The 57,671-nt window shown below is 40.6% G+C and carries 38 protein-coding genes (2 of these 38 only partly in view); 5 read left to right on the top strand and 33 right to left on the bottom strand.

Features of this window, described 5'->3' with window-relative positions; genetic code table 11:
• The 9 genes from LPB86_RS10305 to LPB86_RS10265 all read right to left on the bottom strand — a co-directional run.
• Window positions 1–2,257: the 5' portion of a SusC/RagA family TonB-linked outer membrane protein gene (locus LPB86_RS10305; RefSeq protein ID WP_230643266.1), read on the bottom strand. Its footprint begins 1,292 nt before the window's first position; the window shows 2,257 of its 3,549 coding nt (coding positions 1–2,257); it begins with the start codon at window positions 2,255–2,257; the stop codon falls past the left edge of the window.
• 121 nt (window positions 2,258–2,378) lie between these two features.
• Window positions 2,379–3,521 (bottom strand): FecR family protein, encoded by a 1,143-nt coding sequence (locus LPB86_RS10300; RefSeq protein ID WP_230643263.1) that lies wholly within the window; start codon window positions 3,519–3,521, stop codon window positions 2,379–2,381.
• Window positions 3,522–3,685: 164 nt separating this feature from the next.
• Window positions 3,686–4,921 carry a thioredoxin family protein gene (locus tag LPB86_RS10295; protein WP_230643260.1) on the bottom strand — a complete coding sequence of 412 codons (1,236 nt, stop codon included), beginning with the start codon at window positions 4,919–4,921 and terminating at the stop codon, window positions 3,686–3,688.
• Window positions 4,922–4,942: 21 nt separating this feature from the next.
• Window positions 4,943–7,222 (bottom strand): redoxin domain-containing protein, encoded by a 2,280-nt coding sequence (locus LPB86_RS10290; protein WP_230643257.1) that lies wholly within the window; start codon window positions 7,220–7,222, stop codon window positions 4,943–4,945.
• A gap of 23 nt (window positions 7,223–7,245) precedes the next feature.
• Entirely contained in the window at window positions 7,246–8,679 is a 1,434-nt protein-coding gene (locus LPB86_RS10285; protein ID WP_230643255.1) for a RagB/SusD family nutrient uptake outer membrane protein, read from the bottom strand.
• Between the two features lie 20 nt (window positions 8,680–8,699).
• Window positions 8,700–12,209 (bottom strand): SusC/RagA family TonB-linked outer membrane protein, encoded by a 3,510-nt coding sequence (locus tag LPB86_RS10280; protein ID WP_230643252.1) that lies wholly within the window; start codon window positions 12,207–12,209, stop codon window positions 8,700–8,702.
• A gap of 189 nt (window positions 12,210–12,398) precedes the next feature.
• The gene (locus LPB86_RS10275) at window positions 12,399–13,523 is read right to left on the bottom strand and encodes a FecR family protein (RefSeq protein WP_230643249.1); all 1,125 of its coding nucleotides are present in this window, start codon (window positions 13,521–13,523) and stop codon (window positions 12,399–12,401) included.
• 92 nt (window positions 13,524–13,615) lie between these two features.
• A complete protein-coding gene (locus LPB86_RS10270; RefSeq protein WP_230643246.1) occupies window positions 13,616–14,209 on the bottom strand; it encodes an RNA polymerase sigma factor in 594 nt (197 codons plus the stop codon).
• A gap of 43 nt (window positions 14,210–14,252) precedes the next feature.
• Window positions 14,253–14,837 carry an RNA polymerase sigma factor gene (locus LPB86_RS10265; protein WP_230643243.1) on the bottom strand — a complete coding sequence of 195 codons (585 nt, stop codon included), beginning with the start codon at window positions 14,835–14,837 and terminating at the stop codon, window positions 14,253–14,255.
• Window positions 14,838–15,392: 555 nt separating this feature from the next.
• On the opposite strand from LPB86_RS10265, the gene LPB86_RS10260 reads away from it, so the two are divergent.
• Complete coding sequence (locus LPB86_RS10260; protein WP_230643239.1) at window positions 15,393–15,590, top strand: hypothetical protein; 198 nt, start codon at window positions 15,393–15,395, stop codon at window positions 15,588–15,590.
• 67 nt (window positions 15,591–15,657) lie between these two features.
• Here the strand turns inward: LPB86_RS10260 and LPB86_RS10255 are convergent, their stop codons facing one another.
• The 14 genes from LPB86_RS10255 to LPB86_RS10190 form a co-directional block, all read right to left on the bottom strand.
• A complete protein-coding gene (locus tag LPB86_RS10255) occupies window positions 15,658–16,788 on the bottom strand; it encodes a TlpA disulfide reductase family protein (RefSeq protein ID WP_230643237.1) in 1,131 nt (376 codons plus the stop codon).
• Window position 16,789: 1 nt separating this feature from the next.
• Window positions 16,790–18,178 (bottom strand): RagB/SusD family nutrient uptake outer membrane protein, encoded by a 1,389-nt coding sequence (locus LPB86_RS10250; protein WP_230643234.1) that lies wholly within the window; start codon window positions 18,176–18,178, stop codon window positions 16,790–16,792.
• 33 nt (window positions 18,179–18,211) lie between these two features.
• Window positions 18,212–21,754: a SusC/RagA family TonB-linked outer membrane protein gene (locus LPB86_RS10245; protein WP_230643231.1), complete on the bottom strand. Its 3,543-nt coding sequence runs from the start codon at window positions 21,752–21,754 to the stop codon at window positions 18,212–18,214.
• Between the two features lie 256 nt (window positions 21,755–22,010).
• On the bottom strand, window positions 22,011–23,186 hold the full coding sequence (locus LPB86_RS10240) for a FecR family protein (protein ID WP_230643228.1): 1,176 nt from the start codon (window positions 23,184–23,186) through the stop codon (window positions 22,011–22,013).
• Between the two features lie 93 nt (window positions 23,187–23,279).
• On the bottom strand, window positions 23,280–23,876 hold the full coding sequence (locus tag LPB86_RS10235) for an RNA polymerase sigma factor (RefSeq protein ID WP_230643225.1): 597 nt from the start codon (window positions 23,874–23,876) through the stop codon (window positions 23,280–23,282).
• A gap of 82 nt (window positions 23,877–23,958) precedes the next feature.
• The gene (locus LPB86_RS10230; RefSeq protein WP_230643222.1) at window positions 23,959–25,359 is read right to left on the bottom strand and encodes a TlpA disulfide reductase family protein; all 1,401 of its coding nucleotides are present in this window, start codon (window positions 25,357–25,359) and stop codon (window positions 23,959–23,961) included.
• Entirely contained in the window at window positions 25,356–26,525 is a 1,170-nt protein-coding gene (locus LPB86_RS10225) for an aspartyl protease family protein (protein ID WP_230643219.1), read from the bottom strand. The genes LPB86_RS10230 and LPB86_RS10225 overlap by 4 nt, the downstream gene beginning before the upstream one ends.
• Before the next feature lies 1 nt (window position 26,526).
• Entirely contained in the window at window positions 26,527–28,500 is a 1,974-nt protein-coding gene (locus LPB86_RS10220; RefSeq protein WP_230643216.1) for a S8 family serine peptidase, read from the bottom strand.
• Window positions 28,501–28,556: 56 nt separating this feature from the next.
• Entirely contained in the window at window positions 28,557–29,414 is an 858-nt protein-coding gene (locus tag LPB86_RS10215) for a putative zinc-binding metallopeptidase (protein ID WP_230643213.1), read from the bottom strand.
• Window positions 29,415–29,425: 11 nt separating this feature from the next.
• Window positions 29,426–30,886: a RagB/SusD family nutrient uptake outer membrane protein gene (locus LPB86_RS10210; protein ID WP_230643210.1), complete on the bottom strand. Its 1,461-nt coding sequence runs from the start codon at window positions 30,884–30,886 to the stop codon at window positions 29,426–29,428.
• A 10-nt stretch (window positions 30,887–30,896) separates the two neighbouring features.
• Entirely contained in the window at window positions 30,897–34,496 is a 3,600-nt protein-coding gene (locus tag LPB86_RS10205) for a SusC/RagA family TonB-linked outer membrane protein (RefSeq protein ID WP_230643207.1), read from the bottom strand.
• 32 nt (window positions 34,497–34,528) lie between these two features.
• Window positions 34,529–35,707, bottom strand: a complete 1,179-nt coding sequence (locus LPB86_RS10200) for a FecR family protein (protein ID WP_230643204.1) — start codon at window positions 35,705–35,707, stop codon at window positions 34,529–34,531.
• 91 nt (window positions 35,708–35,798) lie between these two features.
• Window positions 35,799–36,365: an RNA polymerase sigma-70 factor gene (locus tag LPB86_RS10195; RefSeq protein ID WP_230643200.1), complete on the bottom strand. Its 567-nt coding sequence runs from the start codon at window positions 36,363–36,365 to the stop codon at window positions 35,799–35,801.
• Window positions 36,366–36,486: 121 nt separating this feature from the next.
• Window positions 36,487–37,179, bottom strand: coding sequence for a peptidylprolyl isomerase (locus tag LPB86_RS10190; RefSeq protein WP_230643197.1), 693 nt, complete (start codon window positions 37,177–37,179; stop codon window positions 36,487–36,489).
• Window positions 37,180–37,396: 217 nt separating this feature from the next.
• Here LPB86_RS10190 and LPB86_RS10185 point away from each other — a divergent pair, with 217 nt between their 5' ends.
• Together LPB86_RS10185 and LPB86_RS10180 are read left to right on the top strand one after the other, a co-directional pair.
• Complete coding sequence (locus LPB86_RS10185; protein ID WP_230643194.1) at window positions 37,397–38,716, top strand: PepSY domain-containing protein; 1,320 nt, start codon at window positions 37,397–37,399, stop codon at window positions 38,714–38,716.
• A 19-nt stretch (window positions 38,717–38,735) separates the two neighbouring features.
• On the top strand, window positions 38,736–39,452 hold the full coding sequence (locus LPB86_RS10180) for a DUF4198 domain-containing protein (RefSeq protein WP_230643192.1): 717 nt from the start codon (window positions 38,736–38,738) through the stop codon (window positions 39,450–39,452).
• A 70-nt stretch (window positions 39,453–39,522) separates the two neighbouring features.
• Here the strand turns inward: LPB86_RS10180 and LPB86_RS10175 are convergent, their stop codons facing one another.
• The 6 genes from LPB86_RS10175 to LPB86_RS10150 all read right to left on the bottom strand — a co-directional run bounded on the left by LPB86_RS10175 (window position 39,523) and on the right by LPB86_RS10150 (window position 51,319).
• Window positions 39,523–42,126 carry a S9 family peptidase gene (locus LPB86_RS10175; protein ID WP_230643189.1) on the bottom strand — a complete coding sequence of 868 codons (2,604 nt, stop codon included), beginning with the start codon at window positions 42,124–42,126 and terminating at the stop codon, window positions 39,523–39,525.
• The gene (locus LPB86_RS10170) at window positions 42,126–44,114 is read right to left on the bottom strand and encodes a TlpA disulfide reductase family protein (RefSeq protein ID WP_230643186.1); all 1,989 of its coding nucleotides are present in this window, start codon (window positions 44,112–44,114) and stop codon (window positions 42,126–42,128) included. Before LPB86_RS10170 ends, LPB86_RS10175 begins: the two co-directional genes overlap by 1 nt.
• Before the next feature lie 60 nt (window positions 44,115–44,174).
• Complete coding sequence (locus LPB86_RS10165) at window positions 44,175–45,539, bottom strand: RagB/SusD family nutrient uptake outer membrane protein (RefSeq protein ID WP_230643183.1); 1,365 nt, start codon at window positions 45,537–45,539, stop codon at window positions 44,175–44,177.
• A gap of 10 nt (window positions 45,540–45,549) precedes the next feature.
• Window positions 45,550–49,104, bottom strand: a complete 3,555-nt coding sequence (locus LPB86_RS10160; RefSeq protein WP_230643181.1) for a SusC/RagA family TonB-linked outer membrane protein — start codon at window positions 49,102–49,104, stop codon at window positions 45,550–45,552.
• Between the two features lie 275 nt (window positions 49,105–49,379).
• Window positions 49,380–50,621 carry a FecR family protein gene (locus tag LPB86_RS10155; protein WP_230643178.1) on the bottom strand — a complete coding sequence of 414 codons (1,242 nt, stop codon included), beginning with the start codon at window positions 50,619–50,621 and terminating at the stop codon, window positions 49,380–49,382.
• A gap of 95 nt (window positions 50,622–50,716) precedes the next feature.
• Window positions 50,717–51,319: an RNA polymerase sigma factor gene (locus LPB86_RS10150; protein ID WP_230643175.1), complete on the bottom strand. Its 603-nt coding sequence runs from the start codon at window positions 51,317–51,319 to the stop codon at window positions 50,717–50,719.
• An 88-nt stretch (window positions 51,320–51,407) separates the two neighbouring features.
• Between LPB86_RS10150 and LPB86_RS10145 the strand changes: the two genes are divergently transcribed.
• Both LPB86_RS10145 and LPB86_RS10140 read left to right on the top strand, forming a co-directional pair.
• Complete coding sequence (locus LPB86_RS10145; RefSeq protein WP_230643171.1) at window positions 51,408–52,508, top strand: DNA alkylation repair protein; 1,101 nt, start codon at window positions 51,408–51,410, stop codon at window positions 52,506–52,508.
• A gap of 85 nt (window positions 52,509–52,593) precedes the next feature.
• Window positions 52,594–52,788 (top strand): YtxH domain-containing protein, encoded by a 195-nt coding sequence (locus LPB86_RS10140; protein ID WP_230643169.1) that lies wholly within the window; start codon window positions 52,594–52,596, stop codon window positions 52,786–52,788.
• Window positions 52,789–52,828: 40 nt separating this feature from the next.
• Here the strand turns inward: LPB86_RS10140 and ggt are convergent, their stop codons facing one another.
• The 4 genes in view from ggt to LPB86_RS10120 are tightly spaced (at most 14 nt apart) and all read right to left on the bottom strand, a layout consistent with a single transcriptional unit that may run on beyond the window.
• Window positions 52,829–54,514: a gamma-glutamyltransferase gene (ggt, locus tag LPB86_RS10135; RefSeq protein ID WP_230643166.1), complete on the bottom strand. Its 1,686-nt coding sequence runs from the start codon at window positions 54,512–54,514 to the stop codon at window positions 52,829–52,831.
• 14 nt (window positions 54,515–54,528) lie between these two features.
• The gene (locus tag LPB86_RS10130) at window positions 54,529–56,049 is read right to left on the bottom strand and encodes a M20/M25/M40 family metallo-hydrolase (protein WP_230643163.1); all 1,521 of its coding nucleotides are present in this window, start codon (window positions 56,047–56,049) and stop codon (window positions 54,529–54,531) included.
• Window position 56,050: 1 nt separating this feature from the next.
• Window positions 56,051–57,061 (bottom strand): N-formylglutamate amidohydrolase, encoded by a 1,011-nt coding sequence (locus LPB86_RS10125; RefSeq protein WP_230643160.1) that lies wholly within the window; start codon window positions 57,059–57,061, stop codon window positions 56,051–56,053.
• A gap of 10 nt (window positions 57,062–57,071) precedes the next feature.
• A protein-coding gene (locus LPB86_RS10120) for a RagB/SusD family nutrient uptake outer membrane protein (RefSeq protein ID WP_230643157.1) crosses the window boundary here: on the bottom strand, window positions 57,072–57,671 show its 3' end. 915 nt of this gene lie beyond the right edge of the window; the window shows 600 of its 1,515 coding nt (coding positions 916–1,515); its start codon lies off the right edge, out of view — the gene reads right to left on this strand; the stop codon is at window positions 57,072–57,074.

Here is a 57,671-nt window from a genome sequence, read left to right as displayed (position 1 = left end):
AGCTGGCATCAATATTATATTTACCAGCAAAACTATAGTTTGCCAAACCAAACCAGGAAGTAAAGCGTTGCAGGTTTTCAATTGGGGCAGAAACAGGTTCAAGCGGCCTGTTGCCATAGATGATTGGGTTAATACCCCTGTTAATCGCTGCATAATCAGGAAGCTGCGAGGTCATTAGCGCCTCATTGTAGCCATACACTGTTGTTGATCTGCTTTTTAGAAATTGTTCCTGAATATCCTGTCCTCCTTCTAATGACAAACGGTCCTTACCACCTCTAAAACTGTGCTGGAAAATCAGTTGATTCCTCAGGGTCCAGTTTTGCTGATCTGTGTTCGATGTACTGTAACGGCCACCAGTTGTAGGAAGATAATATACAGGGACCGAAGTTATGGTTGGAGAAACCGTATTACTCAGGAGTTCCTTTCTGGAAGCGAAAGATCGGATGTCGTTGAAGCTTTCACTATTACCTGGAGATTTTAAATAGCCATACGTACCTCTAAAACTTAAGCCTTTCCATACGTCTACAGTTACCTTTCCATTTAAATTGAGAACAATGTTATTGCTTTTGTTACGGCTATAGCCTGGTTCGTCTAAGGGCACATAGTTTAAGGAGATCCGTCCTCTTTGTTCGTATTCGCGTCTCAGCGTTTCAGACCAGCCGCTTAGGTAGGGCATCGAAATGGCAGTACCATTAGCATCGGCAAACAATTGATAGGGCAAAAACTGATTGTCGATACTCAAATTGGCAACACCACTATTATTAGCGCTCGTTAGTGTAGTATTTAAAGAAACGCTGATCCGTTTTGAAACATTCAGGTCCTGGGCAAAATTAAACCTGTATAAGTTATTCTTTTCGCCAGGTCTGTTGCTTGTTACATTATTATAAGATAATGATCCATAAAATGAGTAAACCTCACCTCCGGCAGAAGCCGAAATGGTTTGGTTGGAACTCATGGCATTCCGGTAAAACAGTTGCTTTACCTGGTCCATATTATTTATCGCCGCCAGGCTATCCAGCTTTGCATTCACCTGAGCTTGTGGCAAATTATTTTGATTGTAGAGTATTAATTCATGCGGTGCGATCAGGTTATAGGTCAGCGTATTTAAAGGATAATCTGTTGCACTAAAGGTTTCACGCGCAGCGTTAATAAATTCCCTGCTGCTCATTACCGGCCTGTAATCAAAATCTGGTTTGCCGGCAAAATTGACATAACTGTTGTAACCGATTTTAAGGTTTTGCTTTTTCCCTCCCGTCTTTGTGGTAATTACAATTACGCCATTTGCGGCCTTTGAACCCCAAATTGCTACTGCAGCGGCATCTTTTAGTACTGTAATATCAGCTACATCATCTGGATTAATATTAGTGATGTCCTCAACCATCACATTATTTACCACATACAAAGGATCCGGGTTAACATAGATACTGCTGGTTCCACGGATGATACTTTGATTGCCTGCCGAACTTCCATTCCTGCTAACCGTTATTCTCGGTCCGGGCACCATGGTCATCCCAGGTATTAGGCCTTCCAGCCGTGTAATGATATTGGTTGTTCCTGTTCTGTTTTTAAAAACCTCCATATCCGGTTTCGCGTAGGCGCCGGTAGCCCTTTCTTTGCTCAGTGTTTGAAAACCGGTCTGGATTTTTACTTCGCTAAGCTGGGCTGTTAAACTGCGCAACTGAATATTTTGAAAAGGCATCTTTTCTCTTGCAATAAAAGAATAAGCATCGTAGCCGAGGAAGCTTACAATAATGTTATCGCCAAGTTCTGTTTTAATGGAAAAACGCCCGCTTGGTCCGGTAATAAATATACCTTTAGATGAACGAATTAAGGCACCGGGCATGGGCGTGCCCGTGGTATCAGTTACCTTCCCTTCTACAACAACAGGTAGCTGGAAAACCTCAGCAATTTTAGAAAGCAGGGAGACTGGCTTTTCTTTAACAATCACAGTTCGGTCGTCCACCGTATAGGTTAGGGGTTGATTTTTAAATAATTCTTCTAAAACCTCCTTTAATTCTGCATGATCCACTTTTATGGTCACCATTTTGGTTTGCGCCAGCAACTGGTCTGTATATAAAAAGTTGTAGCCACTTTGCTTCCTGATTTCTGTAAACAGGTGTTTGAGTGTGACCCCGTTTTCAGACAGCGTAATCTTCTGGGCAAAACCAGAAGCGCTCACCTGCATAATGGTGGCTATTAATATGACGGTGGTAATGCGCATAATGCGTAGCAATTTCTTGGTATAATTTTTATACATTTGTTTGTCTTGGTTAAGTTGATAGAATCGCAAATTATATTACACTCATCCGGGACATCTGGCCAGTTGTGCAGCAAACACATCTGGCTTTTTTTCACCGGATAATTTATTTCGAGGATCGTTATTTCGTCACCGTTATCCTCCTTCCTTCAATCTTAAACTGAACTTTCCCGGTGAATTCCAGCTTTTTGAGTACTTGTGATACGCTCGCAAAACGGTTCACTGTTCCTCCGAATGTATCTTCCGGCAGCGGGCCATCAAATACAATTTCTACATTATACCATCGGGCTATTTTACGCATCACAGATCTGATGTCTTCATGTTCAAACATAAAATAGCCATTCTGCCAGGCCACCGCTTGTTCCGTATTTACTTTTTCTACGCCAATCTTTCCCCGAAAAAGTGTGGCTTGATCGCCGGGCTTAAGTACAACACCCTCATCACCAATACCGGATGATACCCTTACAGCTCCTTCCAATAAGGTAGTTTTTATCATCGCTTCATCCGCATAACCATCAATATTAAAATGCGTTCCCAGTACTTCAACTTCCTGTTGGCTTGTTTTAACCACAAAAGGATGGGTTCTATCTTTAGAAATTTCAAAATAAGCTTCCCCGCTGAGCGATATTCTTCGCTGTTTTGCACCGGCAAAAGACACTGGATATTTCAATTCCGAAGCCGCATTTAACCACACCCTTGAGCCATCGGGTAACTGCACCTGATAGGTTTGCCCCTTAGCGGTAGCTAGTGTGTTACTGGCATGATTTCCAGCTTTAGTGGAATTGCCCAGTATGTACAGCAGCTGACCGCTTGCTGTTTTTGTAATACTTACACCTTGCTCATTGGCCAGCGCCCCATTTTTTGCTTCTCCCAGGCTTATTTTTTTGCCATTGGCTAAAGTTAAAGTCGCCCCCTGTTTACCAGCCGCAATATCATGCTTTTCAAATTTGGCACCCTGATCATTGTACTTCTGATAAAAATATAAACCAAAGCTCAGTACAAACAAAACCGTAGCGGCAATAGCCAGCCTTGGCCATAAAGTTTTCATTCCGGTTTCCGGATTAACCATCAAACCAGTCTTAATTCCTTGCATACTTTGAATGCGCGTCCATACCTCTTGCCTGGCCTGGTCGAAATCTTCGTCGTTCAAATCACTTTTATTCCCCGCATCGATTTTCAACAGCCATTTATCAATGAGCACTAACTCCTGTGCCGTACAAGTTCCTGCTTTATATTTAGCAATGAGTGCTTCCGGATCTGTCATCTGTATTTATTCGTTTTTTACTATTAATTGTATTTTAAGCCCTACTATATACAGAACAACTCAAACATAGGCAGTGGGTAATGGGGAGAAAAATAAATATAAAAAAAAGAGACTGAATCATGTTACATGATCAGTCTCCTTTCCAATATTTACCTTGTGATCTGCTATTGCAACCAGGTCTTCTGGCCTTTTTTCATCTTTTCCAAATTGCTGAGGTAATCTTGCTTCACACTCGTATCCGCAATATAAATCGCTTTTTCCTGCATAGCAATTGCCTCCTTTACCTGACCGCTTTTGTACAGCAAATTGGCATAGGTATTCACAAGCCATTCGTTATGATCTTTTTCAGGCGAACGATTAATCCAATCCATTGCCAGGTTGATACCATTTTTATCTGAAATGTTTTCAAAAACAGCCCATGCAAAGTTGTTCAATTCCTGAGGGTGTAAATCATTGCCATATTTTTTCATAAAAACAGTTGCAGTCTCCTGAAAACACTTCCAGTTTTGTTGGCCCTGATAGTACTGTACTTTATACTTAGCAACCACAGCTTCTGCATGAAGGGGATATTTTTCAGCTATAGCTGCTTGCAAGGACTTCCAATCAGGTACACCAGTGACTATTTTTGCAACCAAAGGCATTAATTCCTCCGTGTAAATAATTCCTCTTACCCTTTCTGCGGCCTGCCCTTTACCCAGGACTTCATCAACCCGATAGCCATGATTCAGAAAAACCTCGAAGCCTTTGTCTTTTCTGGCAGTAGTAAAGCGGCTTAAGAACATAATGTTTTCTTTAGTAAGCAGGTCATTCTGAGTCTCCAAATACTGGCTCGCATACTTCAGTGCATGCTCCCTTTCCATTACACCCTGAGCGGCAATTGCCAGTCGCATCATCATTTCAGGTTCTTTTCTGGTCGATTTTTCAAAATTAGCCATCATGGTATAATACTGTCTGCCAGGATCAAGCGCATCAGCAGCTTTAGCAATAAGGCTTTTTGCATTTTCTATCCCAGGTACCCTATGCACCAATTCTCCATCAGGCGAAAAGAAAAAAAATGTAGGTAAAGATGGCATCCCATACTTTTTAACAATCATCTCCACATCATTGTACCACATCTTCACGTATTCATCATCTTTACTTGTTCTATCTAATTGAAGTTTAAGGCAGATGAACTTATCATTAAAGAAATCACCCATCTCTTTACGCGGAAAAACATCTTTCAACATCTTTATACAAGGAGCACAATAGCTGCCATAACAATCTGCAAAGATGTATTTGTTTTCGGCCTTTGCCTTTGCTTTTACCTGCTCCCAGTTGAGTGTATGATCAAAGTTAACACCCTGTGCATTTGCCGATATTAAAACGGATAATAATAATAATATAAGAAATAAATACTTCATGATTTTATTAGTTCTAATGAGTTATTTCAATAACATTTTTAACTTTTCAGCAAGCTTTTCATCCCTGAGATCTTTTGCAATGATAACTCCATTGGGATCTAAAAGGAAATTCAATGGAATACCCGTGATACCATACATCGAAACCACTTTACTCTCCAAGGCCTTTGCCTCACAAATTTGTGTCCAGGGAAGTTTCTCATCATGAACTGCTTTTAACCACTTCTCCCTGCTGCTGTCAAGCGATACGCCCAGGATCTCAAAATTTTTATCTTTGAATGCGGCATAACTTTTTAGCAGATGCGGAATCTGCGTGCGGCAAGGCCCGCACCAGCTTGCCCAGAATTCAACCAGTACATATTTCCCACGAAACGAAGAAACCGAAATCGACTTCCCTGTGCTGTCAGGCATACTAAAATCCAATGCAGGGTTCCCTATCGTCAATGATGCTAGTGCATTCATTCTTTTGCTTATAGCCATCATATCTGGCCGATTCCTAAGTTCAGGAGATAAAGAGGCTGCAAGACGCCCAATATCACCAGCATTATCAATCTCTGCCATACCTGCCCTTTCTTTAATAATTGCAATGTTTAAAAGTGCGTCGGGATGCTGTATAAGAAATGTCGATTCAATTTTCTTTTCTATTTTGTTCAAACTATCCATCTTTGCCATACAGGCCATCAAAGCTTCCTTTTTACCCGGAAACTCATCTCGCATAGTTAACTTTAACTGCTGGCGAAATGCCTCATCAGACATTTTTTGAACCGGTTGTAACAGGCTATCAAGTTTGGAGAAAGCAGCTACTTCTTTATTTCCTGAGAAAATCAAATTCTTAAAATTGTCACCCTCTACTTTTATATTCCCTGAAGAAAGATAAAAATAACGAACAGCCTGGCCTGCCATTGGATCTTCGGCGCGCTCCTTTACACTAGAAGGTGTTAGCATGGAAAGATAGACCGGAATAACATCTTCCTTAATCGTACCTTTAAAACTAAATTGTCCGTCTACAATTTCAGCACTGTCGCGCAAAAGAGCATTGGGATTTTTGGACATTTCCATCAGAGAAGCTTTCTGCGACAAATGAATTTTGCCTGTCTTAATCGAATTTAATTTACCACTAATTGTAAAAGTCTTTACTGCAGGACTCAACAATTCCGCTAATTTGGCCGGTAGTTCTTCATTCCTTAGGTTGCAAGCCACAATCTTCCCATTCGGATCGATCAGGAAATTTAAAGGAACTCCAACAATACCATATTTCGATACAATCTCACTCTTAAATCCTTTCAGTTCTGAAACTTGTGCCCAGGGAAGTTTATCTTCCTTAATCGCTTTGATCCACTTCTCCCTGCTACTATCCAGCGAAATACCCAGAATATCGAAATTATTGTTTTTATAAGTATGATAGCTTTCTAAGAGATATGGGGTTTGTGCACGGCAAGGACCGCACCAGCTTGCCCAAAACTCAACCAATACGTATTTTCCACGATAAGAAGACAGAGAAACTGCAGTTCCTGTGGTGTCGGGGATACTAAAATTGAGGGCAGGCTTACCAATAGTGAGGGTACTATGCAACTGTAATCTTTTACTGATTTCGAGCATATCTGGCCTGTTTCTTAGCCTGGGGCTCAAATGAGCAATGAGCTTTTGCATTTCAGCTGCGCTTTCCGGATCAGCAATGGCAGTTTTCTCCCTGATCATGGCCATAGTAAGCAGAGAGGCAGGGTGCTGATAGAAAAACTTCATTTCCATCTCCTTATATTTCTTTCCTATACTTTGCATTTGACCATTATAATAGGCTAGAGAATCGGCTTTCCCTGGAAAATTAGCCGAAGTATCAATCCGGATATAATTTTTTCTAGACGGACTGGTTAGGGCATAAAACTCTTCTATTTTTCGCTCCAGCAGGCTGAACTCTTCCATTTCTTTTGTTCCAGAGAAAATTACATCTTCCAGGCGGTTACCAGATAAACTGATCTGATCAGGGGTGAGATAGAAAGACCGGCTACTTGTTCCGGCAAAAGGATTTGCTTCACGCTGTGCCTTACTAATCGGCAATTGCATCATCAGCATTGCCGTAACAATATCATCCTTCAGTATACCTTTAAAACTAAATCTTCCGTTGTCAAGGATAGCGCTGTCCAATTGAGGCTGGCCATTCAGTCTTAAAAACACCTTCCCTTTCTTAATCTGCTTTAATGTTCCCCTTAGGGTAAAAACTTTTTTTGCCTTAGGGGCAGTCTGTATCGTTGCGTTTGATGAAAAAGCGAATACCATCATCAGGCAGCTCATAAATAATATCTTCATTTTTTTTGCTCTAGTGTTGTTAGTTATCTGGGATTTTGAAAAATACCGGAGGCATCTACTTCAGATTGTGGAATGGGCCAGGTATAGCGGGGATCATTGGGAGGAAGCTCAAATCTTTGTCCGGCGACTTCCCTTACCAAAGTTTTTGCAAACCTTGCTTCTTTATTCAGCCTGCGGAGATCTTCCCATCGTGTGCCACGAAACAAAAGCTCTTTTCTTCTCTCCTTTATAATCATCTGCAATAATTTTTCTGGATCTGTTTCAGTAATATTTGTAAAAAAACTGGTTCTGATCCTGTTTTTCAAGAGCAGATTCAAATCCTGAAGTGCTTTATCTATTCTGTTGATCCGGGCATTACATTCTGCGCGTATGAGGTAAATTTCGTCTGTTGCCAGCCCGGAAAACATATCATAGACCCCATAAGAACCTTTATATATTCTGTGTCTATAGCCATCCATGTCTCTGAACGGTCTGAAATAGACATCGCCCCTCAAGTCGCCAGGTTCGTATAAGGCCATTTGCGAGGGTTCCATTGTGGCCATATTTTCGGAAATCGTGTACAGGGCATTGGTATATGACTGGTCAGAGGTAATATAGTAGATTACTTCAGGATTAGACACCCCATAATCGAGCGAAAAAGGGAAATCATCAATTGGTAAATCATCAATCCCTATAGCATTAAAATCAATAAGTCCACCCCTAAGAGCCAGACATAAATCTGCATAGTGCGCGGCATTTTCATATTCTTCCATCATCAGATAAATCTTGGCAACCAGTGCGTAAGCGGCAGCCTTGCCGGGTCGGATGTAATTTGTCCTTTTTGTGAGCACTGGAAGCAACTCTGTGCTTTCTAATGCATCGGAGAGGATTTGTTTATAAGTAGCATGCACTGAGGAACGCTTAACGGTCATTGTAACATCGGGCTCCAAACGTAGCGGCAATCCATTCGGACTATCTTCAGCCTTTTTATACGGAAATGCATATTGCTGTGCAAGGTGGTAATAACGGAAGGCCCTAAAAAATAGCGCCGTACCTTTTACATTGTTCCATGCAGCTTGTTCGCTGGCTGCAGGCGTTATAGATTGGATACCAGATATTGCGTTATTTGCATAAAAGATATAAAAGTAAGAGCGTTTCCAATCCGGACTTTTTTCATATTGTATCATATCAATCCGCTTAGACCAACCATATACATCCCTGAGATATAAGTTATTATCTGAAGCCAGGCTATTCCATTTTCTATCAGTAATAATATATTCATCAGCACCGTTTGTGCCAAGGGTATGTGCAGAATAACCGGTGAAGCCAAAATCATAATCTACTATGGCTTGAAAATCAGCAATCGTACTGGGTACTTGCAGACTCTTTAGTTCTTTGACTTCCAGAAAATCCTTGCTACAACTGGTCAGTGAGATGACCAGAAAAAGGAATACATATTGAAATAGTAAACATTTCATAATTAAAGATTAGTATTTTGTTAAAAAGTACACTGTAAACCCATGTTGTATTGAATGGGCTGCGGATATCTCGCATTGGGTGATTGCGGGTCTACACTACTGCGGTCTGCCTTCCATAAAAAGCCCAGGTTACGTATGTAGGTATAAAGCCTTACCGACTTAAAAAATGGATTCGCTTTTTTTCCCGGTAAAAAGGTATAATTGAAATTCACATCCTGCACAGCTATATGATCCCCCTTTGAGATGAGCACCTGAGACTGCATATAAGCAGCCGCTTCGTTCTGATCATATCCATTTAAACCACCACCAGCCGGGACATTCGTAAACAATTCATCTCCTGGTTTTTGCCATTTATTCAATACATCAGCATGATAAGTTCGGTTCATTGCGTATTCCATACCTGGAAACAAAGATGTTCTGCGATACACATACCCAGCTTTCCAGGTCAGCAATACACTCAACTGAAACCGCCTCCACTCCACATTATTCAAAATTGACCCATAGTAAGGAGGATCAGTAACTCCTGCATAAATCATGTCACCTGGTTTTACAGAGTAAACATATTCGAGATAATCTGAAGTCCGTTGCCCGTCTTTATATACTATTACTTTACCATTGGCTGGATCTAGTCCATGCCAGGGTAACGCATAAATACCAGATACAGAGCGTCCAACTTCTAGTGGAACATAATAACCAGTGTATGTAAATCCATTTGATGTAGGGGTATTATAATAATTTAAAACTTTATCCTTGGCATAATTAAAGAGCCAGGTGGTTTGCCAATTCACATTGCCCTGTAGATTTTTTGTCGTTAACTGAAGGTCAATCCCCTTTGTCATGATAGAGGCATAGTTATACCGATAAGAGTAGATTTGATAGTTTGCATCATTAATGCCCGTAGATGGCGGGAGAAAAGCATCTCCTATCAAATCCACAGCTTTTTTAGCAAAAAATTCGAAGCCGCCACTAACCCTTCCTTTAAATAAAGACCAATCCAAACCAAAATTCAATGTGTTTACTTTCTCCCATTTCAATGAAGGATTGCCAGGGGAAATGATGCTAGCATATCTTTCGAGGTTAGGATCTCTGTAAGCAGACGCCGCATAGTTAATTACCGTGAAGGTGGATACGTCCTTATTTACATTTCCACTGCTTCCATAAGTTGCCCTGATTCTAAGGTTGTCTACACAGTCGGATTTAAAAAAACTTTCTGAAGAAAGTAACCAACTGGCGCCGGCCGACCATAGTAAGGTACCTTTCTGATTTGTTTTAACACCAAACAGGTTAGAGCCATCCCACCTTGCACTCCCACTTAGAATGTATTTGGATTTGAAGGTATAAGAGCCATTGCCAAAATACGAAAGATAACGGTTGGTTCTATAATAAATACTTTCATCAGGTCCTGGAATGGTCGCATCTGCCCAGGAAGAATATAATTTATATCTTTTTACGAAGTCCATACGCGCGGTTCCCACACCCAGTTGCTCATCATAATTATATAAAATAGATCCCGGAAAACTCTCTTGAATGGACTGTCTAATTTCTGCACCTGCTAAAAATACCATTCCATGATCTTCTATCTGCTTTTGTGCATTCAACTGTACCCTTCCAGAATGCTGCACATTTTCATCCGGGCTTGCCATATTTAAGATCCCGTTATGGGGAATAGGCATGCTTCCGTCGGCCTGCCTATAATTATTTACCAGATTTCTAACATAATAGGACTCCGGCGAAAAGTACTGCCGACTTGAATTTTTAGTTTCTAAATACTGATAAGTAGCATCAGCACTAATCCCTTCCGTCAATTGATAACGGATACTACCTTGTAAATTCAGCATGGTAGACGCACTCGTGTTATCAGAAATTTTTACGTCATCAAGTGGAATGTATTGCCAGGGCAAAAAACCAATCTTTTCGGTCGCCTCTGTTATAGACGAGCGGAGATTTACATCGAGGGAAACAGGATTTCCTTGCTCATCCACCAAGCGGGTATACGGCTGCAATCCAGCATTGCCATTAGAAATGTCAGTGATGTTAAAAGCATTCATATTATTCTTTGATCTACTGTAGCCGAACCTTGTGTTTAATTCAAATGATTTTGAGGGTTTAAAGGTATTCTGAATATTCAATGTAAGCCTTTGATTGTCATCACCTACCATTGCATCTCTGCCTTTGTCATATCCTGCTGAAAAATAATACCTGTTTTGATTACTTCCACCATTTACATTTAGGGCATATTGTCGCATCAGTGCATTCTGGTACAAATATTTAAGAATATCATTCCTGATATCCGAATTTTTCATCCGCGTTTCCTCTTTTAAGAAATCATTGTCACTAATCTTCCCATCACGTTGCTTAATCAACAATTCTACATAAGGAGAGAATGCCTGAAAACCGGCTTCATCACCAATAAAGTCGCCACGTAAAAACCTTTCCTTCTGTACTTGCATCACTAATGGAGAAGGCATAAAATTCCTGTCATAGAAAAGATCAGGTTTTGCTACTACTGCTGCATTTGTAGAGAAGGACACCTCTGCCTTTCTATTATAAGCGCCCTGTCTGGTTGTAATTACAATAACGCCGTTACCTGCCCTGGCGCCCCAAATAGACGCTGCAGCGGCATCTTTCAAGATGGTCACACTCTCCACATCGTTTGGATTAATGTCGCGGATATTACCTTCAAAAGGAAAATTATCCACAACAATTAGCGGTGAAGACTCAGACATAATAGTTGCCCTTCCCCTGCTTTCCAGTTTAAACTCTTCCACATTTTCACCTGTTGCTACAGTACGATTAAACAAGAGCCCATTGGTGATGCCTTCCAGCCTTGTTAAGATGTCGGGTCCGGCAGCCCTATTGATCATTTCCCTGGTAATTTGCGTAAAGGAACCCGTGGCTCTTTCCTTTGGCAATTGCTGATATCCGGTATTAACCACACTAAATTCCTCCAGTTGCTGAACAGCCGGCTTTAAATTGATAACAGGGTAGGCGCTTCCATTAAGCGCAAAATCTGAAGTTTTATACCCCACAAATGAGACAGTTAACACTGCTTTCTCACTAACATTTAGCAATATAAATCCTCCGTTTTCTACAGTTTTAACCGACTGCCTTGTTCCTTTTATGGCTACTGTCGCTCCTACAAGTGGTTTTCCCTGATCATCATAAACATGTCCATGCACATCAATAGCTGATAAAGAAGCCGTAAGTCTCTCTATAAAAGAACGCTTTTTTGGCTCCGGGGCTGCTCTTATGATAATCGTGTTATCCCTGATCTCAAAAGCCAAATTTTTACCTATTAAGCAGTAGGCGATCACTTCTTTCAATGGACTTTTATCAAATTTAACATCCATACGGAATGCGTCGTCTAGCTGGTCTGAGTTCCAAACCACGGTATAACCAGTTTGTTTATAAATCTCTTCAAAAACATCGGAGAGCATTATGTTATTTTTAGACAGGCTAACCTGTTGCGCATATGTAGTTGCACTTACCTGTAATGTTGCAGCTATCAATAAAGCGATCGTTATTTTCATGACCACTATGGTTTTATAAATACAGCCGGGCGGGCTGCATAAAAATCTTGTAAAAATTTTATACATTTACGTGTTTGGTTTGGTTGATAAAAGGTTGTTTAGCGCAATGATTATAAACAAAGCCAGCAATTTTGGAGCCCCGACCACGAATCGGGGCTTTAGTTTTTTTGGCTCATTTATTGGAATAGTTTAATCCTTTACAATGATCCTCCTCCCTTCAATTTTAAAGTGAATGTCCCCGGCAATTTCTAACTTCTCCAGCACTTTGCTTACCGTAGAAAATCTGGAAATGGAACCACTGAACCTTCGGTTTTTTAATGCCTGGCTTTCATAGCTTACTGATACATTGTACCACCTGGCCACCTGAAGAAGGATGTCTTCCAACCTTGCCTTTTTAAATTTGAATAGTTTATCCTTCCATGCAGTAACTTCACTCATATTTGCCTGTGCCACCCTCATTGTACTGTTAGTTAGTATGGTCTGCTGACCGGGCTTTAAAACTACTCCATTGGTGGGCCCCGTACCTACAGAGACTTTTGCAGAACCTTCCACCAATGTAGTTACCAGCGTGGCATCATCCGAATACGCATTGATATTAAATTCTGTGCCGAGATCTTCAACACGCTGATCTTTGGTATGGACCAGAAAGGGGTGTTCAGCATCGTGATTAACCTCAAAATATGCCTCACCTTCAAGCTCAATAATACGTTTCTTGAGGCGGGAAAATGAAGTTGGAAATTTAATTTTAGTAGCCGCATTTAATGTGATTACCGTACCATCAGAGAGTTTGATGCTGTAAGACTCGGCATTCGCTGTCGTTAATGTATTATAGGCAGTTTTGGATCCATTAGCCTGGGAATCTGAAGCAGCCAATTCATAAACCAGCTGTCCGCTACCCGACTTTGAAATTGAAACACCTGCCTGCGCTGCCAACTTACCATTAAGAGCTGCAGTAAGCCGGATAGTTTTACCGTTACTTAAAGTCAGTGTTGCGGTATTGGTGCCAGGCTCAATATCAACTACCTCATTTTGAGAAGCCGGATAAAAATATAATCCGAGACCAATCACCACAACAATAGAAGCCGCAATTGCTAATTTTGGCCAAAGTATTATTTTTAACGGCTTAGCAGGTACAGCAATAGGAAGATCAGCTTTAATACGCTTGTACCAACTCTCGTAATCAGGATTGCCCTGCATGTCTTCTGTATTGGAAACAAGTTCGTTATACCAGCTTTCCACCAAGGCCTTTTCTTCTGGCGTACACTGGTTGCGCTCGTATTTTTGCAGTAAAACTTTTCCTTCTTGTTCAGTCATCGTTATCTTGAATGGGCTGTTTTAAGATATGACCCTTAACCTGTGGCCAAGTGGTAGATGACTTTAAAATATTTTTAAAATTACAATCCTCGCTAATTGCCAATTAACAGAATAATATGCATCACCGTTAAAAAGAAAAACGAACCCAGTTTCATTCGGAGGACTTTTAGCGCATTATACACTTGTTTTTTTACCGTTCCTTCAGAAATATTAATTTGATCAGCGATTTCCTTATAACTCAGGTGTGCTTTTCGGCTTAACTCAAAGATTTCACGCATCTTTTCAGGCAAAAGCGCAATTTCCCGTTCAATTTGAAGTTGTAATTCTTTTTCCCTGATCATTTCGTCTGTACTACTGTGCCCTTTTGCAGCAAAGTCAGGTAAAGTTGATAAATAGCTACTCTTTACCTTTTCATGGCTAATCAGCTTTAGAATTCTGTTCCGTACTCCTGAGTATAAATAAGCTGAAAGGGAAGTTTTAATCTCAAACGCAGCGGCATTTGTCCATATGGCTGCAAAAAGATCCTGAATTAAATCAGCAGCCTGGTCTTCATCTTTTAGTATTCTTCGTGCATGACGGAACAACACAGCCCAGTATCTCTCATAGATTTCACTAAAGGCATAGTGATCCTCATTGCTTAATAAAACAGCGAGTTCTTCATCAGCATATTTATGATACTCTCCCATAGGCGCTAAGAAATGGCAATTTATAAAAATTTATAGTATTTTGCTATAAAAAAAAAGGTAGAACGAGGTACACCGCTGGTCCCAGGCGCTCTTTGAGTTTTTTCACTGCATTTTTCATATGAGTTTCTACAGTTTGCTCCGACAAACCCATTTGTAAGGCAACTTCTTTATTTGTCAGGAATGCTTTTTTTCGCAAAATAAAAACCTGCCTGCTTTGTGGCGGAAGTGCATCTATTTCTTTATCTATTAGCCGTTGAAAGTCTTTCTCTCTAATGGCGTAGTCGGCCATCTCACCTTCGTCTGCCTCCTTCATGATTTGATGCAGATGATCTACATACTGTTCCTTAACCTGCTGATGTTTGTATAAATTTCTTACCAGATTCAAGATCAGGGTAAAAAGGTAACTACTTAAACTTGGCTTAAGCTCAAAATTAAGACGGCGGTTCCAAAGCTGAACAAATACGTCTTGCATTAAATCTTTAGACAACTCCTTATCACCTGTTTTTTTATAGGCAAAATTTAAAATCAGGGCGTTATACCGGACAAATATTTCTGCAAATGCACTTTCATCGCCAGTTTTTAACAATTCAGCAAGTTCAAGATCAGAAAGTTTGGCATAAGTGCTCATAGAACCGCAATTATAATTAAAAAAGGTTAATTATTACCCATGGTAATACCATAACCTAAGCAAAAACATATAAACATATAAAAATTTACTATATTAGTGGAAATCATCTATGGAGAGTCGTAGTCCGATCAATAATTACCCTGTATAGTTAGTAGGATTCTAAACACAAGCTATATCAGGACGGGATAAATCAAACACATGAGAGGAAAAGTACAGGTTGCGTTCGGGATGCATTCGGACTGCGTTCGTAAATTCTTCGGCTATTCTTCGGCTATTGTCCGGGTATTCTCCGGCTATTGTTCGGATCCACCCGATTAATGTGCGTTCAGTATTCGGCCAAGATTTGTAAAATCTGCGGTATAGATCCGGACACAGTACGAACACACTCCGGGCACGCTATAGCGCCAGCCTAAACTTTTGTAAGAAATAAATGCAAAAACCTCTACCCTATGTGGTAAAGAATGCCAGAATTGGCTTTTTGAAAGCACTAAGTTAATTAAAATTCATTGATGACCAAATCTATAACCTCAATTCTGTTAGCTTACAGACTTTAAAATGATCAGGGCAAAGTCTGTAGATCCAGTAAGCTATTTTGTAGACATCAAAAATGCGGCAACAGGTGTATTAATTACCAGCTTTACCCTAAATGCCTTAGCAGCTAAACTTTCTAAAAACCAAACGCTTGTTTTGAGAGGTACTATTGGTGGAACGGGAACTGCAATTCCAGGCAGCTTCCTCGTTAACAACTATTAAATAAAAAATACTGTCTCCCTAAAAACGGGAGACAGCATTTTTATCCTGAATTTAACTTTAGATGTAATTACTTTTCAAGAATTTCTTTCAGTTTTTTCTCTACTTCTTCACCTCTTAAGTTTTTAGCGATAATGATCCCATTTGGATCAATCAGGAAATTCCGGGGAATAGCGCGTATGCCATAAGCGACAGCTACTTCATTGTACCAACCTTTCAAATCGCTTACCTGTATCCAGGACATATTATCTTGTTGAATGGCAGCAAGCCAGCGGTCCTTTTTCTCATCCAAAGAAATGCTTACAATTTCAAAGTTCTTATCTTTAAAATCATGGTAAGCCGTCACTAGATGGGGATTTTCTCCCCTGCAGGGCCCACACCAGCTTGCCCAGAAATCAATAAGGACGTATTTCCCTTTTAAAGACGAAAGCGTAAAAGGTTTTTGATCCGAAGTATTCTGCGTGAAATCGATAGCAGGGCTCCCAATACCTGTTTTCAAAGCAATCTCCATCCTTGATGCCATACCTTTTCCAACATCAGTCTCCTTTATCTGTGCCGAAAGTCCGTTGTAAAAAGACTTAAATTTAGCAGGTTCCATGTAATTCATCTTTAACTGCAGCAAGCTCAGGCTGAGATAAGAATTGGGATTGGTCCTGATAAACTCTTCCTCTTTGTTAGATACATTTAAGCTTATGGCACTGGATGCGGCAAATAGTGCCGCCCGGCCTGTTGTATCCGAGCTTCGCCACAACTCTCCTAGCTTCCCTGAATACACAGCACTCCTGGCATGTAAAGGGTTAAGTGTAACATTTAAATTTGTAAATTCCTGCTGGGTCTTGCCACCGGTAATCAGGGCTGTTTTCATATTGCTCCCCTTCACAGTAATGTTACCTCTTTCCAAAAAGAAAACCTGAAAATCATAGAACACCGGTTTTTTGGGACCCAACTTAACATTTAACGGCCCAGGAATTTTTACTTCAAGCGTAGCCCTGGTGGGTATGGATACGGTTCCGGTAAAGCTAAATTCTCCAGTTGTTAAAAGCGCCGAATCTGTTTTGGATGCCCCATCTGTCTGATAAGTCAGGAACACTTTAGCCTTCTGATCAACTCCTGTTAATTTACCGTTGATTTTAAAATGCTCTTGTGATGATGCGGAAAAAGCCAACAAAAGCAATCCCGATAGCAGAAATATATTCTTCATATTATGGATTCATGGGCATACCCGGGTTATACACAATAGCACTGAGCGGAATTTGAAGGGTATAACGAGGACTTCCTGGAGGAAGTGTTGCAATCACCTTCTTGGACTGGTCTAACCTTGTGACTGTGGGCATCCGTCCTTCTGCATCCAAACGGCGCATATCAAACCAGCGTAACCCATTTATCGGCATTTCATAACGTCTTTCTCTCAATACCCAACCTAGTACTTCTTCCTGGTTGTTGGATGAAAGTGCCTGATAATTTGCACTTAAAAAACGGTTTACACGTATGTCATTCAGCTGTTGAAGGGCGCTCGTAAGCTCGTTATTACGCGCGGCATTTTCAGCAATAATTAATTTCATTTCGGGAACCGAAGTACCTACAGGAACATCATAGTATCCATTGGCGGTTGCTGAGAAGCGCACACCTGCACTCGGCTTTACGGTATTGTAATTGAATGCGGAGGCGATGCCCTCGTAAAAGGTCAAAGCAAGTCGCAAATCAGTAGATGGGTAGCTCTTAATAAATGTAGAATCTCCCATACTAACAAGAGATCCTGAGGTAGGATCACTGCCACGGGCATAAATCATCTCATTGAGCCTTGTGTTTCTTGGGAATACCCCTCTAACCACACCATTATAGTTGGTAACCGCAGCGCCACCCGGTCTTTGCAGGGAAAGTGCCGCGTATTTTGCTGCTTCAGGATAATTTCGCATATAAAGATATACCCTGGCCAATACGCTATAAGCTGCATGTACCGACCCGCGGAAACGGTTAGCAGCATTATCTGCCGGAAGATCCGCTAATGCCGCATTCAGATCAGCAATAAGGTAGTCATACATTTGCTGCACAGTTGCCCTTGGTGGGGTGGCTACATTTACGTCTGCCGATGTTACAAAAGGCACTGCCAAATCACTCGCCGCCGTAGAAGCATTGTAAGATTTGCCATACAGGTTTAACAGGTAAAAATATTCATTCGCCCTGCCCAGCAAAGCCTCTGCTTTCAGTTGGCGCTTTTTTTGATCACTGCCCCCTGTAGCAGCATCTACATTCTCCAATACCGTATTAAAATAATAAATGTGGTTGTAGGCTCCCGACAACATTTTAGGAGTTGCATTCGCATCTGTCAACTGTTCGGCCCAGGTATAGGCCCTTTCACCTTCTGCAATCGCATCCGGTCGCCATGGAAGCTTTTGTGCATGGTCTGTCATCCAGCAAATTTGGGGTATACCGCTAATTTCGCCCAAAAACCGGTTACCCAGCCAAAGGTCAAAGTCGTTGACTGTGTTTAGCGTTGTTTTTCCCTTGGGTGCTACATCCAAAAATTTGTCGCAGGCGGCCAGTAGTAAACACAGCAGCAATACGGGAAAGCAGATATATTTTGTTTTCATTTCGTTTTCTTTTATGATATGAATACTTGATTTTTAAAAATTGGTAAATATCCCTAACGTGTAGGTAGGCGTAATATATTTTTTAAGGTAGCTACCCGTGGCCAAACTATAATTATCCGGGTTAAAACCTACCGTATAGATATTTGAGGCCTGCAGCTTAACTTCAAAATTGCTAAAGCCTGCCTTTTTCAATGGGGCAAGGTCACGCAAGTTGTAAGAAAGAGTAACATCACCTACGGTGAGGTAAGCACCGTTCATTACAAAGCGGTCTGAATTGGCCAGGTAAGCAGCTCCCGAAGTATTAATGTAAGCTGCAGATGGCAAACTTGCAGTAGCCTCATCACCTGCCTTTTTCCAATAACTGCCGGCACCTTCAATTGGGCGAGGCACTATCGGACTTGGAAGCGGTGTCCTTACCACAAATCCGCCATAGTAATTAACCATAGCATACAGGTAAAAATTGCCAATATCCAACCGGTTGCTCAAGCCCATATTTAGTGCTGGAATAGAGGTTCCGCGGCTATCTAAAGATCCGTAACCTTCATCTATGGTACTAGTTATTACAGTTGGATTTCCTTTACTGTCGTAATACAAAGCAGCTCCGGCAGCATTTATACCTGCATAACGGTAACTATAAATATTACCCACTGGCTCGCCCTTCATATACCCTCCTGCCGCAGCAGTAATTACAGCTTGTGAAGACACAGTTGGCAAAGCCTGAGAACTAAACTGTGGAATGGAAGCTTGGGGGATATAGGCCTCTAATACTTTACTTGTATTATACGAAACAACCCATCCGGAATTCCAGTTTAATTTCCCTCTCTTAAGCCAATCGGAATTCAGCGTAAACTCAATTCCTTTATTACTGATACTGGCCAGGTTTACCAGGGCAGGAGTAACTCCTTTAAACGGATCTATGTCCAGGTTCCCAAGTACGTCTGTACTTTTCTTACGATAATAATCCATACTCCCTGAGATGTTCCTGAAAATAGTAAAGTCCAATCCCAGGTTAAAATTGTCGGTCTGCTCCCATCTCAGTCCACTGTTTGCGGGTGTAAGAAGCGTAAGAGAAGAGTATGACGGGAGTGTCACATCGTTTAAAGCATATTGAGCAACTACTTGCGGAAGACTGGCTTTGGAGATATTTCCATTAAAGCCACGGGCCATACGCAATTTAAGTGCATCCACCCAGGTTACCTCTTTCATAAAGTTTTCACGATCGATATTCCAGGCTGCCCCCAATGACCATAATGGTTTATACTTGTACTTTGGGTCTGTACCAAACAGGTTAGACTGATCGATACGGATACTTCCAGTCATGGAATACCTGCTTTTATAACTGTATACCGCATTCATATATCCCGAAACAAAGCGATCGTCACTAAAGGTTTGTGCAAAAAGGTCGGTATATACAAGCGGCACGCCTTGTGAATTGTATATATAATTGGTATTAAATGATGTACTTGAATTAAAAAGTTTGTTGTAATCCGTAGGCTGTTGCAATAGTGTTTGGTCATTGTAACCAAAAGTGGCAGCCCTGGAACCTTCTGTTACCCCTTTTCTAACTTCTGCCCCTAAAATGGCATTAATGGAATGATCAGAAGAGATTTGTTTATTGTAATTTAACTGTGCACGGGTGGTATAGCTGCGCAAAAGTGATTCCTGTTCCTGCAGGTAACCTCCTCTTGGCAAATTATAGGTTAACAAGGCATTTGTGGTGGTAACGGGTTGTATAAACCTGTTGAAAATGGTTCTGGTCATCGAAGAATTCTCGGTACCAATACGTCGCTGCTGGGTAGTTGAACTTTCGTAAACCCCACCAAATGATAAATCCAGGCCTTTGCCAATATTGTATTTAAAGTTGGCCGAGACGCGGTAATCAGCAATGCGCTGACGCGTATTCACCTCATTCATCTCGGTAAGTGGGTACATTCGCTGATCCACAAATCCCTTAAGTAGTGTGGCAGCTGTTAACCTGCTTCCTGCTCTTGAAGAACCGGCGACAATAGGAAGCGGGTTACCATTCGCGTCAGCAAATCGCTCGTCAGCATATATTTTACTAATGTCCGGAATGGGCGCGCTATTGGCTATAGTCTCATTGTAATCGGTCAGCAATTCTACCGAAAGTCTTTTGCTTAAGGTCAAATTGAACCGACTGGACAATTGAACTTTGCGATTGTCGTTATTCTGCTGGTTCAACTTGTTGCCCAGATAGTTTCCTGTAATGTAATACAAGGCTTTGTTGCTACCACCTGAAACGTTTAAGTTATATTGTTGGGTCACGGCATTGCGCAGGAAATACTTTTCATAATCTTCTGCATTGTTATAGGATGCAAGATCTGCATAACCTTGTTCTGCCTGCGCTGCTGTGATGCGGCCAAGCGACTGGTCTATCAGCAAGTTTACAGCTGCATCCGACGAATAGCCCGTTAAATACGGCTGGGCACCCGTTTCTTCAGATGTGATATAACCGGGCAGACTGGTGCCATACCCGCGGCTTCTAAAGTAATTCAATTGGATTGATCCGTCTTTCTCATATCTGAATTTGCTATAGTTATCGTGTGGCCTTAAGCTTAGCGTACTACGAAATGCAATTCTTGCATCACCTGCTACGCCCTTCTTCCGATCAATAATGATGACCCCATTAGAAGCACGGACTCCGTAGATGGCTGCGGTCGCTGCATCCCTCAAGATGGTTGCGTTTTCTATTTCATTGGGGTTGATGTCATTGAGCGAAAGGTCGGTCGGGTAACCGTCCAATACAATCAGTGGTTTCGGATTACCCGTCATGGTAGAGATACCCCGGATTTGGAATAAGTTATTTCCCTGGAATTGAATATCATTGTTGATTAACAATCCGGGAAGACGGTTCTGTAATCCGGATAACAAATCCGTGCTGATCCGCGACTCAAACGCCTTAGTGCCGATCTGGGATATCGCACCTGTTACCTGCTGTGGCGAGATGCGCTGGTACCCGGTGTTCACCGTAACGCCAACTTCGTCGAGGGTGGCTAAATCAGCTTCCAAACGAATTACACCTGGATTTGCAGATACCGGAACCTCTTTGGTTTTATACCCGATATAACTGATCACCAATATCGCGTTTTCCTTTACATTATCCAGATTAAACTCACCATTGGTTTGTGTATTGGCAAAATTCCTTGTTCCTTTAATTCTAACCGTAGCTCCTGGCAAAGGATTGCCGGTTTCTGCATCGACGATTTTTCCTGAGATGTCAATTTCCGAGAGACGGTTCATAAAGTTTGTCAGAAAAGAAGGATCTTCTTTCTTTGTGATCAAAACAGTGCGGTCTTTGATCTCATACTTGAACGGAAGATCAGCCAGCATGCTTTTTAACGCTTCTTCTATTGAGGCATCGGACACAATTACACTGCCCAAAATTCCGGGTTTGATGATGCTGCCGTCATAATAAAAGTTGTATCCACTCTGTTTTCTGATCTCTTTAAATAAAGAGGTCAACGGTACGTTCTTTTGATCAATCGTAATTTTTTGGCCAAAGGTTACCGCGCTGACCTGCAAAAGAGATGCTAAAATAATTATGGTGGTTAATCGCATAATTAGCCATATTTTATGGCATAACGAAGGTGTTATACCTGGTTTTATAGTATATTTTTGATACATTTACGTTTAGTTTGGTATGATGCAGCTTGCCTTTACCGGTCGAAAAGTGTCGGCATAACTGCGGTTAAAACAGTTGATTTATTGATTGTCTCCAAACACAAACCAGAGGTGCTTCACTTCTGGTTTGCTTTTATATTAGTGTAAAGGTCTTTTCATCTCCAATTGATTTAAGGTTAAATAGTTTTGTTAATTATTTGGAAACATACAGTTTCCGTCCTTTCAGTTCAAAATGAACTTGTCCGGACCGTTCTACAACTTCTAGTATTGTAGAGAGTTTAGTATTCCTGGAGATCCAACCTCCTGACATGATATTATCAGATACGGATTGATCATAAATCACTTCCAGATCATACCAACGTCCAATCTTGCGCATAGCAGCTTTAAAATTTAGACCATCAAGGTTAAAATCACCCTTCATCCAATCTATTGCGGATTCTAGATCAGCCTCAGCTACTTTAACGTTGCGCCCATTATTAATAGCCTGAAGTCCAGGCTTTAGTATCAGCAGATATTGGCCTGAAGTTACTTTTACAGATCCTTCCAACAGTGTAGTTAAAATGGCAGATTCGTCGCCATATGCATTTATATTAAAATGAGTTCCCAGAACTTCTACTTGCTGATGGTTACTTTCTACTACGAAAGGATGTTCTTTATCCTTAGAAATCTCAAAATAAGCTTCTCCCAAAAGTTTAATTTTGCGTATTCCCTTATTCACAAGCCCCGCAGTGTATGTTAAACTGGATGCGGCATTCAACCAAACTTTAGACTTATCGGGAAGGGTCACAACGTAAGTTTCTCCTTTAGCTGTACTTAGCGTATTAACATCATTACGGCCATTTTCATTTGATTTGATTTCGTAAACCAATTGGCCTTCGGCAGTTTTAGTTACGCTGATACCTGCTTCTCTGGCAATTTCACCGCGGCTCACATCGCTTAACCTGATCTTTTTCCCATTGGCTAAGGTCAACGTAGCACCAACTTTTCCTGGTGCAACTTTTTGCATTGCCAGTTGAGAATTGTGATATGATATCCAGTTGTTATAAAAATAGATGCCAATAAAAGTTAAGGCAACTACAGCGGCTACAGCAGCAATACGCAACCATAATCGTAGCCCCACTTTGGCGCTTTTGCCCTCCTTACTTGTAATTTCATTATAGAGTTCAAAATAAACACGATCAATCCTTTCCACTTCTGTAGTTTGGCCAAGGTCTTGAGCATTGAGCGCTGCAGACATCAGTTCTTTAATTTCCAATTCCAATTCTGGCTTATTTACAAGCTGATAATACTGCTCAATTTCCTGGGCAGTTGCTGTATTGTCAGCCAATTTTTTAAAAAGCACTGCTATGGGTGTGGGTTCGGATGTCATTTTGCTCTTTTAAGGATAAGACGTAGCAAAGGCACTCTACTACTATTCACATTAAAGATTTTTTATAAAATAAATATTGCTAACAGCCAATCTCTACTTGCTGGTAAGAAAAAAGAAAATGGCATAGGAAAAAACTCCAGACCGCTTTTCCAAAAAAGAGCGGATATACTTCAGTGCGCTAACCATTTGATTAGCCACCGTACTTCTGGAGATTCCGAGCCTTTCAGCGATTTGGTCGTGATTAAGCCCCTCGATCCTGCTCAGTTCATAAATCATCCTGCGCCGTTCGGGAAGCGTGGCGACTGCCTGTTTAATTAATGCAGCGCTTTCTTTGTAAATAAGTTGTTCTTCGGTTTCATTTTGAAATTCAATGGCCGAAGCTACCACTTTCTCAAGTAAGCGTTTGTCACTGGCAATTTTTCGCTGGTAATCAAGTGTTTTATGGCTCGCAATGCTAAATATGTAAGATGTTGGATGCTGTACAGTAGCGATATGAGAACGGTTTGTCCACAAGAGCATAAACACATCCTGGATAATTTCTTCTGTAATACGGCGGTTGCGCACCATTTTATCTACAAAGGGAAACAATCGTGGACTATAGTGGTAATAAAGTATTTCAAACGCACGTTCATCCCCCCGTGCAAGTCGCACCAGCAATTCGGTTTCTCTTTCCAGGGCTTTGAATGACATTAAGAATTATGCTTTTTACAAACATACTCAATTGCCGGGAATACACCTGAATTCAATTAAATATCAGTCAAAGCTTCAATTTCTATTTCATTGCCGATAGTATCAGCTTTTCATATTCCGGCTCAGAAGCCGCTACGGCATGGCTGGCAATAATTTTTCCATTTTTATCGATCAATATATATCGGGGTATCCCTGTAACTACATAATCCTTTTCAAAGCCACTGGTTCTTCCTGCGCCTGCATGCAGGTCTATGCCCTGCATATTTTTCGCTTTCAAAAATGCAAGCCATTTATTTTTAGCAGCGGCATCATCTATAGAAATGCTGATGAATGAAATATTTTTGTTGTCTTTATACTTTTCACGCAGTGCCAGAAATTTAGGCAAAGATTGCATACATGGAATGCACCAGGTAGCCCATACGTCTATGGCTACCACTTTGCCTTTAAAATCAGACAAACGAACAAGTTTGCCATCTGCATCGGGTAATTCAAATTCTGGTGCGGAAACTCTTGCTGCAACAGCTTTGTAATTAGTTTCATTGCTATTGATGGTGTTTAAAATGGCCTGGTCTGTAATTTTATTTCTGGCCAGGGCAATTACCTTTTGCAGCTCATTGTCCAGTCCGTAAAGCGACAAATGGTAGACAATAGCCTGGGCCACTTCTGTCGATAGCAAACGCTGGTTGTTCGTTTTGTTTAAAAAGTACAACATGCGTTCCGTAGAAGCGTTATCTGACAATGCCCGATCATGTATGTTTCCTCCATCCCTTAATTTGACAAACTTGTAATAGCTGGCTAAAAAACCTCTGATGGAAATGTCTTTAAAAAGCGCCAGGTACCCTGCATCCAGGTCAATTTGATCTGCTAACGCATAAAAAGAAGCGGTTACGCCTGCATTGTTACTCCGGTTTAAAAACTGCAACCTGTTTTCCAGGGATCTCATATTGTTGATGAATTTTGCCAGCCCCAGGAGTTCCTGGTTTTTTGTGGTTTTGGCAATTAGTAAGGCTATGTTTTGTGTTGTTTGCTCAAGTGCGGCAACTGCTTTTGATGTTGTATCTTGTCCAAATTTCTTACTGTAACTGCTCCACTCCCTGTATAGGGTATTGATCAGCAGGTTCTCGGCAGCGTGTTTACCTTTGATTTGTAATCCATCGGCAAGGGCTAATTCCTCCGAACGCAAAACTGCAGCGGTTTTCTTTTCTGGCAGGGTAATCTCTACCTTATCGTTTTCAAACAGATAATAGGGCTGGTTATCTATCCAATACAGCTGTGCCTGTTCAGGAGCGGCAAGGCTGGTTTTACCTGTCGTATCATATTTAAGTGATGTAGACAATACCTTTCCTTTCTGGCCATATACCTCAACAAAGAATCCGGCTGTTTTTTCATTTGCAGCCAGTTGCTTAATGGTAACCTGCTGAGCATAAAGCTGCAGAGCAGAGGCAAGCAAAAAGAAAGACAACATTAGTTTTAATTTGATCATGAGATTAACTTTTTTAAGATAATTGTATATGGCTTACCATCCCTTTTTACTTCAATCTTTAAATCCATGGTACCCAACTTTTTTAAATCCTGGTACAGATCATTGATTACTGCAGGGATTTGGCCGTTTACCTTTTCAATAACATCACCATTTCGCAATCCGGATTGATAGGCAATTGCATCGTTACGTAGATTACTTATGGAAAATATGGCACCACCATTCCAACTTAAACCAATGCCCAGCTGATATATTGGTACAAAGGGATCGTTAAAGGTTTTATTAGGACTAATGGAAATTGTGCCTCCTTTATTGTCAAATAAAATGTTAAACCGACCAATAAGCCCCATACCCAATAAACCAGCGTCAGCAGTTGGCAGCGGATACTCAGCCTTACTTATGGAAACCGCTGTATTTTTTAACGCGTATTTACCAATTGTTACTCCATCAACCTGCCCAATTGTACTTTCTGTTTTTTGACCAGAAATATCTAATGAAGCCGTTGTGCTAGGGCTTTTAACCTGAGCTTGTAAACTGTTTAGCTGATTAAAATAAGCATTACAGGAAAGCGCCGCCGCGGCACCTGTATCAAAAAGGTAAGTTCCGGGCACTGATTTATTATTCATCACCAGGCTTAGTGTGATCCTTGGTGTACCATTTTTTAAGGTGAAGGGTAACTTTTGTACATTGTCGGCATACCAGTTTTCCAACTGGCCATCATAAACGTTAATGCAGTTTTTATCAAGATCCAGCTCTACACTATAATTTTTCAATAAATCCTGACCTACTATGCCATCTACCTGTAATCCAAAGATTTTGGTAAAACCAGAAAGATCTGTGGTTAGACCGGTAGCTGCACTGAACCTCGCATTGCCCAACGCGTATGCGGGATTAGAAAAAGTAGGGTAATTTGCTGCAGTACCAGCGGAAGAATTAACACAAATGCTTCCGTTTCCTGTTACCAATCCAATTGAGGCTGCAGTTTTAGCATCAACAACTGTAGTAGCTGCACCGGAGTCGAACAAAAAGTTAAGTTCTTGGCTGCCATTTACGCTAATTTTGATAAATACCATACTTGCAGATCGGGTTATTACCTGCTGTGCAATCTTCTGTTGTGCAAAGGCACAAAAACTCATAAACAGTACACAAAACACAAGGATGAACTTCATATTATTTTAAGGGATAGGTTGCTGCCATTTTTAGTGCATCGTAAGCGTTCAGGATACCACCGCTGATAGATATATCACTGAGTTCCATACCTGGTTTTGCATTTCCGGGGGCAACTTTTGTTACGGTTTTCATTAAAATATCTTTAACCTGAATGGCGGTAAGGTTGGGGTAGTAAGACATGATTAAAGCTGCAGTGCCTGCGACAATTGGCGAAGCCATACTGGTGCCGTGTAACCTTTCATAACCTCCTGAAGTTCTGGTAATGGAAGAGTAAATGTTAAATCCTGGCGCAAAAAGATCCAGCGAATGTTTACCATAATTTGAGAACCCCATAATCCGGCCCTTCAAATCTGTAGCACCCACTGTTATCATATTTTTAGCTTCTTTCCCATTTTCATAAAATTGCGTTGGATAAAAAGGATATACATCCGTATTCTTAGTGTTGTTTCCTGCACCACGCACAATTAATACTCCTTTTTTCTCCGCATACTTTACAGCTGCATCTACTATCTTTTTATTTGGTGAAATGTTTTTCCCAAAGCTCAGGTTAATGATCTGTGCGCCATTGTCTACGGCATAACGAATGCCATTAGCTACATCTTCATCATATTCATCACCCATGGGTAATACCACCCGCACATTCATTAATTCTACATCATCTACCATGCCCATTGCACCCAGGCGGTTGTCACGGTCGGCTCCTATAATTCCATTAACAGCCGTACCATGATCTGCACTGGAAAAGGAAAGCACGTTGTTGCCATAGTATTTGGCCTTGTTTTTTTCTGGAAGGCCGGCATAAATTTCTTTGCGGTAGTCTATTGCCGAAGCCGCCAGCTGATCGGCATATCCTTTTTTAGCATTAATTACCAGGTTGTTTTTTAAGCTATTGATCAGTGCCAGGGCTGAATCTGCCGGTTTCCAGTTCTGGGATCGTGCAATATTGGTGAGGCTCATCAAAACTAAAGATTGGTTAGGCTGTGTTTTGTCTTCTTTAAAATCCATAACCTCCGCAATTGTAACATAACTACCTTTTTTTTGCCTTTCCAGAGCTGTATAAATTTGATCAAAAGCCGCAAGTTGCTGCGCTATCCGGTCTTTATTATTTTCTTTTTGGTACAAAGAGGAAACCCTTTTAACCTGGTTTAAGTACTTTTTTTGAACCGTATTTAATTTTGTGGTATCCTTACCTTTGTACAGTTGCATCAAACGGTAATATTCACGGTCTCCTTCGGTAACGCTGGTGTTAATATTTACCTTAGGGTCTTTTGTTCCCAGAAAGTTCCAGCCATGTATGTCATCGATGTAACCATTATGGTCATCGTCAATACCATTACCAGCAATTTCTTTGCTATTGGTCCATAAAGATTTCTGCAAATCAGGATGCTCGAGATCTACCCCGGCATCCAATACCGCCACCCTTATTTTTTTGGGTGTTTTGCCTTTCAACAGTTCTGCGTAAGCACGCTCGAGGGCTGTACCATAAATGCCATCAGTGGCAAAAGATTTTTGGTGCCAGAATCTGGTAATGCCTTCTTCTGGTACTGCTTCGGCAAGGTACTTTTGCGTCAGCAGCAATTGCTCTTCATAGGCCCGCTCCGCTCCTTTAACCATAGTTTCCTTAATGCCCAGTAACTGTTCTATGGAGGCAGACGTGTCAATTTTACTGTGTGAGGCACGCATTTGCATTAAAGCAGCAGCAAGATTTACCACACTATCTGTAGGTACCGCCTTAAAAGCAAAGAGTTTACCTACGGTAATGGCTTGCCCCTTAAATTGGGTATGCAGTAAAGCGACCACCTCATCTACTTTTACAGCCAAAACTTTAGCACTCTTTACACTCGATGCCTTTTTGGCGAGCTCGGCTTCATAATTTACAACAGGCTTAGCTGCTATGGTTGTTAATTTTGCCTGTCCTTTACCCAAAAAAGGAAAGAGCATTAAAGCACAAATCAGTAATTTATAACGCATCATTATTTAGTCGCTTAAAATGAAAGGTTCAGTTGCCGCCAAAACGGCAATTGATTTTATTAGTTTACAACACCAGCATTGCCAATGGCCTGCAGGTCTATATTGTATTTTGTTTTATAATAGTTGATGATAAAATCATACTTCTTTCTAATCAGACCGGCGGTATCAGTTGTAGGGCTAAGAATTGTAGCATCAAGTTCTGCTTTAGTTTTAGACGTAATCAACGCGATGTAAGAAAGAAAATCCTTATTTAGTTTGTCAGCTTGTAAGGCGACCACATATGACACATATCCTAATGCATAATAATTTGTTGCTGTTGCTGCTGTAGTATAACTGGTAACTGCCCCAAAATCTGCCGGGATATCAATTTTACCTCGATTAAAAATAAAATTGAAGAATTCTGTATGCATGCTGTTTACATAAGTTTTCTTTTGTGCGGCGGTTAACAAATCAAAGTCGGGCCCAAAATAACTTAAGGTCATTTGGTTGTAGTTAGACAGCACTGCGTATTTTGTACTAGCTGATGTTTTTGACCTCATATTCTGAGCCAGCAATACTTTAAAAGGAAGATTAGCCTTCAAAAAGGCGTCGCTATAGTAGCTTAACCAGTTCTTTTGTACAAAAGTTAATACTTTCCCTACATAAGATTCATCAGCAATGTCAGCAACATAGGTGTCTCCAAAATTGGAAGGTGCATAAACGGGTGTGTAACCGAAGTCTACAGCCGAAAATTTGTATAAAAAGAAGGAGCCATATTTATTGTTCAGCTCTACCAGGGTATTGTCGTAATCGTGGTTTCCCTGTGGCAGCTGGTATTCAATGGCCAGTTCACTTGGCGTTAATACTTCTTCTTTTTTACATGCAGCTAGTATGGTAAGTAGCACGAGGAAACCAAATGTATATTTTATCTTATCCATGATTTAGGATTTTAAGGATTTTGAACCAGGTTAGTATTTCTATTTAAAGCTTCTGAAGGGATACCAAGGGTATACCTGCTGTCATTTTGCTGAAGCGTTACTGTGGTTGGCGCACCTGCTGTTACTTGAATGGTATGTTGTATAGATGGCATGCCCCAGCGGCGCAAGTCAAACCAGCGGTGATCTTCAAGGGACAGTTCACGCCTGCGTTCTGCTTTGTAAAAAGTATACAATGCCTGCGGATCGCTAATGGTTATTGGAGCATAGTTGGCTGTTTTAATCCTGTTAGACCTAAGTAGGTTTAAGTCAGCCAATGCACTGTTAATAGCTCCAGCATTTCCCTGAATTGCTTTTTGGATATTTGCTTCTGCCCTGTTCAAGTAAGCTTCTGCAGTGCGGAACGCTTTAGAATTTACATTTCCTGATGTGGCGAACTTGCCCGACTTTGATTTGTACGCATTCAAGGTCGAGGTAACATATACTGAATTTGCAAAGTTATAGGTCAGTCTGATGTCGTTAGGTTCAAAGGAGTTTAATAAATCATCCGAAGCTGTAAATGAAGCTTTTGCGACCTGCTGATTCCCGAAAGGAAGCGAACTAACCTCGGTTAAACTTCCAAAACCCCAAATCACTTCTGGTGAAACGAGCGCACCATTAATTGGATAGGCTGTACCAGTAATTTCATTGTAGTTTTTTAAACCTGGCTTTTTGGCTATAACCTGATTGGTATAATTAATACTTCCATCCCAATTGCCCATGTACAGGTAAATTCTTGACAAAAGTAAACGTGCAGCAGTAGCGTTAAATTTATAAATACTGTTTCCGGCCCCATTGGCATCCAGTAAAGGGATGGCTGTTAACAAATCGCTTTCCAACTGGCTATATACTTGTTTTACTGTAGCCCTGGAAATTGGTGCATCTGAAACCTCTGCTGTTAAAATTAAAGGCACACCCAAATCTGTTTCAGGGTTTACTGCCGTACCTGTATAAGGTTTACCGAAAAAGTTAACCAGCATAAGGTAATAGTAAGACCTAAGTGCCAAGGCCTGTCCGCGTATATTGTCCTTCTCTGCCTGGCTTCCGCTCACTTTATCTACATAATCAAGCACTACGTTACAGCCCTTGATGTGGATGTAGTAATTGTACCAGATATTAGGGCTTGACGCATTGACTTCCAGCAACCTGTCTATCATGTTTTTTTCCCAGGTAAACACTGGTGAAAATTTATTCAGCGCAGCTACAACAATGGTATTGGCATCATAGTTTGCCTGTATATCATCAGACAATAGTTCACTGTAGTCATGTGTAATGCCAGATAAAGTATAAGCTTCACCAGTCATCAACTGATTTAAGGCTTCTGTGGTAGTTGGCCTAACCATATCCTGGCTGCTCTCTTCTAAAAAGCCTTTTTTACATGAAAAAGAACTTAGGGCAAGGCAAATCAGTACGATATATTTATAATAAGTTTTCATAATTTTCCTTTTAAAAACCAATGTTAAGTGATAAAGAATAGGTGCGTGGAATAGGCAAACTGTTGCCGTTTACTTCCGGATCTACTCCATTTAAACGTTTGTCTGCGATATAAAACAAGTTGGTAACACTGGCCTGCAACTGGCAGGACCTGATGCCAAACTTAGCGGCCTGTGCGGCAGGAAGCAAGTAGCCCATAGAGAGATTTCGTAAACGGGCATAGCTTGCATTAACCACCCTGGCGGTAGAATAATCGTATAAAACATAAGGGCTCCATGCCGAAGCTGTTCCTGGAATGCTAACCGTACCCAGCGCAATTGAAGTAAAGGAAGGCAGTGAAGGAATGTTGGTAAAAGCTTCGTCGCCCGGTTTCCTCCAGCGGTTGTTCAACTCAGATGAAAGGTTCTGAAAAGAATAGGCTGCAGAAGTTACCTGCCTGTTTTCATATAACGGAGCCAATCGCTTTACATTTCCAGTACTGATATAAAACATTGCATTTAGTGTAAAAGCCTTATACCTAAAGCTGTTGTTGATACCACCAGTAAATTTAGGGTCCAGTTGTCCGGAATACACCAACGCTTTAGTAACATCAGCTGCGGCGCCTGGATTAGTGGCTACATTTAAACCATTATAGGTGGGTTTCCCCGTTGCCGGATCAAGGCCGGCAAAGTCAAAAGAGTAAATACCTGAGGATGCTACGCCTTCTTTATACAAGCCTCCCGAGACAGCTGTTTGCCAGCTGGTTAAAGAGATGGCACCTGAACGGACTACATTATTGGTAGTTTTTGAGGTATTAAAGTTGATGTTCCAATTGAAATCTTTAGTTCTCACAGGTACAACATTAAGTGTAAATTCATAACCTTTGTTTCTCACATCACCGGCATTGATAGGCATGTTAAGCAATCCATATTCCAATGGTATAGGTTTCTGAACAATGATGTCAAACCCTCTTTTAAGGTAGTAATCTGCCGTACCAGATACACGGCTGTTAAGAAATGCGAAATCCAGGCCTATGTTAGTCGTTTTATTACGTTCCCAGCGCAGATCTTTATATGCCAGGCTCCTGATCATCAAAGCCGGATCTCCGGAAATTGGATTTACCGCCGCAGCGCCGCCAGGAATCTGCGCAATTAAATCGGGGCTGAAGTTTTCAGCAACGTTTCCCTGAAAACCGTAGCTGATACGGGCAGAGAACTGATTTAACCAGCTGAATTTATTAAACCAGCCTTCTTCGGCAATATTCCATTTACCACCAATAGACCAAACTGGCAAAAACCTGTGGTTAGAATACTGTCCAAAACGGTTAGAAGCATCTGTACGCAGGTTGGCATTGATTACATACTTTTGATTGAAATTGTAGGTGGTGGTTGCAAAGTACGAAAGATAGTTTGACAAACGGTCGGTGATACTTGGCACCATTTCGGCATACAAGCCATTATTTGAGGTCAGCCCCGAATTGGTGGTTGTTAATGGCAACTGTAAAAAACTTCTTCCCCTATCTGGCAGGTAACCATAAGTAGTGGCGTTTAGACCGTCATATTTAGAACTCCTTAACTCCTGACCTACCATTACGCTAAAGCCATCTTTATGATCACGAAAGCGCTTAACGTAGTTTAAGGTATTACGGAGGGTTACCGTTTGGTTGCTGATGTTGATTGTGTTTAAGGCCCCGCCGAGTGGTATTGGAGAGGCTAAATAAGGAACTGATCCAGGCAAAGCCGTACCAAATTCGTACAACCTTTTTTGTGTGATTTGATTAGACCTTTCGGTTGCAAAAGTTTCTGCATTGGTTTGCGTATAGCCAAATCCTAAAAGGGATTGGAAGTTAAAATCTTTTAAAAACTTATAATCTACATTGGCCACGGCATTTACTGCATTCAGCTTGTTTTGATTTCCGCTTTGAGAAATTTCATTGAGTACATTGTAGCGGAAAGAGCCACTACCTGTGTTTGGAGAAACGTAAAAGTAAGGGTCTCCTGCATCTGTTAATACAGGAATGGTCCGGCTGGTATTGTACGCATAGTTAAAAGGATTTACGTTGTAAAAACCATAGGTTTTACTTTGCGAACCATTTAACTTAAAACCCACACGCAGGTTTTGGGTCAGGTTGCTATTGATGTTTACCGCAGCGGTATACCTTTTTTGCTCATTGCCTTTGGTGTTACCTCTATCGTTCATGTACCCTACAGAAGTATAATACGTAGTTTTATCTGCGCCACCTGACAGGCTAATGGTATGGTTTTGACTAAAGGGTGTTTGAAAAAGCACGTCAAACCAGTCTGTATTGTTGGTTTCCAACTTGTTTACGCCAGCAACAAACTGTTCCTGGGTTATTTTTTTATCAAATAAATCTGCAGATAAGCCTTCATAAGATACAGGATCTGGGGATACACCGAACTGCAAACCACGGGCATAAATTTCCCTTGATACATCTACTCTTTCTTTTGAGTTCATCAGGTTAAATTGTCCGTAGTTAGGTTTTACTGAAGTGGTAAAATTTGCACTATAGTTTACCGAAGGCTTACCAGCCTTTCCTTTTTTGGTAGTGATCACAATTACACCGTTGGCAGCTTTTACACCATAAATAGCAGTGGAGGAAGCATCTTTTAGTACTGTAATTTCATCAATGTCATCCACATTCAAAAAAGCTACCGTACTTCCAACGAGGTTTTTCATCGCATCACTTGCGGCAGAAGCCGTAGAAGCTGTAGCAGCGGCAAATGCATTGAGTTGTTGGTAATCGAAAGGAATCGGGTCTTCCTGGATAATTCCATCCACAACCCACACAGGCTCCTGGTTGCCCAGCAAGGTAGATGTTCCTCTTACCCTAACCCTTGGTTTTCCACCTACTAAACCAGAACTATTGGTTACTGCAACACCAGCCAGCTGCCCTTGCAGTAATTTATCAATCTGGTTGGTTCCTGCAATTTTGATGTCTTCCGCTTTTACAGAAGCGATTGAACCTACCAAATCCCTGCGGGCGATGTTTTGATAACCTGTTACCACTACCTCGTTCATTTGGTTGTTGTCATCTTCCAGTGTAATGTTTTTGGTCAGCAGTTTTGCATCACCAACAGTGGTTACCGGATAAACTACACCTTTCATTCCGATAAAACTGAACCTGATTACGGCCCCTTTATCCACACTGATTGCATAGTTTCCATTGGCATCAGAAGTTGCAGCTACCCTGCCCTGAGGTTCTAAAATATTTACGCCCGGCACAGGCTGTCCATTGGCATCGCTCACCTTACCGGTAACCCTGATCTTTATTACAGGAGCACCAGAATTTGTAACGGGCTGGCTGATGATGACCACATTTTTTTCAATACTGTACTTTAGCGTAGTACCTTTTAGAATCAGGTCCAGCACTTCTGCCACAGGTTTTTCTTTTACAGCAATACTGACATTTGGGTATTTGTTCAGCTCATCTTCATTGTAAAAGAACTCAAAACTAGATTGCTTTCTCAAAGCTTGAACAGCTGCTGATCGCTTTACGTTTTTGAGGTTTAAAGAGATTTTTTGGCTTTGTGCCAACACTGCACCGCCTAAAAAAAAGCAAGCGAAGGTGAGCAGCAGGCTGCCAAGCCATACTTTAGGTAAAATTCTCATCATTAGTTTTTGGTTAATTGATATTATTTAGGTTATTAATTGGGTGTTTTATTTACGTAAATGGTGTGGTTACGTAGGTTAATGTCTACAGATCCGGTTTTTTCTATAATACTCAGTAAATCACCAATCTGATTGTATTTTTTAAGCTTACCGCCAAAATGTATGTCTTTAAGATCTTCAGATTTGAATACTACATCAAAATCATACCATCTGCCTACCTGCTCCATCACTTCTTCCAGTGTATTGTTTTCAAAATACATCCACCCATCTTTCCAGGCCACAAATGGTTCTATGTCTACCTCCGCTTTATTTACCGAGCCAGATTGCTGATCCACAAGAGCTTGCTGATTGGGCAGCAGGTCTACGATTTGATCTCCTTGTTTAAGTTGTACATGACCTTCTACCAAAGTAGTACGGATTTTTTTAGTGTAGGTATTGATATTGAACGAGGTGCCCAGCACCTGAACTTTCATTTTACTATAATGTACAATAAACGGCACTTTGGCATTTTTTGCGATTTGGAAATAAGCCTCTCCTGCTTCTAAATATACTTCTCTTGTTGATGCTCCATTGAAGTTAACAGGGAAGCGCAGGCGACTGGCCGCATTTACCCAAATTTGGGAGCCATCTGCCAGGATCAGTTTATATTCTGCTCCTCTGGGCACCCGAAGTTCATTAAAGTCAGCTGCAGAATTTTGTCCTTTCCCAGCATTGGCAACATATTGCAGGGAAGCGGAATCTACATTTTTAACATGTGCACCTTCAACTTCAGTCAATTTTGAATCCGAATGGTTTAAATTCAGTTCTGTTCCATTGGACAGCACTAAGGTAGCACGCTTATGATTTGTTGCTGTAATACTGGCAAAATCTTCGGTATCAATTACCCGGTTATCATTGTGGGATTTGTTCCAGACATATAATCCGCCCAGCAGAAATAAAGGCAATAATACAGCCGCTGCGTATTTTAATAGCTTTGGATATAGTTTAACTTTTACCGGCTCAATCTCAAATCTGAGTTTGTTCCAGGCCTGTTCTGTTTCTGTTCTATTTAACAGGCCAGCAGCGGCAGTTAAAAGTCCGTCCTCTTCTAATCCATTGATCAATTCCTTTTCTTCAGCAGAGAGCTCGTTCCATTGCGCATCAGAAGGCTGCAAACCATCAGCTTTTAACTTTAATAGATGTTCCCAGTTGTTGTTTTGTGCTTCTGTTTTCATTTAAATAGCCAGGCAATTAGCATGCTTGTTACTATTAAGTTATCAAAACATTAATTTAGGGTGACAGCCCGGGAAAGTTTTTTTTATTGACTTACTTTTTTATGAATTCAGACAGTATAACTGAACAGATCAGTATCCCCATGGCATCGTTAGACAGTTGAGATTTTAAAGCTGCATACGCCCTTTTCATTTGGGTTTTAACGGTATTTACAGAGATCCCGTATTTTTCTGCAATTTGGGCGTAACTCAATTCGTCTACCACAAAAGCCAGAAAAACTTTTTTCCTTTCTGCCGGCAACAGATCTACCATTTTCATAACCTGCAGGTCTATTTCCTCTCTCTGCAGCAACTCGTCCTGATCATCTATATAGATCTCGTCAATTTCTTCTGTGCTGAAACGTTTTTTTTGATCCTGCTCTTTCTGGTCTTTTTTGATGAGCTGGAGACTCAAATTGCGAACCGCAGTGGTAGCGTATGAACGAAAGGATACGGATATAGATAGCTCGTTCCGGCGTTGCCAGATCTGTAAAAAGAAATCCTGCACTACGTCCATAGCTATATCTTCATCTTTCACTATACGGAAAGAAGTAAGGCATAAGAATTTATAGTTTTCTTTAAATAATGCCTCAAATGCAGATATATCTAACGGCGTATACATATATTACACAATAATATAAAATTACGTGCCTTTTTATGTCAACCTGCTGCATTATTTATGATTTAGCAAAAAATGTTGTGCCATTTACTGAATCTTGTATGCCAAATTACTTCACTAAGGTTCAGTGGATTTTCAATTGTTTCTCCAGCTTTTTGGCGGCCCGCCTTTTTAAAATGGTAACCGTCATTTTTATATCAGCCAGCGGACGGTTGTTCCCGTCAATAGCCTCAACTGCAATTTTATCTACCATTTCCATTCCCTGTACTACCTCTCCATATACCGTATAATTGCGGTCTAAATGTGGTGTACCGCCTATGGTTTTATAAATTTCCCTTTGCCAGGCTGGGATTTTATGTTTTAATCGTTTGCTTTCCAAAGCATCAAGTTGCTCATCGCTAAAGATTTTACCTTGTACAATATAAAACTGGCAACCACTGGATGCTTTTTCGGGATTATCATCTCTAGCTGCTGCAAGCACCCCTTTTTTATGAAACAGACGATCGTTAAATTCCGGGCATATGGTATAACCCACATCGCCCTCTCCTAACAACTTTCCCTTTTCTGCTTTTCTGGAATCCGGATCTCCACCCTGAATCATGAAATTGTTGATGACCCGGTGAAACAAGGTGCCATTATAAAATCCATCTTTTGTTAGTTTTAGAAAGTTTTTGCTGTGTTCGGGGGTTTCGTTATACAATTGAATAATGCATGCACCAAGCGTTGTTTCAATACGGATGTATTTATGTTTAGGCTTTGCCGCATAAGCAGCTACATTAGAGAGCAAAAGTAAAACGATCAGAATTCTAAGTTTCATTGGGCTAAATTAAGGACATTTTGGCTTGGCTGATACTTTCATTGAGTGACATCCTAATATTTTTGTCACTCCCTAGATTAAGTCTAAATAATGCATTATATTTGTCAGGGCAATGTATCGCTTAAGTAACCATCTTTAAATCTATTAGCTTGTAGGCTGAATGAAACCAGTAAACCAACGAAAAAAAGCTCCTAAATCCTCTCTTTTTAAACGCATAATGGCATGGCTTCACCTTTGGTTAGGGTTGGCTTCTGGTATTATTGTAGTAATAGTAAGCATTACTGGCTGCTGTTATGTTTTTGAAAATGAAATTAAAGACATGATCGAGACCTGGCGTTTTGTTGAACCTCAGCAGAAAGCTTTTTTGAACCCAAGTCAGCTGACTGCATTTGCAGAAAAACGTATGAAGGGCGAAAAAGCCACCAGTGTTACTTATAGTGAAAAAGACGAAGCCGCAATAGTTGCCTTTTTTACGCCAGATAAGGTGAAGGATGGCGACATGAAAATGAAAGGTCATGATCATGCTAAAATGGCTGCCGGAAATCCCAAAGGGAAAAAAGGTAAAGATGCTAAAGCTGAAGGGGGTAAGCGCAGAATGGGAACATTTACCAGCATCTACGTAAATCCTTACAGCGGGGAAATTTTAAACGTTAAGGAAGCAAGACGCGGCGAAGGGACGGATTTTTTCCGTTTTATGCTCAATGGACACCGGGCTTTGTGGTTGCCATATGATATTGGACGCCCTATTATAGGGGTAGCCATCCTTATTTTCTTCTTTTTACTTATTTCAGGAATTGTCTTATGGTGGCCGGTAAAATGGATCAAATCTGTCCGCGATAAAAGTTTTAAAGTAAAGTGGAATGCTAAATTTAAGCGCGTGAATTACGATTTACACAACGTATTTGGATTTTACAGCATGCTATTTTTACTATTGATTTCTACTACCGGACTGGTTTGGAGTTTTAAATGGTGGAGTGAGGGTTTATACTGGTTAACCTCTGGTGGGGCAACCATGAACGAGCGTACCGCTCCCCTTTCTGATACGACCTCACTGGTGCCGTATGCGGCAAGTTCAATTGATAAAGTATGGTTAAAGCTAAAAAAAGAAAATCCTGAGGCAGCCGGGATGATGATTTCTATTCCTGCTACCCCATCTGACGCAATTTCTGCTTCTGTTTATAAAACCAGCCACACTTATTTTAATGTAGATAGCTATTACTACGATCAATATTCATTGAAGGAAATGAAATCGGCATCTCCTTTTGCGGGTAAATATGCTGAAGCTACTTTACCCAACAAAATCAGGAGGATGAATTATGATATCCATGTGGGTGCGGTATTGGGTTTACCGGGTAAAATTATGGCTTTTCTGGCCAGCCTTGTTTCAGCGAGTTTACCCATTACGGGATTCCTGATCTGGTGGGGTAAAAAGAAAAAGAAGAAAAAACCAGACAGCAAGGCAAATATCACACCTGGAAAAAAAGAGATCATCCTTAAACCTGCAAGTCCCGCTGTAGAGACTGTAGTTAATTTTTAAAACAAGCAACTGATATAATATGAAGACAATAAAAATGAGCCTTTTGGCGATACTGTTAGTTTTATGCAGCAGTCAACTCTTTGCCCATGCGTTATGGATAGAAACCAATGCCACTGGTAAAGCAGGTCAGGCACAGCAGGTAAAATTATTTTATGGTGAATATGCACAGAACGAGCGTGATTCAGTTGCAAAATGGTATTCTGATGTTAAGGAATTAACGCTGTGGCTTGTTGGCCCTGATCAACAAAAAATAAAACTAAATACTACCTTAGGTTATAACGTGGCTACGGCTTCTTTTACCCCGGCAAAAGACGGAATATATACTTTACTGGTAAGTCACCCTGCAAAAGAATTAGCAGGCACTACAGCTTATCACTTTTTGGCCACTGCTACTGTGCAGGTCGGTAATGCCAAAGGTTTTGACGAAAAAGCATTCAGCACTGAACTAAAAGTGATTCCACTGGGTGCGGGTAGCTTTACTGTAAATACGACAGTAAAATTAAAAGCCGCCGTGAAAGGTGTAATTGCTAAAGCTAAAACCATTTCAGTATTCTCACCATCTGGCTGGACTAAGGAAATTGTAACCAATGCCAGTGGTGTGGCAGAATTTACCCCTATATGGCCTGGAAGATATGTGGTAGAAGTTTCTGACTACCAGAAAGGCAAAGGTGAGCAATTGGGCAAGGCTTATGAAGCATCCTGGAAAGGCGCTACTTACAGTTTTGAAGTAAAGTAAGAATTGTTTAAATATAAAAAACCCGTTTAGCTATGCAGTTAAACGGGTTTTTTATTGAGATAAATGGTGTTTAATAATCGTATTTCAAATCCACGTTTCGCTCATCTACATTAATACCTTCAGTCATCCAGCGTGGCGCTGGTTTATTTTTCAGGTAATGGTCAAAAAACTGTCCCATGCGCAAAGTCCAGTCCCGTTGCGCGGGTTCACTGTCCAGCGTATGGTTTTCTCCTTTATAATTTAGCAGCCAGGCCGGTTTTTCCAAACGGCGCATAGCAAGGAACAAATCCAGTCCCTGGGTAAATGCCACGGCACCATCTTTGTCATTATGAAAAATCAGCAAAGGTGTTTTAATTTTATCAGCGTTAAAAATTGGTGAATTTTCAATAAACTCTTTCTTTTTCTCCCATAAACTGCCTCCAATGCGGGATTGCTCAGATTCATACTTAAATAAACAAGGAGCTCCATTGGCACGGATAGCAAAATAGTTATAAGTAGAATTAACTACTCCTGCCCCAACATTTGAACAAGTAAACATGCTAGTCCTGGTAAGGATGTAAGCAACTTCGAAACCAGACCAACTGTGTCCCTGTAATCCAATATGAGCTGGATCTGCGACACCTTCTTTTACCAAAGCTTCTGTTCCGCTCACCACACAATTGTAAGCGCTCTCACCGGGCGTACCCACTTTAAAATGAACATCGGGCCTGAAAACCACATAACCTTTACTTACATAAGATGGAATGTCAATGGTACAGGTGCTGTAGAGTGGTGTAAGGTAATCGTGTAAATCTTGTGAATGGGTTTCATAAAAATCAACGATCATTGGATATTTTTTCTTAGCATCATAGCCTTCAGGCAAATAAAGCAAACCTTCGTTGTCCTTCCCTTCAAAAGTTTTCCACCTAAATAATTTTGCCGTACCCCAGTTAAAGGTTTTCTGTTGCTGGTTCATGTAAGTCAGCTGTTTTTGCTTTGAAAATGTAGCATTCGCGTACCAGATATCCGGGAACATGTTATAACTCTTTTTAGTGAATGCAAAAGAGCCGTCCTCTGCCTTGGCCAAGATCCGTACATTGTATGCTGCATCATCAGCTAAAATGATTGGTGCTTTGCCTGGCATAAGCTGATAAATACCCTCACTTTTTGTCGCCTCACGAAAACCGGTAAAAAGCAAAGGTTTAGTGATATCAAGTTTTTCCTGATATTCAGAACCTTGTAACCGCAGCACGACCTGATGTTTCCTTCCATACTCCTGGGTTAAAGAACGTACAGGCTTTTTACCATTAAGGTCTACTACCCAAATGTCATAACGGTCATACAGCAATATACTATTTCCAGCATCAGCCCATCCGGCTATACCATATGCGGGTGCTGGCGAAGGTAAATCATGAGATTCCTCATAAACCGGAAAACCGATCTGGTCTGAAAACTCTCTGAATTCATTCTGCTCATCTTCCAGTGACATCCATTTTCGCTTTACCCTGTCGTAGAGGATTGCATGTTTTCCATTGGGTGACCATTGCGGTAAAGAATAACTGTCTTTGACAACCAGTTTTCTCTCATTTGTATGTGTATTAACCGAGTAAACATCAAAGTTATTGTCATACCGCCAGTCAACCGTTTTTTTATAGGGTTCGGGATCAGTTTGTAGTACCAGATTAAAGTGGCTTGCTGCAGGCACCATTACGAAACCCTGTGGCTTCGCAGCTACACTAAACCAGGTTTGATCATCTGTATGATAAATAAAGGTTACTTGTTCAGGAGAAGTATTAAGATAGGATCCTTTACGCTGCAGTCTTTGTGTTTTAGCCTCATTCCAGGTCCACAATTCTAAATCAAAACCTGTAGCTTTTGGTTTTACAGGCTCAGGTCGTTTATACTTGACCGGAACCAACGGTGTTACCTCCATCTGTAAATCGCGGTCTCCTTTATTAAAGGAGTAAGCTTTTGCCACTACATTATATCCTTCCGGCCCTTTTATGGCTGCAAAATCCAATATAAGCTCAGCTGCATTTTCTATAAAAGAATAAGCATACAACTTACTTTGAGCAACAAAATTTAAGGAATTTCTTTTTTCATTAAAATCGAAATCAGTTACGTTTTCTGCAATTAAACGGCTTTTAGCGCCTATAATTCCGTATTTTAGCTGTTTACCTTCAATATACAGAATGGAGGTTCCTCCGTTATAGATAGTATATTTGCCCATTTGCTTAAAAACAGAGCTATCACCGCTTTCCAGATTTCTAAAAACAAGGCTTCTACCTTCTTTACCATTTACGGTATATGAAATAAGCGGTACCTGAGCCTGTTCCTGAATATACTCCGGTCTGTTCCAGTAGATTTTTTTGTTATCTCTAAGTCGAACTAAAAACAAAGAATCTTTTGAGCCCCCTTTAACAGTATATTTTATCCACTTTCCTTTAGCAAAAAAAACAAAGCTCTGAATGCCTTTAATGTTCTTTTTTTTACCTGTTTTAACATTTACCAGGAGCTTTGTATTCTGCTGATCACTGGTATTGTAAGCAATCCATTCTCCGTCCGCAGAAATTGAAGGGATACCCAATGATTTCCATTCTTTATAATTTGCCGTGTCAAGTGTTTTCTTTTGGCCATAAACGCTGGAAAGAATAGAACAGCAAACAATTAATGTTAGGGCGATTTTATTTATCATTATTCAGATTTTAAAAGTTCAACAACATAGGACAATTCATCAAAAAGCTTGGTAGGACTGCCAACATACCCCTCGGAAGTATACCTGATCTCTCCGTTTTTAATGACAACTTTACGTGGAATTGCAGAAGAGTTAAAAATTGGGGTCATGGTTTTGAATACCCTGTCGTTAGCGCCGGTTGCCGTATTTTTATCATCTAATAACACTTTAAACCTGAATCCTGATGTTTTAAAATACTTTGCAATATCCGCTTTATATGTTGGGCTCCGTTCCATCGTTGAGATGAATAGTATTTCAACCTTATCATCTCCTTTATACCGATCAACCAGCATTTGCATACCCGGGAAGGCCATTTTACAAGGGTAGCACCAGGTGGCCCAAAAGTCTATTACAATGATTTTATCTTTCATTGCCACTGTATTTACAGTGGCACCGTTTAAATCTTTCAAGGCAAACATATTTATGGGTTCATGAACCATGTTTGCTTTAATCGCTTCTTTATCTTTTTCTAAAGCGGTTTGCTCTTTAAGACTGTTCATATAGCCTTCAAAATCCTTTTTGCCGGTTTTAGTATAAATCTCCTTTAGCTGTTCAATCATAGCAGGAGTTGCCGTATTTACTTTAAAACTTTCCTCAAGGGCAATCTTAACCAGATTATCATTTCCTGTGTTTTTATAAACCGAAATTCTTGCCTCATTTACATCTGCATCTGCGTACTTTCCTTCTGCAGTTAAATATTTCATATAGGCCAGGGCTTCTTTATCTTTTTGAAGCTTGTGAAGGATGCGGATGTGCAGGTATAAACGCTTATCTAGTTGCAAAGCGGCCAGGTAATTGGCCTGCTTAGGTGTATAGCGGGTATCCTCCATAAATGACCTGTCTTTACTTTTACTGATTGCGGCATCTATAATGCTTTTTGCAATAGGGTAAATCTGCTCCATAGGTACTTTTTTTGAAAGGAAGGCCCTCGTGATGTTCCAGCGGTATACTTCGTTCAGACTTTGAAAATCCATCTCTGCAATAAATGGTAATAAGTCATTGTACTTACCTTGCTCAAAATAGGTTGCGGACAGGTTACGATAGAAATTGTAATAGATGTAGTTTTGGGTAAAAACCGAATCTTTACGGTATTCATTGATCGGAAAGTCTTTTAAAAATTTAAGGATTGGCTCATTGCCCGGACCTGCTGAAAGTGCCTCATTGGCCTTTTGCATGGCTGCCATTCTTTGCATCCTGCCTTTAGGGAACTTTTGAAAAATTACCGCCTTTATGGAATCTGCGCTTACTTTATCCTTTAACAAAAAATTATAGGAATCAAATATGATCTGGTAAGTTTGCTCTGACATATTTGGCAAAGCTGCCAATTTACTCAGGTTGCGTTTTGCCAATACTTCAAATTCATCAGGTTGCGTAAGCTTCAGCATAGCCAGATAAACATCAAAGAATACGGGAACATTTCCAGGAAAATCTTTCATTTCCTTACGTACCCACATTTCCAACGCTTCATCTCCAATATTGGCTTTTTCAAAATATCCCTGAGGAGCCTTATTAAATGATGGCTTCCTAAAAACACCCCATGCCAATGAACTGCCAGGAACTTTGGTATTATTTTTTCCAATTGTAGTAGCTACGAAACCTAAATCGTTATTGTTATCAGAGGCTACGATGTTATGATCTTCTTCTACTACAAACTTGATGGCAAAAAAAGCACAGTTAGCAGGAAGTTTATACGTACCCTCCCAATTGTTATTTTTGTATTTTAGTGTTAAATCATCAACAATCCATTTGTAATTGATGTATTGATAAATAATGCCACTAACGTTATTTTTTCCTTCCAGTGGCCCGCCTTTTGGTGCATACACTACATTTAAAATTTCTCCTGCATGTGGTACTCCCCAGTCTTTAACACGGGATTTATTTTCTTGTCCATACCCACTAACGGCAAATAATATTAGCCATAGCAGTAACCCTAACCATTTAGATTTCATTTGTTTTGTGTTGATTTTGTGAAAAAAAAATGCAGGGAGGATTTCTCCCTGCATCGTATACTATCTCGGATTTTGTTCGAGTTCTGGATTTAATAGAATGTATTTATCGCCAATGGGATATGCATAACGGTTGCTGTTGGGTGCCAGGGTATAAGTTACCCCTTTGAACTCTCGCGTTTTAGTTACTGCAAAAGCGGCATCAACGTTCAATCTTTTCTGATCAAACCACCTGAATCCTTTTCCAAAGAACTCACGCTTACGCTCTTCTACTACTACGCGCAAGGCAGCAGGCCCATCGACAGCAGTTAACGGACTAGCAGTTTCAAAACGTTTAGCACGCAGGTTATTCACCAAAATCATTGCGCCAGTTGCATCCTCTGCCCGGGCACGGCACTCTGCCTTAATGAGCATCATCTCCGGAACCGATGGACCTGTAGTAATTACAAATTCTCCATTAAGGGTATAACGCCAGTATGCTCTTCCTGTAAAAGCTGTGCTAAAGAGATTACCATATCCACCTCTCGTATTTGTAAACAAGGTATACCGCAAGTCTGAAGTACCCAATAAATCAAGAGTCTCCTGACTAATTGAAATCGCGGTATAAGATCCATTCACTATTTTTGATAACATGACCTCTGGGTCAAGTAACCTACGTGGAATGGTACCTGGAGCTGTCTTGTAATTCTTTAAATCGAGGAGCGTATTTTGAAGCGCCAATGCACTGTCAGCGTATAACTCCGCCTTCGGAAAATTGCGCATGTTTAAATGTACCCTAGCTAGTAAAGCATATCCTGAAACTTTTGCCGGCCGTGTATTGTAATCTGCTACGCCCGGTAAGGAAGGAATCGCTTTAACCAGATCATTAAGTACTTGATTGTAAACCTCGGCTACAGATGCTCTTTTTAATGAAGCATATAAATTTTGCGTTAGCAGCAGGGGTACGCCCAAATCTGTAGCAGCGTTTGCAGCCTGATACTGTTTGCCATACATATTAACCAAAGTATAGTACGATATTGCACGCTGCACCAAAGCTTCTGCATAAATTCTATTCTTTTCAACCTCGGTACCTTCCTGAGAATCCATCACTCCTGCCAGCACCTCGTTACAGATATAAATTATTTTATAAAGCCGCTCCCAGTCTACATCTCCCTGAATTTCTGACAAATGCTTTTCTCTCCAGGTTAATACATTTGGCCAGATATCGCCGATATTTCCCTGTCTTGTGGCATCAGTAATATCGGTATCATCGCCAGATAGAATTGGATATCCATATGAACCTTCTAGTTCTCCATTGTTATCCATCAGATAACGGTAATCTCTTGTGTATTTTAAAGTACGTACACCCGGTTGTTCAATTTCCACATATTTGCGACAGCTTTGCAAGGCTAAAGTCAGTACGATAAAGATATATATGTATTTTTTCATAATTTTCAATTTAAAATGAAGCATTAATACCAAAGACATAATTTGGAGTAGGAGCCAGATTACTAAAATTGCCAGTATTAATATATTGAGGATCTATGCCCTCTTTATTAGCTGCCCAGATCAATCCAAGGTTTCTAGCGCTTGCATTAACAGTAAGACTTTTAAAGGAATTCTTAGGTAAGTATTTTAGCGGTAGATTATATGCAAGAGAAATCTGTTGCAAACGAATGTGATCTGCTTTCCGAACCAACAAATCTGAGTAACGATATCTTAAAATACTGTTGTTCGTTATGCCTGTTAGGCCAGGGACATTTGTACTCGCCTCATCACCAGCTTTTCGCCAGCGATAGGCCAGGTCTTCTTGCCTACCCAAAATACCACTAAAAGCACCTTCATAGGTTGGATAATTATTAATGGACTGCTTTAAAAACACATGTCCAAAATAATAGGTCATCTGAACCGAAGCTTCCAATCCTTTATATCTAAATGTATTGAAGAAACCACCAGAATAAGGCGCATAGGTAAGTCCTGCCTTTACTAAATCTTCCCTGGTAAAGTTAGCGGGCAGAAGATTGGTCGTATTTTTTATAATGTTGTTATTTTTGTCATAGATCTGCGATTGTCCAAGATTGTCTAATCCCGCCCAACGATACACGAATAAAGTGCCTAAAGGCAATCCATTCACAGGCTGTGAGTTACCTGCTAGTGAACTTGCATTGTTTTCAAAACGAGCATCAGTTACTTTACTAAGGACATATGAAAAGTTAAATGTAGAATTCCAATGGAAATCTTTTGCTTTTATAAGTAACCCATTTAGCCCGAATTCGTAACCATGCCCTGTTGAGGTTGCTGTATTGAATTGCAGGGATGACCAACCGTAAGTGGCATTAAAAGGAAGCGAATATAAAATCCCACTAGATTTTTTGCTAAAGAAATCAACATTTGAGCTTAATCTTCCTTTAAACAAGCTAAAATCAGTTCCAAAGTTGAAAGACTTTGTTGTTTCCCAACCCAAATCACTATTACCGGGAGAGGAAATAGAAGCAATTGGCTGCTGCGTACGGGGATCAACATTTGAACTTACACTTAGCAGTGTTATGTTAGATCCACCTTGTGGTATATTTCCGGACGTTCCATAACTGGTCCTGAACGCTAAATTAGAGATCCAATCAACAGAAGAAAAGAAATCCTCTTTTGAAGCATTCCACTTTACTGCAGCAGACCAAAATGGATTGACTCTTTTACTTCTGTCTATACCTAATAAGGTATAATCGTCAACCCTGGCACTTCCCGTAAGAATGTATTTACTTTTGTAACTATAGGCTGCATTACCATAGTAAGAGAAAAAGCGCTTCCTGCTTAAGCTTAGTCCACTTAGGTTGTTACCCAGTGTAGTATTATACCCATATATTGTAGGGTATGAAACCGTTGGATTAACAACTTTTATACTGCGGGTATCTTCATCATATCCGTATCGGGTAACCGAGCTGTTACTGCCTCCTGTTTCGCGGATCTCCGCACCTGCCAAAGCATTAAACTGATGATCAGTTTTCCAAGTTACATTTGCATTTAATTGCCCCCTTACTCCCGTATCATAATTGTCGGTCTGGCTTTGCGAAGCAGTGCCTCCATAAGGTACATTATAGAATGGTTTACCATTTACAATAGTTGTTCCGGTATTGAGAAAAATCCTGTTCTGATAGCTGTTCAATTCATTAAGTCCTTCTGTTTTACCATTGGAACGTTGGCCCATTACAGAGAGATCGGCATCTAACCAATTAAAAATTTTGGCATTTACACCACCCAGCATCCTGATTACATTGGTTTTGGAAATGCTATTTGAATAATTTAATTCATCTACCGCGTTGTAACCAAATGGCAAGTATCCCTGATTGACATAGGCTTGCGCTACGGGAGTGTAGAACATGTTGGTCCTTTGTATCGTATTCCCGTTTTCATCTACCAATAAATCATAAGGGCGCAAGGCAGTTTCACTTTGAGACAATGCATCTACAGCTGCACCATTGTACCTCGCTTTAGTAAACTGATAGTTTATCCCGGCCCTTACAGTAATCTTTTTATTAAAGAAAGAACTGGTAGTCATTGCATTTATAAATGCATTGCTACCGTAATTACTTTTATATACCGGATTGTCTTTGGTGTAATTTCCTGAAATAAAATAAGAAGTTACATCTGTTGCTCCGGAAACAGATAAATTAAGCTGATGGTTTACGGCATTTTGCAGCAAATAATCTTCAACTTGCCCCAATGCATTTCTTGAACCTAAGTTGGCCAGGGCCGCGTCTCTTTGTGCAGGTGTAGCCGTTTGTGGTGTTCTGGTTACCCGGTACATCCACTCGGTTGCTTCACTATTATTTTTAGTGTAAACCACATTATAAGAAGGCACTAAGGATGGATCGCTTAAAAAGCGCTTATCTACCATCTCCTTCTCTAAATCAATGTATTGAGCTGCATTCATCCATTTCAATTGATCCAAGGAAGCATGTTGGGAAACGCCCAGATTATAACTAAGATTTATACTCGGGATCTCTCCCCTTCCCCGCTTGGTGGTGATGACAATAACCCCATTTGATGCAGCAGCACCCCATATAGATGCGGCAGATGCATCTTTTAAAAAGGTGATTTGATCGATATCTGCAGGATTTAGTGTACTTAAAATAGAGTTACCGGTAGATACCCCGCTTACAAAGGTGGTGAGCCGTTGTTGATCGCCTGGTGCAATCATAGGGAAACCATCAATTACAATTAATGGTGAACCAGATCCGATTGCATAGTTATTTACCCCGCGTATTTTGATGGTGTTGTTCCTGACATCAAAATCTACCCCGGGGACCTTTCCTTGTAGTCTTTCCATCAGATTTACTGAGGGTGTGCTCATAATCTGCTCTGAAGATATGGTGGCAAAAGCACCGGCAGCGCGTTCTTTCGAAATCGTCTCGTAACCATTACTAACTACACTTACTTCATCAAGTTGGGCAAGCCCCTCTTTTAAAGCAACTGTAATCATTTTACTTTCGACAACTGTATACTCATAGGTTTGAAATCCGATGTACTTAAACTGCAATACAGCTCCTTTTCGTGGTACAATAATGGTAAACATCCCCCTGGAATCGGATATGACAGATTTTGTTGTGCCTTTTATGGTAACATTTGCGCCGGAAACCGGAACTCCTTTTTCATCCGTTACTTTTCCGGTGATCACGATGTTCTGAAAATATTCTCCTATTCTATCGATGACGCTTTTTTCCTTTTCTTTAATAAAAATGGTACGGTCTACAATGGTATAAGATAAGTTCTGTTTGCTCAATATATCATCCAATGCCGACTTTAGACTGGCATTGCTCATATCAGCTGTAACGGATCCGGCATTTTGCAGTGTCTTTTTTTCATACCAAAAGCCATAGCCGCTTTGGCTTTTAATGGCCTCAAAAACTTTTTCTATAGACATTCCCTTAACTTTAAGGTTGATGGTCTGTCCTTTTACAGAGGCAGAAACGTTGATGAATGCTAAAGCAACGAAGAAGGCGATGAGATTGATCCTCATAATTATTCGTTTGGTTAATTGCCAGTTTCCAGATGTGCGGGCATAGCAATGTGGTTCAATAGTATAAATTTGCATACTTTTGTAAGGTTTTAGTTGAGTTGATAAAATGTCTTGTGCTAACTTGATGTTAATAATGGCCCTTCTAAACTTTTGCCGGTAGCGTGTAAGGAGCGCTGCTGGCTTTTTTTTGGGGATACTTATTAACCTTTTTTGAATTCTGGTCGGTTTCTATATCATATACTATAATTTAAAAGGTTCAGATTTATTTAATTATCTCATTCATCAGGAGATACGATGAGTTTTTTTCCTTGTATACTATCTTCTATTTTAAAATTGATGTTACTTAACCGCAGTAATTCTAGTAAAGTAGATAAGTTAGACTGCCTTGGGATACTACCTACAAAACGACGCTCAGATATTTTCCCTTTGTAAATTACATCAATATTGTACCATCTGGATACCTCACGCATAATGGTTTGTATATCGGCATCTTTAAATTCTAAACGGCCGTTTTTCCAGGCCAGCACAGTTTCAACATCCGCTGGCAGTACACTAATTCGCTCAGCAATAAGTACCGATTGCTGTCCGGGTTTAAGGATCGCAGCTCCGCCCGCCAAACCTTTGGGACTTACCTTAACAACTCCTTCTGCCAGCGTGGTTACTGTTTTTCCTTCGTCACTGTAGCTGTTGATGTTGAAATGCGTTCCCAATACTTCAATTTCCTGATTTGCAGTGCGCACTACAAAAGGCAGTTTTTTGTTGTGAAATACCTCAAAATAAGCTTCACCGTTGATTTCCACGACCCTTTTATTGGCATGTAGAAAACTAACCGGAAATTTGATTGACGATGCGGCATTGAGCCATACGTGTGTTTGATCAGGCAAAATCAACTGATAATGCCCTCCCCTGGGCGTGCTCACGATGTTGTTACCTACCGTTTCAGTTCCTCCCTCAGCATTGTCTTTTATAGTATATACCAGTTCGCCATTTTTAGTTTTTTCAATGCTTATGCCCGATTGTGTGGCTACTTGACCATTAGTTGCATTATTGAGGTCTATGGTTTGACCATTATTTAAGGTAAGTATTGCTTTGTTACTTCCTGCCTTAATGTCATTTTTATGGATGGCAATCATATTAGCCTCTCCTTCAGAAATCATGTATTTGTTTCCAATTAGATATATACCGGCTGAAATTGTTAAAAACACTATAGCAGCAGCGGCAATTCGGGTCCAATTGTAAGTAACACTTTTAAATGGCTTGCTTTTTAGCTCTTGTTCTATTCTTAACCATACCTTCTGCTGACTATCGGGATAAGTATCTACCACTGGCCTACTAAGTATAGAAATTACCTGAACAGCCTGTGTAATGATCCCTTTTTTATCTGGATGGGAACTGATCACTTCATTCCAATACAGGTTGCGCTCTGCATTCGGGTATTTTACCCAATTTACAAAGTCAGCATCATTTATAAAGTCATCCAATCCGAAGTTGGTGTAAAATTCCCTTTGCTTATTCATATTATTACCCTTATTACAGGCATAAAGGAAATTTTACCCCATTGTAGATAAAAAAAGATATTCTTTTTTTATTTTTATTTAAATAAAGTCCAAAATCAGGAATACTTTAAGGCTTTGAGCAACAAAAGCAACGTAACCATAGACATGCCGTCTAAGTTTTCCCGCATTTTGTCTAAGGCACGATACACCAATTTATATGCCCCTTTAGTGGTGATCTCCATCATATCGGCAATTTGCTCGTAACTCAAATCTTCGTAAAACCTTAGGTAAATGATCTCCCGCTGTCTGTCGGTCATGCTTACAAGGGCGTTTTGTACAATACCCTGCATGGCTGTCAAATCCTCCTTTTCTATCAGTACCTGATCATGACTAATTTGAAAATCAAAATTCACCTGTTCTTCTTCCAGTTCTACCTGCAATAATTTTGACACAGCCTGCAATCTGCTAATCATTACCCTTCGAAATGACTTATATAAATAATTTTTAACAGATTCCGTGGCTTTTATAGTGCTCCTGTTGGCCCATAATTTAACAAAAAGATCTTGCAGGCTATCTTCGGCAATTTCAATGTTCTGACTAAACTTAAGGCCATAGTTGAGTAATGGATTATAAAAATGGTCATAAATCTCCCTGAACGACGCCTCATCCCCATTTCTAAAATTGTCCCATACTGTACTATAATTTGGTTCCACAAGCATCACCTGAAAATGATAAGCAATATAATTATTAAAATAAGTTTTACTGTAAAAAGGCTAGTTTTGTTTTAGTATTCACAACATCCATTTTATGAGCTTAATCAAAGATATTTATTCAGCTGCCTTTTATGACAGGTTTACAAATACGGTGCTAAAGGTAGTACCCTCCTTTAATAAATTGAAATTTACCGAAGATATATTTGGGGACAACTTTGGCCAGAAGGAATGGAAAGACCGGATGAAACACACCACAAAGGTATTTCAGGAGGTACTTGGACTTGATTTTAAGCAAGCGGCAAATGTCATTTTGAAGTTGATACAACAACTTAAGGAAGAGGATACTGGTGAGGACAGATTGGTTTACATCTTTTTTCCGGACTACATAGAAACCTACGGGCTTAACGATTTTGACACTTCCATTGAGGCTTTTGAAGAAGTTACGCAGTTTATAAGCTGTGAATTTGCTGTAAGGCCTTTTATTCTTAAATACGGGCAGAAAATGATTGACGTGATGACTTTATGGTCTTTACACAAGAGCCATAAGGTAAGGCGGCTAGCGAGCGAGGGCAGCAGACCACGTTTGCCATGGGCAATGGCCATCCCCTTTTTAAAGAAAGACCCTTCCAGTCTGCTGCCATTGCTGGAAAACCTGAAGAACGACTCATCTGAATACGTGCGCAGAAGTGTAGCCAACAACCTCAACGACATCACAAAAGATCATCCTGATGTGGTAATTGGCCTGGCTTTACAATGGGCGGGTGGCAGTAAAGAAACGGATGCGATTATTAAACATGGCCTGCGTTCTTTATTGAAACAGGGGCATACTGCAGTACTTAAACATTATGGACTGGAAAGTGCGTTGTTAAACGTAGAAGATTTTAAAATTCATACGCCTGTGGTAAAAATTGGCGCTCCCGTTGATTTTAGCTTTAAGGTGCTCAACAATAATGCAAGCCCGCATGTGGTACGGTTGGAATACGGAATTTACTATATGAAATCAAAAGGCCATCATGCCCGCAAGGTTTTCAAAATCAGCGAAAAATTATACCAGCCAGGAGAGCAGATTATGGTACAACGTAAGCAGTCTTTTAGGGTTATTACTACCAAAAAATTCTATACTGGTGAACACCGCGTTTCTATCATTTTAAACGGAGAAGAAAAAGGGATATTGAGTTTTGAACTCCGGGATTAGCTTTTTGGGCAAATACTTAAACAATTTTTAACGCTTCACAGAACAATCTATGTGTTACACTGTTATCCTAAGAAAAACAGAAACCATGGGATTATTTAAAACAGCCTTAATTGGTGCCGCAGTTTACGGTGCCGTTAAATACATTACAAAAAAAGATGTTAATGGAAGGTCTATTGCAGACGACATTAAAGAAAAAGCGCCTGAATGGCTTGAAAAGGCAAAAGGCCTGAAAGAAGAGGTGGTTAGTGAGTATAAAACCAGGACATCTCCTTATGTTTAACATATAGCCCTGAACGATTTAACGCTCAGGGCTATTTTTTTTAATACCCGAGACTAGTATCGTCGCCACGCGGATCTGCACCGCCCTGGTAACCTTTCGGTGTACTTAATATTGCATCTACACGGCCTATTGACGTACGTGGAACAAATTTATATCCTTTACCTGTTAAATCAGTAATGGTGCTGCTGCTAAACACATTGGGTTCTGTATAAACTTCATCTGGCAACCATTGGTGATGGAAACGTTTGGCGGTAACTGCTTCCTGCATGTCCTGTCCAAATTCGATTACATTTAAAATGGTTTGAAATACAGATGTAATGATGGTTGAGCCTCCTGGTGTACCCACAACCATAAATAACTTGCCATCTTTTTCGATGATGGTAGGTGTCATAGAACTTAGCATACGTTTTCCTGGTGCAATGGAATTGGCCACACCACCTGTTACACCATACATATTAGGACTACCTGCTTTTACAGAGAAGTCATCCATTTCATTGTTTAACAAAAAGCCTGCTCCTTTTACAAAAACTTTACAGCCATATGCTCCATTCAGTGTAGTGGTAATGGAAACTGCATTTCCGTCTTTATCTACAATAGAGAAGTGTGTGGTTTGCTCACTTTCTTTTGCCGCAGGAGAACCAGCATTAATTTCGGAACTTGGTGTAGCATGTGCCCAACTTACATTAGTCATCCGGTTCCGCTGGTAATTTACATCCAGCAATCCCGCTCTTGGCACTTTATAAAAATCAGGGTCTCCAAGGTGAGTTGCACGGTCTGCATATACCCTCCGTTCTGCCTCTACAATCAACTGGACGGTTGAATCCTGGTTATGGCCCCATCTGGACATTGGATATGGTTCTACAGAATGTAACAACTGTACCAGGGCAATCCCCCCGCTTGAAGCAGGTGGCATCGTAATTACTTTGAAATCTTTATATTTCCCAACAATTGGCACGCGCCATGCGGCCTGGTAATCTTTCAAATCTTTTGCAGAAATGATCCCATTTCCACGGTTCATTTCTTTCACCATATATTCGGCAACCTTTCCTTCGTAGAATCCGGCACGACCTTTATCACGGATCAATTTAAAGGTAGCTGCCAGTTCAGGCTGAATTAATTTTTCACCTTTAACCCATTCACCGGAAGTCTTAACCAAGGCAGTTCCATCTGGATTGAATTTAACGAAAGATGCTTTTGCCCTGTTAAATTCTCCTGCTTGTTTTTGTGTAATCGGGAAACCTTTAGCGGCCAGATCTACGGATGGCTGTACCACTTGTTTCCAGCTTAGTTTACCATATTTTGCATGGGCTTTTACCATTCCGTCTACCGTTCCCGGTACACCAGCGGCCAAATGCCCCAACAAGCTTTTTTCTTTTATCGGGTTGCCATCAGCATCAAGATACATGTCTCTGCTAGCGGTGCCCGGTGCTTTTTCACGAAAGTCCAGTGTTGCAGTTTTGCCTTTGGCATCTCTGAAAACCATGAAGCCTCCCCCACCAATGTTACCTGCATTGGGATAAACAACTGCCAATGCAAATTGAACAGCTACTGCGGCATCAACAGCGTTTCCACCTTTTTTAAGGATATTTAACCCCACAAGAGAAGCCTCTGGATGTGCAGATACAACAACACCATTTTTGTAATATTCTACTGGCGCTTTTTCCTGGGCTGCACAGCCACAAAAGACAAATGCTAGTAGAGAAAGGGATAGATAGTACTTATGCATAGTTTACTATTATTTTAATTTTTGGTTAGTGGTTTACGTGGCAATTTTTCTTCTCGCTGCGCTGTATTGTACACAAATGCTGCTACAACTACAGCCGCCTGTTTCAAATCGGCTTCAATCAATCTGTCGTAGGTATCTTGATTGGTATGGTGGGTACGGGTAAAATATTCAAGCTTGTCTTGTGTAAATTCAAAACCAGGAATCCCCAAAGCATCAAAAGAGATGTGATCGGTAGATCCTGCATTGCGTTGAACGGTATATGTTGCACCCAGGTCATGGAAAGGTTTAAGCCATTCTTCAAATATGGGTTTAACGCCTGGGTTAGATTGCAGGTAGATACCCCTGATTTTTCCTGCGCCATTATCCAGGTTATAGTATGCTGAGATGTCCTTTTGCGCTGGTTTTAGGTTTTTTGTAGCGACATCACCAAAATGCTTCGCTACATAATTTTTGGAGCCATACAGACCTTGCTCCTCAGAACTCCAAAGTGCAATGCGGATGGTACGTTTGTTGTTTAAACCCAGTTTTTTTATAATGCGTACTGCCTCCATCATTACGGCTACGCCAGAGGCATTATCCGTTGCTCCAGTAGCCAAATGCCATGAATCCAGATGTGCACCCAGCATCACCACTTCATTTTTAAGTTTAGGATCTGTACCAGGAATTTCTGCAATTACGTTATAGCCTTTGGTATCTTCTTTAATAAATTTTGTTTTGATGTCCGCTTCCAGCCTTACAGGGTGTCCAGCTTTGACCAGCCTCAATATGCGCAAATAATCTTCTCCGCTTACATCCAATTCTGCACAGGCAGGTTTAGCATCAGCTGCAAAGGAAGCGGCAGCCGTCATAAAAACTGTACCATGGCGGCCTTTTGCCAGGCTAAGCACCAGTGCAACTTGTTCCTGATACAACAGGTCGTTTAACCTTTGACGGGTTGCCTTGATGCGTGCAGCTACAGCAGGATCTGCTCTTTTTAAAGGTGGAGCGGCTTCTACTGCGGCAATATCTTCATCGGTAAATCTGCTTCCGTCAGATTTAAATGTGGTAGCAAGGGTATCTTCTTTCACATCAAAAATGACAATTCTACCTTTCAGCTTACCCTTCATTCTTAGCACTTCGTTAGTATCTGGCTTTAATACCACAACATCAGATTTGATTAAACCTGCAGTACTGCCAGACCATGCTCTTGGTATTGCAATGATGGGATGGTAATACGGAGAGTTCATTGCCACATAAGTACGTTCCACTTCCCAGCCTTGCCCAAATTCTCCCCAGGGCTCCAGATTAACGTTTTTTAAGCCCCAGCCCTTTAAGGTATTTACAGCCCAGACTTGCGCCTTTTTAAGGCCGGGAGAGCTGGAAAGACGCGGTCCGTTTACATCGGTAAGGTAAAATGCCTGCGCCATAATTTCAGAGCGCTGTAAGCCCTCTTGTCTTATTTTAGACATGATGTTCAGGTCAACCTTTTCCTGGGCAAAAGCTGATGATACTGAACATGCAAGCATCACGATTGGTAAAATATTCTTCCTAATCATTTTATTTTTCCATATCCATTCCAAAATGGAGCCTAAAATATTTAATGATTGCACGGGCAATACCACCGCCACCAAATTGCTGAGGAAAAGCTTTTAAATCTGCATCATAAGTATCCTTTCTAGCATGTTTCCAATCGGTTTCCAATTGAATAGCAGAAATATTTCCTCCGGCTATCGAACCGTAAGCCAAAGTGCAATATCCACCATTAAAATAATTATCGGCTGCAGGGCCCTTATTCCCTACTCTGTTACTTGGAACAGCAGGAAGAAGCTCGTTTGCCAATAATGTTCCAAACGCAACATCTCCTCTTACCAAATCTGAAAACGTATAATCAGATGTTTTAGCAATTCCGTAAATACTAGATTTACCAGCTTTTAGGTCAAGATATTTATTGGTCAAAGTATCATTCAAATCTGCTATTGCCAGCATGTATCCAACTTCAATTCGGTCTTTGTCATGACCATGGCCATGCATATCTATATATAAACCTTTTCCAATATTATCTTTAACAATTTGTCTGGCTATTTTAATATACTGATGGTATTGAACATAGGCATCAAGCATTTTATAACTGGTTAAATACGATTCATCCCTGCTTCGATTTGGATCCAGTTTCTTTCTAGAAATTTGATTGATGATAATATGTGGCCTCATTCCTGTTCTCTTCTCCAAGGTATCTGCAACTCTTACTACAAGAGGCGTTGCGTAAATATCTCTTACAATTTCACCATCCGGATGGTCCCGATCATCCACACCAGCAGGCTCAAATATCCCATCGTGAGGCGACGAAAGAATAACAGGAGATTTTAAATCCCCTACCCTAAATTCTAGAGCATTCTCACCGTCAATTTTATAAAGAACCGTTGCTCCTTTCGTAAAAACAGCCTTATCATAAGCAATATCTGGCTCTACGTAATCTGGTTCATCAAATTCACTTCCTTTATTTTTGAAGCAGGAAGATAAAAAAAGCATAAGCCCTAATACCGATATTAAAAAACTAATTTTCTTCATTTTAATAGAGTTAATTTTGAGTAATTAAAGGATTTGCATTGATCTCTCTTCTTGGAATTGCCCATTGCCATTTTGAATCGTCGACAGCAACAGATGCCCAGTTGGTTAAGGAAGAATTTGCCCCTGTAGCAGCATTTCTGGTCAGTGCTGTACGTGTTCTTTTCAAATCAAGAAAGCGAAATCCTTCTCCCCAAAGTTCTATTCTCCGTTGGATCATAATAGCAGCCACTGAAGTTGAGGTCACAAGAGCTGCGTATTCCGGATCTCGGTTGGATGCCAGCGGCAACAAAGCCGCATAGGCAGCGCTTAAGGATCCCCCTTTAGCTTTGGCTTCAGCTTCTATGAGGTACATTTCCGCAACACGCATGTACGGGATATCTCCAACACTAACTGCAGGATCTTTAACCATAAATTTACGGTGCATTTTAGGTGCCCTTACCTGGGTAGTAGATGGTAAACCTGTAGACACATCAATTACGCCGGGAAAATCCTTAGCTGTAGACTCTTGCCCATCCCACCACAATTTCCGTCTAATATCAGATGCATTGATGGCTTCGTACAAGGCATAATTCATCACTTTAGGATTAGACCTTGTATGTACGGAATTGTA

This window comes from Pedobacter sp. MC2016-14 (assembly GCF_020991475.1).
Taxonomy (GTDB): domain Bacteria; phylum Bacteroidota; class Bacteroidia; order Sphingobacteriales; family Sphingobacteriaceae; genus Pedobacter.
Note: the sequence above shows the minus strand (reverse complement) of the source record. Positions and strands in the feature narration are given on the sequence as shown.

What these genes read in the sequence shown, in the direction of transcription:
- LPB86_RS10300 (WP_230643263.1), bottom strand. Translation starts at nt 3,521, where the DNA reads ATGACAGATCCGGAAGCACTCATTGCTAAATATAAAGCAGGAACTTGT.
- LPB86_RS10295 (WP_230643260.1), bottom strand. Translation starts at nt 4,921, where the DNA reads ATGAAGTATTTATTTCTTATATTATTATTATTATCCGTTTTAATATCG.
- LPB86_RS10290 (WP_230643257.1), bottom strand. Translation starts at nt 7,222, where the DNA reads ATGAAGATATTATTTATGAGCTGCCTGATGATGGTATTCGCTTTTTCA.
- LPB86_RS10285 (WP_230643255.1), bottom strand. Translation starts at nt 8,679, where the DNA reads ATGAAATGTTTACTATTTCAATATGTATTCCTTTTTCTGGTCATCTCA.
- LPB86_RS10280 (WP_230643252.1), bottom strand. Translation starts at nt 12,209, where the DNA reads ATGAAAATAACGATCGCTTTATTGATAGCTGCAACATTACAGGTAAGT.
- LPB86_RS10275 (WP_230643249.1), bottom strand. Translation starts at nt 13,523, where the DNA reads ATGACTGAACAAGAAGGAAAAGTTTTACTGCAAAAATACGAGCGCAAC.
- LPB86_RS10270 (WP_230643246.1), bottom strand. Translation starts at nt 14,209, where the DNA reads ATGGGAGAGTATCATAAATATGCTGATGAAGAACTCGCTGTTTTATTA.
- LPB86_RS10265 (WP_230643243.1), bottom strand. Translation starts at nt 14,837, where the DNA reads ATGAGCACTTATGCCAAACTTTCTGATCTTGAACTTGCTGAATTGTTA.
- LPB86_RS10260 (WP_230643239.1), top strand. Translation starts at nt 15,393, where the DNA reads ATGATCAGGGCAAAGTCTGTAGATCCAGTAAGCTATTTTGTAGACATC.
- LPB86_RS10255 (WP_230643237.1), bottom strand. Translation starts at nt 16,788, where the DNA reads ATGAAGAATATATTTCTGCTATCGGGATTGCTTTTGTTGGCTTTTTCC.
- LPB86_RS10250 (WP_230643234.1), bottom strand. Translation starts at nt 18,178, where the DNA reads ATGAAAACAAAATATATCTGCTTTCCCGTATTGCTGCTGTGTTTACTA.
- LPB86_RS10245 (WP_230643231.1), bottom strand. Translation starts at nt 21,754, where the DNA reads ATGCGATTAACCACCATAATTATTTTAGCATCTCTTTTGCAGGTCAGC.
- LPB86_RS10240 (WP_230643228.1), bottom strand. Translation starts at nt 23,186, where the DNA reads ATGACATCCGAACCCACACCCATAGCAGTGCTTTTTAAAAAATTGGCT.
- LPB86_RS10235 (WP_230643225.1), bottom strand. Translation starts at nt 23,876, where the DNA reads ATGTCATTCAAAGCCCTGGAAAGAGAAACCGAATTGCTGGTGCGACTT.
- LPB86_RS10230 (WP_230643222.1), bottom strand. Translation starts at nt 25,359, where the DNA reads ATGATCAAATTAAAACTAATGTTGTCTTTCTTTTTGCTTGCCTCTGCT.
- LPB86_RS10225 (WP_230643219.1), bottom strand. Translation starts at nt 26,525, where the DNA reads ATGAAGTTCATCCTTGTGTTTTGTGTACTGTTTATGAGTTTTTGTGCC.
- LPB86_RS10220 (WP_230643216.1), bottom strand. Translation starts at nt 28,500, where the DNA reads ATGATGCGTTATAAATTACTGATTTGTGCTTTAATGCTCTTTCCTTTT.
- LPB86_RS10215 (WP_230643213.1), bottom strand. Translation starts at nt 29,414, where the DNA reads ATGGATAAGATAAAATATACATTTGGTTTCCTCGTGCTACTTACCATA.
- LPB86_RS10210 (WP_230643210.1), bottom strand. Translation starts at nt 30,886, where the DNA reads ATGAAAACTTATTATAAATATATCGTACTGATTTGCCTTGCCCTAAGT.
- LPB86_RS10205 (WP_230643207.1), bottom strand. Translation starts at nt 34,496, where the DNA reads ATGATGAGAATTTTACCTAAAGTATGGCTTGGCAGCCTGCTGCTCACC.
- LPB86_RS10200 (WP_230643204.1), bottom strand. Translation starts at nt 35,707, where the DNA reads ATGAAAACAGAAGCACAAAACAACAACTGGGAACATCTATTAAAGTTA.
- LPB86_RS10195 (WP_230643200.1), bottom strand. Translation starts at nt 36,365, where the DNA reads ATGTATACGCCGTTAGATATATCTGCATTTGAGGCATTATTTAAAGAA.
- LPB86_RS10190 (WP_230643197.1), bottom strand. Translation starts at nt 37,179, where the DNA reads ATGAAACTTAGAATTCTGATCGTTTTACTTTTGCTCTCTAATGTAGCT.
- LPB86_RS10185 (WP_230643194.1), top strand. Translation starts at nt 37,397, where the DNA reads ATGGCATGGCTTCACCTTTGGTTAGGGTTGGCTTCTGGTATTATTGTA.
- LPB86_RS10180 (WP_230643192.1), top strand. Translation starts at nt 38,736, where the DNA reads ATGAAGACAATAAAAATGAGCCTTTTGGCGATACTGTTAGTTTTATGC.
- LPB86_RS10175 (WP_230643189.1), bottom strand. Translation starts at nt 42,126, where the DNA reads ATGATAAATAAAATCGCCCTAACATTAATTGTTTGCTGTTCTATTCTT.
- LPB86_RS10170 (WP_230643186.1), bottom strand. Translation starts at nt 44,114, where the DNA reads ATGAAATCTAAATGGTTAGGGTTACTGCTATGGCTAATATTATTTGCC.
- LPB86_RS10165 (WP_230643183.1), bottom strand. Translation starts at nt 45,539, where the DNA reads ATGAAAAAATACATATATATCTTTATCGTACTGACTTTAGCCTTGCAA.
- LPB86_RS10160 (WP_230643181.1), bottom strand. Translation starts at nt 49,104, where the DNA reads ATGAGGATCAATCTCATCGCCTTCTTCGTTGCTTTAGCATTCATCAAC.
- LPB86_RS10155 (WP_230643178.1), bottom strand. Translation starts at nt 50,621, where the DNA reads ATGAATAAGCAAAGGGAATTTTACACCAACTTCGGATTGGATGACTTT.
- LPB86_RS10150 (WP_230643175.1), bottom strand. Translation starts at nt 51,319, where the DNA reads ATGCTTGTGGAACCAAATTATAGTACAGTATGGGACAATTTTAGAAAT.
- LPB86_RS10145 (WP_230643171.1), top strand. Translation starts at nt 51,408, where the DNA reads ATGAGCTTAATCAAAGATATTTATTCAGCTGCCTTTTATGACAGGTTT.
- LPB86_RS10140 (WP_230643169.1), top strand. Translation starts at nt 52,594, where the DNA reads ATGGGATTATTTAAAACAGCCTTAATTGGTGCCGCAGTTTACGGTGCC.
- ggt (WP_230643166.1), bottom strand. Translation starts at nt 54,514, where the DNA reads ATGCATAAGTACTATCTATCCCTTTCTCTACTAGCATTTGTCTTTTGT.
- LPB86_RS10130 (WP_230643163.1), bottom strand. Translation starts at nt 56,049, where the DNA reads ATGATTAGGAAGAATATTTTACCAATCGTGATGCTTGCATGTTCAGTA.
- LPB86_RS10125 (WP_230643160.1), bottom strand. Translation starts at nt 57,061, where the DNA reads ATGAAGAAAATTAGTTTTTTAATATCGGTATTAGGGCTTATGCTTTTT.